The 57,671-nt window shown below is 28.1% G+C and carries 51 protein-coding genes and 1 other annotated feature (1 of these 52 running past the window's edge); of the genes, 11 read left to right on the top strand and 40 right to left on the bottom strand.

Annotated features, from left to right (window positions below; translation table 11 throughout):
• The 3 genes from AC4FQV_RS09300 to AC4FQV_RS09290 form a co-directional block, all read right to left on the bottom strand.
• Nucleotides 1-558: the 5' portion of a cytochrome c biogenesis CcdA family protein gene (locus AC4FQV_RS09300; protein ID WP_491140028.1), read on the bottom strand. 135 nt of this gene lie to the left of the window's left edge; only the first 558 of its 693 coding nucleotides appear in the window; it begins with the start codon at nt 556-558; its stop codon lies off the left edge, out of view.
• Nucleotides 559-561: 3 nt separating this feature from the next.
• On the bottom strand, nt 562-990 hold the full coding sequence (locus tag AC4FQV_RS09295) for a thioredoxin fold domain-containing protein (RefSeq protein ID WP_491140029.1): 429 nt from the start codon (nt 988-990) through the stop codon (nt 562-564).
• Nucleotides 991-1,087: 97 nt separating this feature from the next.
• On the bottom strand, nt 1,088-2,086 hold the full coding sequence (locus AC4FQV_RS09290; RefSeq protein ID WP_491140030.1) for a LacI family DNA-binding transcriptional regulator: 999 nt from the start codon (nt 2,084-2,086) through the stop codon (nt 1,088-1,090).
• Nucleotides 2,087-2,430: 344 nt separating this feature from the next.
• Here AC4FQV_RS09290 and AC4FQV_RS09285 point away from each other — a divergent pair, with 344 nt between their 5' ends.
• Entirely contained in the window at nt 2,431-2,760 is a 330-nt protein-coding gene (locus AC4FQV_RS09285) for a rhodanese-like domain-containing protein (RefSeq protein ID WP_491140031.1), read from the top strand.
• Between the two features lie 36 nt (nt 2,761-2,796).
• Here AC4FQV_RS09285 and ileS read toward each other — a convergent pair whose 3' ends face one another.
• Nucleotides 2,797-5,916, bottom strand: coding sequence for an isoleucine--tRNA ligase (gene ileS / locus AC4FQV_RS09280; protein ID WP_491165374.1), 3,120 nt, complete (start codon nt 5,914-5,916; stop codon nt 2,797-2,799).
• Nucleotides 5,917-6,015: 99 nt separating this feature from the next.
• Nucleotides 6,016-6,296: a binding site (T-box leader), on the bottom strand.
• Between the two features lie 283 nt (nt 6,297-6,579).
• Between ileS and AC4FQV_RS09275 the strand changes: the two genes are divergently transcribed.
• Entirely contained in the window at nt 6,580-6,795 is a 216-nt protein-coding gene (locus AC4FQV_RS09275; protein ID WP_491140033.1) for a (2Fe-2S)-binding protein, read from the top strand.
• Nucleotides 6,796-6,929: 134 nt separating this feature from the next.
• Here the strand turns inward: AC4FQV_RS09275 and AC4FQV_RS09270 are convergent, their stop codons facing one another.
• The 3 genes from AC4FQV_RS09270 to AC4FQV_RS09260 form a co-directional block, all read right to left on the bottom strand.
• Nucleotides 6,930-7,538 (bottom strand): DUF1643 domain-containing protein, encoded by a 609-nt coding sequence (locus AC4FQV_RS09270; RefSeq protein WP_491140034.1) that lies wholly within the window; start codon nt 7,536-7,538, stop codon nt 6,930-6,932.
• Nucleotides 7,539-7,699: 161 nt separating this feature from the next.
• Nucleotides 7,700-9,628, bottom strand: coding sequence for an ABC-F family ATP-binding cassette domain-containing protein (locus tag AC4FQV_RS09265; protein ID WP_491140035.1), 1,929 nt, complete (start codon nt 9,626-9,628; stop codon nt 7,700-7,702).
• 146 nt (nt 9,629-9,774) lie between these two features.
• Complete coding sequence (locus AC4FQV_RS09260; RefSeq protein WP_491165373.1) at nt 9,775-10,086, bottom strand: hypothetical protein; 312 nt, start codon at nt 10,084-10,086, stop codon at nt 9,775-9,777.
• A gap of 160 nt (nt 10,087-10,246) precedes the next feature.
• On the opposite strand from AC4FQV_RS09260, the gene AC4FQV_RS09255 reads away from it, so the two are divergent.
• Complete coding sequence (locus AC4FQV_RS09255; protein WP_491165372.1) at nt 10,247-11,422, top strand: class I SAM-dependent rRNA methyltransferase; 1,176 nt, start codon at nt 10,247-10,249, stop codon at nt 11,420-11,422.
• A 199-nt stretch (nt 11,423-11,621) separates the two neighbouring features.
• Here AC4FQV_RS09255 and AC4FQV_RS09250 read toward each other — a convergent pair whose 3' ends face one another.
• From AC4FQV_RS09250 to AC4FQV_RS09205, 10 genes are all read right to left on the bottom strand, one after another.
• Complete coding sequence (locus AC4FQV_RS09250) at nt 11,622-11,969, bottom strand: DUF1667 domain-containing protein (RefSeq protein ID WP_491140039.1); 348 nt, start codon at nt 11,967-11,969, stop codon at nt 11,622-11,624.
• 2 nt (nt 11,970-11,971) lie between these two features.
• Nucleotides 11,972-13,225, bottom strand: coding sequence for an NAD(P)/FAD-dependent oxidoreductase (locus AC4FQV_RS09245; protein ID WP_491140040.1), 1,254 nt, complete (start codon nt 13,223-13,225; stop codon nt 11,972-11,974).
• A 12-nt stretch (nt 13,226-13,237) separates the two neighbouring features.
• Nucleotides 13,238-14,668 (bottom strand): NAD(P)/FAD-dependent oxidoreductase, encoded by a 1,431-nt coding sequence (locus tag AC4FQV_RS09240; RefSeq protein WP_491140041.1) that lies wholly within the window; start codon nt 14,666-14,668, stop codon nt 13,238-13,240.
• 166 nt (nt 14,669-14,834) lie between these two features.
• Entirely contained in the window at nt 14,835-16,337 is a 1,503-nt protein-coding gene (gene glpK, locus AC4FQV_RS09235; protein ID WP_491140042.1) for a glycerol kinase GlpK, read from the bottom strand.
• Nucleotides 16,338-16,355: 18 nt separating this feature from the next.
• Nucleotides 16,356-16,916: a glycerol-3-phosphate responsive antiterminator gene (locus AC4FQV_RS09230; RefSeq protein ID WP_491140043.1), complete on the bottom strand. Its 561-nt coding sequence runs from the start codon at nt 16,914-16,916 to the stop codon at nt 16,356-16,358.
• Nucleotides 16,917-16,958: 42 nt separating this feature from the next.
• On the bottom strand, nt 16,959-17,666 hold the full coding sequence (locus AC4FQV_RS09225) for an MIP/aquaporin family protein (RefSeq protein WP_491140044.1): 708 nt from the start codon (nt 17,664-17,666) through the stop codon (nt 16,959-16,961).
• A 245-nt stretch (nt 17,667-17,911) separates the two neighbouring features.
• Nucleotides 17,912-18,364 carry a hypothetical protein gene (locus AC4FQV_RS09220; protein ID WP_491140045.1) on the bottom strand — a complete coding sequence of 151 codons (453 nt, stop codon included), beginning with the start codon at nt 18,362-18,364 and terminating at the stop codon, nt 17,912-17,914.
• 272 nt (nt 18,365-18,636) lie between these two features.
• The gene (locus AC4FQV_RS09215; protein WP_491165371.1) at nt 18,637-19,359 is read right to left on the bottom strand and encodes a 2-phosphosulfolactate phosphatase family protein; all 723 of its coding nucleotides are present in this window, start codon (nt 19,357-19,359) and stop codon (nt 18,637-18,639) included.
• A gap of 25 nt (nt 19,360-19,384) precedes the next feature.
• The gene (mnmL, locus tag AC4FQV_RS09210; protein WP_491140047.1) at nt 19,385-20,320 is read right to left on the bottom strand and encodes a tRNA modification radical SAM protein MnmL/YtqA; all 936 of its coding nucleotides are present in this window, start codon (nt 20,318-20,320) and stop codon (nt 19,385-19,387) included.
• Nucleotides 20,321-20,411: 91 nt separating this feature from the next.
• Entirely contained in the window at nt 20,412-21,488 is a 1,077-nt protein-coding gene (locus AC4FQV_RS09205) for a hypothetical protein (RefSeq protein ID WP_491165370.1), read from the bottom strand.
• Nucleotides 21,489-21,631: 143 nt separating this feature from the next.
• Here AC4FQV_RS09205 and AC4FQV_RS09200 point away from each other — a divergent pair, with 143 nt between their 5' ends.
• Nucleotides 21,632-22,696, top strand: a complete 1,065-nt coding sequence (locus tag AC4FQV_RS09200) for a YkvI family membrane protein (protein WP_491140050.1) — start codon at nt 21,632-21,634, stop codon at nt 22,694-22,696.
• 30 nt (nt 22,697-22,726) lie between these two features.
• Here the strand turns inward: AC4FQV_RS09200 and AC4FQV_RS09195 are convergent, their stop codons facing one another.
• The 7 genes from AC4FQV_RS09195 to murI form a co-directional block, all read right to left on the bottom strand.
• Nucleotides 22,727-24,040, bottom strand: coding sequence for a peptidoglycan-binding domain-containing protein (locus AC4FQV_RS09195; protein WP_491140051.1), 1,314 nt, complete (start codon nt 24,038-24,040; stop codon nt 22,727-22,729).
• Between the two features lie 71 nt (nt 24,041-24,111).
• On the bottom strand, nt 24,112-25,809 hold the full coding sequence (locus tag AC4FQV_RS09190; RefSeq protein ID WP_491140052.1) for a S8 family serine peptidase: 1,698 nt from the start codon (nt 25,807-25,809) through the stop codon (nt 24,112-24,114).
• A 145-nt stretch (nt 25,810-25,954) separates the two neighbouring features.
• The gene (locus AC4FQV_RS09185; RefSeq protein ID WP_491140053.1) at nt 25,955-26,626 is read right to left on the bottom strand and encodes a S24 family peptidase; all 672 of its coding nucleotides are present in this window, start codon (nt 26,624-26,626) and stop codon (nt 25,955-25,957) included.
• Between the two features lies 1 nt (nt 26,627).
• Entirely contained in the window at nt 26,628-27,002 is a 375-nt protein-coding gene (locus AC4FQV_RS09180) for a DUF3783 domain-containing protein (protein WP_491165369.1), read from the bottom strand.
• Between the two features lie 28 nt (nt 27,003-27,030).
• Complete coding sequence (locus AC4FQV_RS09175; RefSeq protein WP_491140055.1) at nt 27,031-27,543, bottom strand: peptidylprolyl isomerase; 513 nt, start codon at nt 27,541-27,543, stop codon at nt 27,031-27,033.
• Between the two features lie 230 nt (nt 27,544-27,773).
• Entirely contained in the window at nt 27,774-28,043 is a 270-nt protein-coding gene (locus AC4FQV_RS09170; protein WP_491140056.1) for an STAS-like domain-containing protein, read from the bottom strand.
• 204 nt (nt 28,044-28,247) lie between these two features.
• The gene (gene murI / locus AC4FQV_RS09165) at nt 28,248-29,027 is read right to left on the bottom strand and encodes a glutamate racemase (RefSeq protein WP_491165368.1); all 780 of its coding nucleotides are present in this window, start codon (nt 29,025-29,027) and stop codon (nt 28,248-28,250) included.
• 306 nt (nt 29,028-29,333) lie between these two features.
• On the opposite strand from murI, the gene AC4FQV_RS09160 reads away from it, so the two are divergent.
• On the top strand, nt 29,334-31,235 hold the full coding sequence (locus AC4FQV_RS09160) for a type I glutamate--ammonia ligase (protein ID WP_491165367.1): 1,902 nt from the start codon (nt 29,334-29,336) through the stop codon (nt 31,233-31,235).
• 57 nt (nt 31,236-31,292) lie between these two features.
• Here the strand turns inward: AC4FQV_RS09160 and AC4FQV_RS09155 are convergent, their stop codons facing one another.
• The 3 genes from AC4FQV_RS09155 to carA all read right to left on the bottom strand — a co-directional run bounded on the left by AC4FQV_RS09155 (nt 31,293) and on the right by carA (nt 36,255).
• The gene (locus AC4FQV_RS09155; RefSeq protein WP_491165366.1) at nt 31,293-31,577 is read right to left on the bottom strand and encodes a YciI family protein; all 285 of its coding nucleotides are present in this window, start codon (nt 31,575-31,577) and stop codon (nt 31,293-31,295) included.
• 412 nt (nt 31,578-31,989) lie between these two features.
• The gene (carB, locus tag AC4FQV_RS09150) at nt 31,990-35,193 is read right to left on the bottom strand and encodes a carbamoyl-phosphate synthase large subunit (RefSeq protein ID WP_491140060.1); all 3,204 of its coding nucleotides are present in this window, start codon (nt 35,191-35,193) and stop codon (nt 31,990-31,992) included.
• A 12-nt stretch (nt 35,194-35,205) separates the two neighbouring features.
• Nucleotides 35,206-36,255 (bottom strand): glutamine-hydrolyzing carbamoyl-phosphate synthase small subunit, encoded by a 1,050-nt coding sequence (gene carA / locus AC4FQV_RS09145; protein ID WP_491165365.1) that lies wholly within the window; start codon nt 36,253-36,255, stop codon nt 35,206-35,208.
• Nucleotides 36,256-36,897: 642 nt separating this feature from the next.
• Here carA and AC4FQV_RS09140 point away from each other — a divergent pair.
• Nucleotides 36,898-37,518 carry a hypothetical protein gene (locus AC4FQV_RS09140; protein ID WP_491165364.1) on the top strand — a complete coding sequence of 207 codons (621 nt, stop codon included), beginning with the start codon at nt 36,898-36,900 and terminating at the stop codon, nt 37,516-37,518.
• A gap of 102 nt (nt 37,519-37,620) precedes the next feature.
• Here the strand turns inward: AC4FQV_RS09140 and AC4FQV_RS09135 are convergent, their stop codons facing one another.
• The 4 genes from AC4FQV_RS09135 to AC4FQV_RS09120 form a co-directional block, all read right to left on the bottom strand.
• Nucleotides 37,621-38,235, bottom strand: coding sequence for a DNA-3-methyladenine glycosylase (locus AC4FQV_RS09135; protein WP_491165363.1), 615 nt, complete (start codon nt 38,233-38,235; stop codon nt 37,621-37,623).
• A 117-nt stretch (nt 38,236-38,352) separates the two neighbouring features.
• Nucleotides 38,353-39,600: a glutamate-5-semialdehyde dehydrogenase gene (locus AC4FQV_RS09130; protein ID WP_491165362.1), complete on the bottom strand. Its 1,248-nt coding sequence runs from the start codon at nt 39,598-39,600 to the stop codon at nt 38,353-38,355.
• Between the two features lie 6 nt (nt 39,601-39,606).
• Nucleotides 39,607-40,416 carry a glutamate 5-kinase gene (gene proB, locus AC4FQV_RS09125; RefSeq protein WP_491140069.1) on the bottom strand — a complete coding sequence of 270 codons (810 nt, stop codon included), beginning with the start codon at nt 40,414-40,416 and terminating at the stop codon, nt 39,607-39,609.
• 139 nt (nt 40,417-40,555) lie between these two features.
• Nucleotides 40,556-41,332 carry an SDR family NAD(P)-dependent oxidoreductase gene (locus AC4FQV_RS09120; protein ID WP_491140071.1) on the bottom strand — a complete coding sequence of 259 codons (777 nt, stop codon included), beginning with the start codon at nt 41,330-41,332 and terminating at the stop codon, nt 40,556-40,558.
• A gap of 187 nt (nt 41,333-41,519) precedes the next feature.
• Between AC4FQV_RS09120 and AC4FQV_RS09115 the strand changes: the two genes are divergently transcribed.
• On the top strand, nt 41,520-42,812 hold the full coding sequence (locus tag AC4FQV_RS09115; RefSeq protein WP_491140072.1) for an NCS2 family permease: 1,293 nt from the start codon (nt 41,520-41,522) through the stop codon (nt 42,810-42,812).
• 70 nt (nt 42,813-42,882) lie between these two features.
• Here the strand turns inward: AC4FQV_RS09115 and hcp are convergent, their stop codons facing one another.
• A complete protein-coding gene (gene hcp / locus AC4FQV_RS09110) occupies nt 42,883-44,532 on the bottom strand; it encodes a hydroxylamine reductase (protein ID WP_491165361.1) in 1,650 nt (549 codons plus the stop codon).
• Nucleotides 44,533-44,812: 280 nt separating this feature from the next.
• Between hcp and AC4FQV_RS09105 the strand changes: the two genes are divergently transcribed.
• Complete coding sequence (locus AC4FQV_RS09105) at nt 44,813-46,162, top strand: YjiH family protein (RefSeq protein ID WP_491140074.1); 1,350 nt, start codon at nt 44,813-44,815, stop codon at nt 46,160-46,162.
• A 35-nt stretch (nt 46,163-46,197) separates the two neighbouring features.
• Here the strand turns inward: AC4FQV_RS09105 and AC4FQV_RS09100 are convergent, their stop codons facing one another.
• The gene (locus tag AC4FQV_RS09100) at nt 46,198-46,989 is read right to left on the bottom strand and encodes a staygreen family protein (protein ID WP_491165360.1); all 792 of its coding nucleotides are present in this window, start codon (nt 46,987-46,989) and stop codon (nt 46,198-46,200) included.
• Between the two features lie 124 nt (nt 46,990-47,113).
• On the opposite strand from AC4FQV_RS09100, the gene AC4FQV_RS09095 reads away from it, so the two are divergent.
• Nucleotides 47,114-47,701: a maltose acetyltransferase domain-containing protein gene (locus AC4FQV_RS09095; RefSeq protein WP_491165359.1), complete on the top strand. Its 588-nt coding sequence runs from the start codon at nt 47,114-47,116 to the stop codon at nt 47,699-47,701.
• A 47-nt stretch (nt 47,702-47,748) separates the two neighbouring features.
• Nucleotides 47,749-48,222: a peptide-methionine (S)-S-oxide reductase MsrA gene (gene msrA, locus AC4FQV_RS09090; RefSeq protein WP_491165358.1), complete on the top strand. Its 474-nt coding sequence runs from the start codon at nt 47,749-47,751 to the stop codon at nt 48,220-48,222.
• On the opposite strand, the gene AC4FQV_RS09085 is transcribed toward msrA, so the two are convergent.
• From AC4FQV_RS09085 to AC4FQV_RS09060, 6 genes are all read right to left on the bottom strand, one after another.
• Nucleotides 48,223-49,704, bottom strand: a complete 1,482-nt coding sequence (locus AC4FQV_RS09085; RefSeq protein WP_491140078.1) for an N-6 DNA methylase — start codon at nt 49,702-49,704, stop codon at nt 48,223-48,225.
• A 122-nt stretch (nt 49,705-49,826) separates the two neighbouring features.
• A complete protein-coding gene (locus tag AC4FQV_RS09080) occupies nt 49,827-51,983 on the bottom strand; it encodes a YhgE/Pip domain-containing protein (RefSeq protein WP_491165357.1) in 2,157 nt (718 codons plus the stop codon).
• A 23-nt stretch (nt 51,984-52,006) separates the two neighbouring features.
• Nucleotides 52,007-54,172 (bottom strand): YhgE/Pip domain-containing protein, encoded by a 2,166-nt coding sequence (locus AC4FQV_RS09075; protein ID WP_491140080.1) that lies wholly within the window; start codon nt 54,170-54,172, stop codon nt 52,007-52,009.
• 329 nt (nt 54,173-54,501) lie between these two features.
• Complete coding sequence (locus tag AC4FQV_RS09070; RefSeq protein WP_491140081.1) at nt 54,502-54,840, bottom strand: zinc ribbon domain-containing protein YjdM; 339 nt, start codon at nt 54,838-54,840, stop codon at nt 54,502-54,504.
• Nucleotides 54,841-55,052: 212 nt separating this feature from the next.
• Nucleotides 55,053-56,084: a TRM11 family SAM-dependent methyltransferase gene (locus AC4FQV_RS09065; RefSeq protein ID WP_491165356.1), complete on the bottom strand. Its 1,032-nt coding sequence runs from the start codon at nt 56,082-56,084 to the stop codon at nt 55,053-55,055.
• A 123-nt stretch (nt 56,085-56,207) separates the two neighbouring features.
• Entirely contained in the window at nt 56,208-56,576 is a 369-nt protein-coding gene (locus AC4FQV_RS09060) for a phage holin family protein (protein WP_491165355.1), read from the bottom strand.
• 296 nt (nt 56,577-56,872) lie between these two features.
• On the opposite strand from AC4FQV_RS09060, the gene AC4FQV_RS09055 reads away from it, so the two are divergent.
• Entirely contained in the window at nt 56,873-57,271 is a 399-nt protein-coding gene (locus tag AC4FQV_RS09055; RefSeq protein WP_491140084.1) for a DUF2871 domain-containing protein, read from the top strand.
• A gap of 51 nt (nt 57,272-57,322) precedes the next feature.
• Here AC4FQV_RS09055 and AC4FQV_RS09050 read toward each other — a convergent pair.
• Nucleotides 57,323-57,671: LPXTG cell wall anchor domain-containing protein (locus AC4FQV_RS09050; protein ID WP_491165354.1), on the bottom strand; the 349-nt coding region annotated here is incomplete at its 5' end.

Raw genomic sequence — 57,671 nt, 5'->3', positions numbered from 1 at the left:
TAAAATTATTAGTACACTATGCCCTAAAGAATACATTAAAAGCATAATCATTCCGATAAATAAATTTCCACTAGCTGTTATAAAAGTTATTATTGCTGCCATTATAGGTGTTGCACAGGGAGATGATAAAACTCCACTTAGTATCCCTAAAAATAAAGCCTCAAAAATATTATCTCTTTTTTTAACAATCTTACAGGAATCTTTTTTATCTCCAAATAAATTTATAACCTCTAAAACTTGCAATCCAGAAGCTATCATAATAAAAGCTAATATAACATACCAAAACTTCCCTGCCCCAATAAATGCTTTTCCTACTAAAGCTGTAAATAATCCTATTAAAGTAAAGGATATTCCAATTCCTAAGGAAAATAAAATAGAATATTTAAAAGCTTTTTTATTATCTTTAATATTATTTCCTTCTACATAGCCTATTAATAATGGTATAGATGATAGTATGCAAGGACTAAAGGAAGCTACGATACCAGCAAAAAATGAAAGGAAAATAGCTAAAAACCAATTATCTAATATTATATTGTTAAAATAAGATAAAAACTCCATAAATTATTTAACCCCCAAAGAATTTAAAATTACTTCTATGCTATTTCTTCTCATAAGACCTTGATGTATATAAAATTCTTCTCCATTTTTATCTAAAAAAACTGTTGTAGGAACAACCTTTGCATCATATTTATCTGCTAAATCTATATTTTTTTCTTCTTCTAATCTTGCATAATAAATATTAAATTTTCCTTCTCTACCTTTAGAAACTTCACTTAACTCTTTTTGCATTTCTACACAATAGGGGCATGTATCTGTTTTAAACATTATTATTGTCGGTACTTCACTTTTAGCTTCTTCTAAGCTTTTAATTACATTTGTATTTTTAAAACTTTCTTCCTTTTTAGCTTCTAAATAATTCTTCCCAAAATAAATAGTAACTAAGGAAATAAAAACAAGACTTAGTATAACTATTTTTTTCTTTTTATTCACCTCCAAATTCCCCCCTTAAAATTAATTTTTGCAAAATAAAAAGGCAACATAGTTTAATCTTATGTTACCTAAGGATTATGCATTTTTTATGCATTAATTATTTACAACTATCTCTTTCTATCAATTCATGATTTAACACAAAATGATCTTGATCTAGTGGTTTATTATTTATAATTTTAATTAACATTCTCATAGCAATAGAGCCCATATCATACATAGGTTGTGCTACTGTTGTTAATTTTGGATAAAATACATGGGCTAAGTCTATGTCATTAAAACCAATAACACTTACTTCTTCAGGAACACTTATTCCCTTATCCCTTAAAGCATTTATAGCACCCATAGCTATTTCATCTGAAGCACATATTATGCCTTCTATGTCTTGCCCTCTATCAAGGATTGTTAAAATTGCATCATAACCTGTTTTAACTTTTAAATTTTTAAAATAAGTTAATTCTTCATTTAATTCTATATTAGAATCTTTTAATGCAGCTTTATATCCTTTATATCTTTTTCCCCAAGCATTATTTAAATCACCTTCTACACCTATAAAGGCTATGTTCTTCATTCCTTTATCTATTAAATGCTTAGTGGCTTCATATGTAGCTTTTTCATTGTCTATAGTTACACTTGGGAACTTTCCATTTTGCTCATCATTTTCAACTAAAACTGTTTTTAAATCTAATTCGTTTATTAAATTTAAAGTTTCTTCTCCTAAAGATGAACTCATGTAAAGAACACCATCAACCATTTTTTCCTTAAGAACTCTTAAGTACTCTTTTTCCTTTTCTAAGTCTAAGTCTGAATTACATAACATTACATTATATTTATATATGTTTGCTACATCTTCAGCACCTCTAACTATTTCAGGATATATTTGATTTGATATGTCAGGTACTAATATCCCTACAGTTCTTGTTCTATGTGTTTTTAAACTTCTTGCTACTATATTAGGTCTGTACCCTAATTTTTTTATCGCTTCTAAAACTTTTTTCTTCGTTTCTTCGTTTACAACGTCAATGTCATTTAATACTCTTGAAACTGTTGCTATTGATACTCCAGCTTCTCTAGCAACATCTTTAATTGAAGCAGCCATCTAACTCAACTCCTATACTCTAACTTATTACCTATCTATTTCTTAATACTTCAATATTATAATGATAAGTTTACATTTATACAAGGAATTTATGTGCATTTCTAAAATTTGATTAAATTCCTCTCAAATTCTCCCTTAAAAAAACGTTTTCTTATTAATAATTGTAATAAAATTCAAATGGTAATTCAATGCAAAAATTCTTATTATATTAGTTTTTTCTTATAATATTATTTATTAATTATTTGAATTATGTTGTATAATCAATATATTATTATTTATTGATTATATTAACCACACTTTAAAAATTTATAACAGATAAGGAAAATTTTTAGGAGGTAAATAAAATGTATAAAGATATAGATATAAGAGAATCTATAAATCTAATAGAAGAAGAAAAAGATTTATTAATTTTAGATGTAAGAACTGAAGAAGAATATAATGAAGAAGGCCATATAAAAAATGCTAAACTTATTCCTTTAGGAAGATTATTATTTTCTATAGACGAACTTGACGGCTATGAAGATTCTCCAATTCTTGTTTACTGTAGAAGAGGCTCTAGAAGTATGCAAGCTTGTGAAATCTTAGAGGATAATGGATTTACTAAGCTTTATAATATGTTAGGTGGATTTTCAAAGTTAGTTAATGAAGCTCCAAAAGAGCTTTGGGAAAAATAATAAAAAGAGAGCAATTAAAATTGCTCTCTTTTTATTTTAATCTCTTTTTGAAACAGCCATGTTTAATATTTCACCATTTATTTTAGCTTCTGAATAATTAGCTTCTCCGTTATAAACAATTTCCTCTGTTAAAGTTTCTTTCTTTATAACCTCTTCAAATTTCTTAATTACCTCTAAAAGCATTTGATTGTTAGCTACATAAAGAGTTATCTTATCAGCAACTTCAAAACCACTTTCTTTTCTCATGTTTTGAATCTTTGATATAATTTCTCTTACATGACCTTCTTCTCTTAATTCATCAGTTATAGTAGTATCTAAAACAACACCTACTGAACCTTCTCCTGCAAAAGCAAATCCTTCTAATCCTTGCATTGTTACAAGTAAGTTTTCAGCATTTAATTCTATGTCATTTCCATCTATAGTTATAACTTCAACTCCACCATTTTGGATTTTTTGAGCTAATTCCATTTGATTTCTTGAAGCTATTTCTTTTCTTATAGCTGGTATTAACTTACCATAAGCTCTTCCTAAAACAGGTAAGTTAGGTTTAATTTCAAAGTTAACATATTTAGAAAGGTCTGCACCTAACTCTACTTCCTTAATATTTAACTCATCTTTTATTATATCTCCATAATAGTTTGGAAGTTCTGAAGTTGAAAGAAGCATTTTTGAAAGTGGCTGTCTATTTTTTATATTAGCACCATTTCTAGCACTTCTTCCTAGTTTAACTATTTTATAAGCTAAATCCATTTTTTCTTCTAACTTCTTATCTATAGCTTTTTCATCAACTTCAGGCCATGCTCCTAAGTGTATACTTTCTAAAGCATTTTCATCTAAGTTAACTACTAAGTTTTGATATATTTCTTCAGTTATAAATGGTACAAATGGAGCTGAAACTTTACATAAAGTTACTAAAACTCTGTATAAAGTAGTGTATGCACCTATCTTATCATCAGTTAATTCTTCAGACCAGTATCTAGCTCTATTTCTTCTTACATACCAGTTTGATAATTCATCAGTAAATTCTTCTATCTCTAAAGCTGCTTGAGTTATTCTGTAGTTATTTAAATGGTCATCTACATCCTTAACTAAAGTATTAAGTTTTGACATTATCCATTTATCCATTACATTTTCTGATACGAAATCTTTATACTCTAATGGATTAAATTTATCTAACTCTGCGTATAAAACATAGAATGAGTAAACATTCCATAATGTACTTAAGAATTTTCTTTGAGTTTCAGCAACATCTTCTATTGAAAATCTAGTTGGTAACCATGGAGCACTTGCAGTATAGAAATGCCATCTTGTAGCATCAGCTCCTTGTGAATCAAGCACTTCAAATGGATCTACTACATTTCCTTTAGATTTTGACATCTTTAATCCTTTTTTATCAAGAACATGACCTAAAACTATACAGTTTTCAAATGGATTTCTATCAAATATAGCAGTTGAAATTGCTAATAATGTATAAAACCAACCTCTTGTTTGGTCAACAGCCTCTGATATAAATTGAGCAGGATAATTTGCCTCAAATAATTCTTTATTTTCAAATGGATAATGATGTTGTGCAAATGGCATTGAACCTGAATCAAACCAACAGTCAATAACCTCCGCTGTTCTCTTCATTTCTTTATTACAATGAGGACAATTTAAATGAACCTTATCAATGTATGGTTTATGAAGTTCTATATCTTCAGGAACATTTATTCCTTTAGTTTTTAATTCTTCAATACTTCCTATACACTCTCTATGTCCGCACTCACATTCCCATATTGGAAGTGGAGTTCCCCAGTATCTATCTCTTGAAATACCCCAATCTATAACATTTTCTAAGAACTTACCAAATCTACCGTTCTTTATGTTATCAGGATACCAATTTATCTTTTCATTATTTGCTAAAAGTTTATCTCTTAATGTTGTCATTGCAACAAACCAGCTTTCCTTTGGATAGTAAAGTAGCGGTGTATCACATCTCCAACAATGTGGATATGAGTGAGTATGCTTTTCAGCTTTAAATAACTTGTTTTGTTCTTTTAAGTAATCAACTATTTGTTGGTCGCACTTTTTAACAAACTTTCCAGCCCATGGAGTTACTTCTTCTACAAAGTTACCACTTAAATCAACTAAATTTAAGAATGCTAATCCATTTTGCTTTCCAATTAAGTTATCATCCTCACCATAAGCAGGTGCTATATGAACTATACCTGTACCATCTGATAATGTTACATAATCTCCATGAACAACTACGAAAGCTTTTCCTTCTGTTGGAGTTACAAATGGTAATAACTGTTCATATTCCATTCCTAATAGTTCTTCACCTTTGAATTCTCTTACTATTTCAAAGCCTTCTCCTAAAACTTTAGGTGCTAATTCTTTAGCTAAGATGTAGATTTCATCTCCTTCTGCTTCTTTAGCCTCTACATAGTCATAAGCTTTATTTATACATAAAGCAACGTTTGAAGGTAAAGTCCAAGGAGTTGTTGTCCAAGCTAAGAAGTATTTATTATCTTCTCCTTTAACTTTAAACTTAGCTATAGCTGTTAAGTCTTTAACATCTTTATATCCTTGTGAAACTTCATGAGAAGATAAACTTGTTCCACATCTTGGGCAGTAAGGCATTGTTTTATAACCTTTATATAAAAGTTTTTTATCCCACATTTGCTTTAAAGCCCACCATACTGATTCTATGTATGGATTATGGTAAGTAACATATGGATTTTCCATATCTACCCAGTAACCTATTTGCTCAGTCATTTTTTCCCACATGCTAACATATGTGAATACACTATCCTTACATTCAGTTACAAACTTTTCAACCCCATAATCTTCTATTTGAGGTTTACCTGAAATTCCAAGCTTCTTCTCGATTTCAAGTTCAACTGGAAGTCCATGAGTATCCCATCCAGCTTTTCTTATAACCTTATATCCCTTCATAACTTTATATCTTGGGATTATATCTTTCATAACTCTTGTTAAAACATGACCTACATGAGGTTTACCATTAGCTGTTGGAGGTCCGTCATAGAAAGTAAAGTATTCACCATCTTGATTCATATCAAAGTTCTTTTTTATTATATTTTTTTCTTTCCAAAGGTCTGCAACTTCTTTTTCTACACCAACAAAACCCTTAGGTAATTCAACTTTTTTATACATATTGAAACTCCTTTCCTTCTCTTGTTTAATATTTTAATTATTTACTAATAATAAATTATTTAGCCAGTTTACTTTAGATAAAATAAAAAAACTCCATCCCAAAAGGACGAAGTTGTATTCGCTATACCACCTAAAGTTCAAACCTATCTAATAATTTAATTATAAGTATTAAAATTTTACATTTTTATGATAGGTAATTAAAAGCACCTATAATGCTCGCATCCTATAACGTAGATATACGGGATAACTTAATAAGAATATATTCCTTTCAGTCTCCAACTCCCAGGTGATTTTCCTTAAATATACCTATAGTTTCACACCAAACAACTACTCTCTGAATAAAGTTCTATTTAAGTACTTGCCCTGTTCACAGTCTTTAAAGAAATTATATAATAGCACTTTTAAAAAGTCAACGTAACAAAACCATATATTTGAAAGATTAGATTAATTATTTAATATAAATTATAATAAAAAATCATTTTTGACATAGTCTAATAGTATAAGAAAATACTATTCATTAAAGATAATAAAAGTTAATGAATAATTTTTATTATTTAATGTTGACTTTTCTTATCAAGTAACTTATAATTAAATCATCAAATACATTCCATTCCCTTTTGTTAATCGTGCTGTTTTACTTTACATAAATAGGAGGAAAATAGTATGACTGATAACAATAATTTAAATCAACAAGTAATTGATAAAATGACTAAAGTTTGTATCTGCAGAGCAATCTCAAGAGCAAAAATTAAGGAAGCCATCAAAGATGGTGCAAACACAGTTGAAGCAGTAGCTAAAAAAACTGGTGCTACAACTGGTTCTTGTAAGGGTTGCAGATGTAGAGATAAAATTGAAGAATTAATTGAAGATAACCAATAATTCTTTTAAGCAAAACTTATTTACTGTTTTAATTTTGTATCTCCCTAAAAGAGTACCTGTATAGGTACTCTTTTTTTACTTTATAAAGTTATAAAAAAGCCTTGTATCAAAATTAAATTGATACAAGGCTTTTTTTAAATTTCAAATTCTATTAAATCTAAGTTTTTTGACCAACTATTATAATGTCTAGGGTATCCTTGATTTGTAAGAGGTCCTACACAGTAAAACTTCTTTAAATCAAAACAATTATTTTTTACAACTTTAAATCCTTTTAAAAGATAATGCAATCTACTTTCATATACCTTTTTAATAACTTTAGAGGTTGGCTCTCCCCAAGAAAATATTATATGAGAACTATTTATTAAGCTTTCGAATATTATTAAATCATTTTTTAAATATTCTCCATTTTTAATAAAACCATCATTTCCACATAAAAATAATTCTCCTTTAGAGTTATAAACTTCTTCTAAAACATCTTTACTATATTCAATAACAGGAAATAAAAATACAAAATTTATTTCTCTTATTACTCCAAGCTCATATTCATTATTAATTAAATATCTTATAGCTTTATTAAACTCTTTTCTTAAATCCTCAACATTATGTGATTTTGGTGCTCTAGTTATAACTAATATATTACTAGTACCCTCTTCATTTAAAGTAAAAGTAACCTTAAAGCACCTTCCACCTTCATGATCTAATAAAATATTTATATTATTTTGATTTTTACAATACTTTTGCATAAGCGCTCCCCTTTTTACCAACTCTAGTTCCTTAGCCTCAATATATTTGTATTAAGTATATTCTAACTTTAGTTTAGTATATAATCGAATATTTAGAAATTCTACAAATTTATATAAATTTAATTTCTATTCTAAAAATATATTATCTAAGAAAAATAATATTATTTATTTTTCTTATTTTCTTCTATTTGTGCCGCTAATTCGTTAAGATATTCCCATCTCTCATATTTAAAAGCTAAATCATTTTCTAGCTTTTCTTTCTCTTCTATTAGTTCTTGAAGCCTTCCATATTCTGAAGCATGTTTTGCCATTAAAGAATCTACTTCTTCAATTTTTTCTTCTATCTTCATTATTTCTTCATCTATACTTTCAAACTCTCTTTGTTCTTTAAATGAAAATTTTAAAACCTTGCTCTTATCTTTGTTTTTATCCACAGGTTGTTCTTTTTTATTTTTATCCACAGATTGTTCTTTTTCTTTCTTATTAACAACTTCTTCTGCTTTGTTTAAAAGATAATCCCCATAATTACCATTATAAACAGCTATTTTTCCATTGCCTTCATAAGAAAATATCTTATTACAAATTCTATCTAAGAAATATCTATCATGTGATACAGTTATAACAACTCCTCCAAAATCATCTAAATAATCCTCTAATCTATTTAAAGTTTCAATATCTAAATCATTTGTAGGCTCATCTAATAAAAGCACATTAGGAGCTTCCATTAAAACTCTTAAAAGATGAAGTCTTCTTCTCTCTCCTCCTGATAGCATTCCTATCATTGTCCATTGAAGTGTTCCATCAAATAAAAATTTTTCACACATTTGTGATGCAGTTATTCTTTCTCCCGTAGCAGTTTGTAAATATTCTCCCGCTTCCTTTATATAATCTATAGCTCTCATTTCTGGATGCATATGTGTATCTTCCTGTGAAAAACAAGCTATTTTTACAGTTTCACCTTTTATTATCTCTCCACTATCTGGCTTAATCTTTCCTTCTATCATTCCCATAAGTGTTGATTTTCCTATTCCATTAGGACCTACAATACCTATTCTATCACTTCTTAGGACTATATAGTTAAAATCATCAACAATCTTTTTATTTCCAAAGCTTTTACTTAAATGTTCTATCTCTATTATTTTCTTTCCTAATCTTGTTCCCATAACAGAGATTTCTATATTTTCATTTTCAATAAAACCTTCTTGATTTACTAGTTCATCAAATCTTTGAAGTCTAGCTTTTTGCTTAGTAGTTCTTGCTTTAGCACCTCTTCTTACCCAAGCTAATTCCTTTCTCATAAGGTTTTGTCTTTTTTCTTCACTTGCTTTTTCTATAGCTATTCTCTCCATCTTCTTTTCTAAGAAAACAGAGTAATTTCCATCATAACTAAATAATCTGCCTCTATCTAATTCTAATATTCTATTTGTTACTCTATCTAAAAAATATCTATCATGAGTAATCATTAAAAGAGCACCTTTTCTATTATTTAAATACTCTTCTAACCAACTTATTGTTTCATTATCTAAATGGTTAGTAGGCTCATCTAATATTAATAATTCACAGGGAGTTATTAATGCCGCTGCAAGCATTATTCTCTTTTTTTGTCCTCCTGAAAGATTTCCAACTTTCTCATCAAAGTTAGTTATTCCAAGCTTAGTTAAAACATTTTTTGCTTCACTTTCCATATCCCATAAATTTAAGGCATCTATCTTTCCTTGAAGCTTTATTAATCTCTCTGAATCACTTTCCTTAACTTCACCTTTATCAATTTTCTCAAGCAATTCCTCATACTCTCTTAAAATTTTCATTTCTTCTGAATTACCCTTAAAAACTTGTTCTAAAACAGTAGCATTATCATCATAATCTGGAGTTTGAGCAAGATACTCAATTCTTACTCTATTTCCTTTAGTTACTGTTCCTTCATCTGGTTCTTCAACACCAGCAACTATTTTTAAAAAAGAAGACTTTCCTGTTCCGTTAACGCCTATAAGACCAATCTTCTCTCCTTCATTTATTCCTAAAGACACATTGTTAGCTAAAATTTTTTCTGAATAGCTCTTACTTATATTTTCAAGAGTTATTAAATTCATTGATTATCCATCCTTTTCAAAACAAATCTTATTTTAATTATAATATAAACTGAACCTTCTTCCAAAAATAAAATAAGATATACTTAAAATAATAAATTTTAAATATATCTTTTAAAACAAATTTATATATTAATTTCCTAAAATACCTATCTTATTCTATAAAAATTATTTAAATATAAAGATGTATCACTCATAGATTTAATAATTTCATCATCTCCATAGTCCTTATACCATTTTTCTAAAACTTCATAGGCAATACCATTATATATTAAACTCCCTATTACAAATACCTTATAAGGCAATTTATTAAATGCTATTATTATAATACCAGTACCTATAATCCCATATAAAACTATTCTCTCCTTAGTAATTACTAATCTTTTAATCTGCTTAAAATCAAAAATTCCTATGTATTTTTTTATCTTTTTAGGTGTTGGAACAACTATAGCCTTTATCATTTATTTCACCATAAAAATTACTCTTATTAAAAATATACATTTATACAAATAATATTATTCTAAAGTATAAATTTATTTTTTATAAATACATTTTAAACCTCTTGAAAATCAAAGAATATGTTATAATCTTATAAGAATTATTTTGGAAGGAGCTATTTAAATGGCGAGTAAGTTTTATTTACACAAAGGTAAAAACAAAAAAGCTGAACAAGGCAGACCTTGGATATATATTGATGAAATAAATGAATATGATGGAGACTATGAAAATGGAGATATAGTTGAAGTTTATAATCATAAAGGATACTTCTTAGGAAAAGGATACATAAATGACAGAAGCAAAATAACTATAAGAATAATGACTAAAGATATAGATGAAGAAATTAATTATGATTTCTTTAAAAAGAGATTTAAAACTGCATGGGAATATAGACAAAAAGTTATTGATACTTCCTCTTGTAGATTTATATTTGGAGAAGCGGATTTCCTTCCTGGTTTAACAGTTGATAAATTTGAAGACTACTATGTAATTCAAATATCAACTCTTGGAATGGATAAATATAGAGAATTAATAGTTAAACTTCTAGTTGAAGAATATAAAGCTAAAGGTGTTTATGAAAGAAGCGACATAAAAACTAGAGAAATAGAAGGACTAGAGCAAAGAAAAGGATTTTTAACAGAACCTTTTAATACTGACATAGAGATAATTGAAAATGAAGTTAAATACATAGTTGACTTAGAAAATGGTCAAAAAACAGGTTTCTTCTTAGATCAAAAAGAAAATAGAGCTGCAATGCATAGAATATGTAAGGGCATGGATGTTTTAGATTGCTTTACTCACACAGGCTCCTTTGCATTAAATGCTGGTATAGCAGGAGCTAAATCTGTTTTAGGAATAGATGTATCTCAACATGCTGTAGATTGTGCAACTAGAAATGCAGAACTTAATAACCTTCAAGATATAGTTAAATTTGAAAAACATAATGCTTTTGATGTTTTAGGAGATTGGTCAAGAGAAGGTAAAAAATTTGATGTTGTTATCTTAGACCCACCTGCCTTTACTAAATCAAGAAATACTGTTAAACAAGCCATAAGAGGATATAAAGAGATAAACCTTAGAGGAATAAAAATGGTTAAAGAAGGTGGCTACTTTGCTACATGTTCTTGCTCACATTATATGGACGAAGAACAATTAAAAAAGACTGTAGCTGAAGCCGCTCATGATGCTAGAAGAACTTTAAGACAAGTAGAAGTTAGAACTCAAAGTGCAGACCACCCTATACTTTGGAATTCTGATGAATCATATTACTTAAAATTCTTTATATTCCAAGTATTTTAAGAATTTAAGTTTAAAAATAAATTATTTGGTTAATATATAATTATAGCGAAACTTTATGGTAACTCCCCTTAAACAAAGGTTTAAGAACAATTTATACTACCATTTCTAAGCTATTTAGGGTAATTTGTTCTATCCTAATTTTGCATATAATATTAGATTGTACAAAAAAAGGTATCTGAAATTCAGATACCTTTTTTATTTACATAACTGTTTTTGCAGAAACTATACTAACTCCAGTTCCTAAAACATCTTCTATTATGACATCACCAACTTTAATAGGTAATTTAACAGAAGCTTTATTTATTTCTTTCATAACATCAAATATCATACCTTTTGGAATAGGTTCTGCTGTTTTTACTGGAACAACCATATTATCACAGCCCTCAATCTTAACAGTTGAAGTTACTGTTCTTGTAGGATTTTTAACCTCATTTAAACCATAAATTTCTCCTCTTTTACAAGTGTTACCTGTAACTTTTTCTTGCTCTGTATCTACTGTTAAATGACATCCTCTAGGACATACTATACATATTAACTCTCTCATCATAATTATTCACCATCCTCTAAAGAAATTGTTATTGCACCTTTAGCATCTTTTAATTTGTCTTTAAGAATTGTAATTCTCTCCATCTCAGCTGGAACTACATGAGGCTTTTTGAACTTTTGAATAACATTTCCTTCCTCATCTCTAACAACTATTTGCTTATTCTTAAATACATTTCTAACTCTCATAAATACATTTAAATTGCCATCTAAAGATTCAATTTCAAATTTTTGAGGAACTGTATAACTTATATTCTCTCCATTTTTTATCTCAACAAATTTGTTTAATCTCTTTTTACCCTTAATATACTTAGCTGCATTTCTACCCGCATTTTTAGCTTCTTCAGTTACAAAGTCAACTAAATCATGAACATGAACAACATTACCACAAGCAAATACACCTTCCTTGTTTGTTTCCATGCTCTCTGAAACTACAAGACCATTAGTTCTAAAATCTAGTTGAACCCCAGCATTTTTTGAAAGTTCATTTTCTGGTATTAATCCAACTGATAATAATAAAGTATCAGCATCAAACTCTATTTCAGTACCTTTTATAGGTTGTCTATTTTCATCAACCTTAGCTATAATAACTTTCTCTAATCTTCCATCACCTTTAACATCAACAACTGTGTGAGATAGGTATAATGGAATTCCATAATCCTCTAAGCATTGAACTATATTTCTAGTTAATCCATTTGAATAAGGCATAAGTTCAACAACTGCTTCTACCTTAGCACCTTCAAGAGTCATTCTTCTAGCCATTATAAGTCCAATATCTCCAGAACCTAAAATAACTACCTTTTTACCAACCATATAACCTTCCATATTTATAAATCTTTGAGCTGCCCCAGCTGTAAAAATTCCTGATGGTCTATCTCCAGGAATACTTATAGCACCTCTTGTTCTCTCACGACATCCCATAGCTAAAACGATAGCTTCTGCCTCTATTGTTAAATATCCTTTTTCTGCACTTATAGCATGTATTACTTTATCCTCTATTTCTAGAACCATTGTATCTAACATTACATCTATGTTAGTTCCCTTTACCATATCAATAAATCTTCCAGCATATTCTGGTCCTGTAAGTTCTTCTTTAAAAGTATGTAGGCCAAATCCGTTATGAATACATTGATTTAAGATTCCACCTAGCTCTTTATCTCTTTCTATAATTAATATTTTTTCTACACCATTTTCATAAGCTTCATAAGCTGCTGCTAATCCTGCTGGACCTCCACCTACAACTACTAAATCATATTTCATAACCATGTCCTCCTACTTTGTTTTACCACTTATTATATATGAACCATTTTTATCTAAAAGCACTTCTTCAATATTCATACCAGTTTCACGAGATATTATTTCTTGAACTCTAGGACCACAGAATCCTCCTTGGCATCTTCCACTACCTGGTCTACATCTTCTCTTAACACCATCAATGGTTCTAGCACCTAATGTTCTATTTATACTATCTACTATTTCACCTTCAGTTACATTTTCACATCTACAGATTATTCTTCCGTATCTGCTATCTTTTTTGATTAAGTTTGCTTTTTCTTCTGCTGAAAGTTCTACAAAGTAAATTTGTTCTCTCTTACCATTAAAATCATCTTTTTCTTCTAACTTTAATCCAGCTTCTCCAAGGATTTTTACTACATCTAAAGCAATAGCTGGAGCTGAAGTTAAACCTGGTGATTTTATTCCTGCTACATCAACAAATCCTTTAACATCTTTAGCTTCTTCTATTATAAAATCAGGTCTATCTGCTATAGCACGAAGTCCTGAAAAGTTTCTAATATTTTCTCTAAAGTTAATTTTATTAGTTGTTTTTAGAGATACCTCTCTAACTTTAGCTAATCCATCATATTCTGTAGAAACAGAGTCCTTATCATTTGTATCAATAGCATCAGGACCAACTAATAAGTTTCCATGAACTGTAGGAGTAACTAAAACCCCTTTTCCAAGCTTAGTTGGACATTGGAAAATTGTCTTTTCAAATAAATCTCCTTGATTTTTATCTAAAACATAGTATTCACCTTTTCTAGGAGTTATTTTAAATTCTTCTTTACAAACCATATTATGAATCTTGTCTGCATAAACCCCTGCTGCGTTCACTATGAACTTAGCTTCTACTACATCCCCATTTTCAAGTTTTATCTTGAAGTTTTCATCTTTTTCAATTCCAACAACTTTAGAGTTTAGTCTTAATTCCCCACCATTTTCTATGGCATTTTCTGAAAGAGCTATAGTAAGTTCAAAGGCTCCAACAATTCCTCCTGTTGGACAATATAAAGCACTTTTAACTTTTTCATTTATATTTGGTTCCATTTCTAAAACTTCTTCTCTTGATATTATTTTTAGACCTTCAACACCATTTTTAATGCCTCTGTCATATAGAACCTTAAGCTCTTTTTCATCATCTTCATCAAAACCTATAATTAATGATCCATTTCTTTTAAATGGAACTGATAAATCACTACATAATTTATCAAACATCTTATTTCCTTCAACATTGTATTTTGCCATTAATGTTCCAGGTTCTGGATCATATCCTGAATGGACAATTGCTGAATTTGCTTTAGATGCTCCCATAGCAACATCATTTTCTTTTTCTAATTCTACAACTTTTAAATTATACTTTGTTAATTCTCTAAATATTGCTCCGCCTACTATTCCAGCTCCTATAATTGCTACATCATAAATCATTAAATATCTCTCCCTTTTTTGAAAATAAAAAAAGAACTAAACTCAAAAAAGACATACGAATATCCTTTTTGTGTCTAGCTCTATTTCTCTTATACACAAAATCAAAACTATTTATTAACTTCTAAATTAATTATAACACACTTTTGTAAATGTTTCCACACTTTTTTTAATCTTCTACTGCCCAATCTTTAGCTCTCTCTACAGCTTTCTTCCATTTCTTATGATATTTATTTCTCTTTTCTTCTGATATAGAAGGTTCAAACTCCTCACTTGCATACCAGAATTTAGAGATTTCTTCTTTATCATTCCAATATCCTACAGCTAATCCAGCAAGATAAGCAGCTCCTAAAGCAGTTGTTTCAGTAATTATAGGTTTTATTACCTTTTTACCAACTAAATCAGCTTGGAATTGCATTAAGAAGTTATTTCTACTTGCTCCTCCATCTACTTTTATACAGTTTATATCACATCCAACATCATTTATCATAGCTTCAAGTACATCTCTTGTTTGATATGCAATTGACTCAAGAGAAGCTCTTATTAAATGATTTCTATTAGTTCCACGTGTTAATCCTACTATTATTCCACGAGCATACATATCCCAGTAAGGTGCTCCTAGTCCAACAAAGGCTGGTACAACATAAACTCCACCATTATCCTCTACCTTTGTAGCAAAATATTCAGTATCGCTAGAATCACTTATAATTCTTAATTCATCTCTAAGCCATTGAATAACAGCTCCACCTACGAAAACTGAACCTTCTAAGGCATATTGAACTTTTCCATGCATACCAATAGCAATAGTTGTTAAAAGACCTGATTTACTTTTAACTAATTCATCACCTGTATTCATTAATAAGAAACAACCTGTTCCATAGGTATTTTTTACATCCCCCTTATTAAAAGCAGCCTGTCCAAATAAAGCAGCTTGTTGGTCTCCAGCTATACCAGCTATAGGAACCCTTATTCCTCCCTTTGAACCTAGGTTTGCATATCCATAAATTTCAGATGAATTTTTAACTTCTGGTAACATACTCTTAGGAATACCTAATTCCTTTAACATTCTCTCATCCCACTCAAGAGTCTTTATATTAAATATCATAGTTCTAGATGCGTTAGTATAATCAGTTACATGAGCCTTTCCATTTGTAAGCTTCCAAACAAGCCAAGTATCTACTGTACCAAATAAAAGTTCTCCCTTTTCTGCTTTTTCTCTAGCACCCTCAACATTATCTAATATCCATTTTATCTTTGTTCCTGAAAAATAAGCATCAAGTACAAGACCTGTATTATCTCTAATATAATCTACAAGACCTTCTCTTTCATTTAACTCATCACATATATCAGCTGTTCTTCTACATTGCCAAACAATAGCATTGTATATAGGAACTCCTGTATTTTTATCCCATACAATTGTTGTTTCCCTTTGATTTGTTATTCCTATGGCAGCTATATTTTCTTGAGTAATATTGCACTTTGCCATAACTTCTTGAAGAACACTATATTGAGTTGCCCATATTTCCATAGGGTCATGTTCAACCCAACCTTCCTTTGGATAAATTTGATTAAATTCTTTTTGACTTACTCCGATAATATTTTGTTCCCTATCAAAAATTATCGCTCTTGAACTTGTTGTTCCTTGGTCTAATGCTACTATATATTTATTCATAAAACTCACCTCTTAATTTTATATCCTCCATATATCCTCTTTCGTTGTTGATATACATGTAGCTCCAGATTTTAAAGCTCCCATAACATCATCTTTATCTGAAATTAAACCACCTACTATTAATGGCTTCTGAATTGTTCTTGATAATTCTTTAATTACTTTAAACAATAACCCTGGTAACATTTCAACTGCATCACACTCATCAACTAAATGGTTTTTTGTACTTTGAAAAGAAAGGCTATCTAAAATGAAAACCCTTTGAATAGCTACTAACCCTAGCTTTTTTGCACTTTTTACTGTCTGAGCTTTAGTACTTATTATTCCATTAAAAGTAGTTTTCTCCTTCAAATATTCTAAAACAATTTCTCTATTTGTAAGGCCGTCAACTAAATCTATATGCAATATTCCAATCTTATTCTTTTTTGTTATTCTATTAGAAATATCTATAATGTCTAAAACATTTCCAAACAAAACAAAAATAACATCAACCTCAGTTTCTAAAGCCTTATTTAACTGTTCCATATCCTTTACTGCTGCTACAATAGGGTTATCTTCAAGTATTCTTTTAAAATTAATCATTCTCTATAGCCTCCTTATAATCCTCATAAGTTAATTATACGCTTAAAATATACTTGTATATACCAATGCCCCTGCTACTGCCCCAACTATTGGTGCTACAACTGGAATCCATGAATAAGCCCAATCAGAGCCACCCTTATTTTTCATAGGAAGTAACCAATGTGCAAATCTAGGTGCTAAATCTCTAGCTGGATTAATTGCATAACCTGTTGGTCCTCCTAAAGATACACCTATAACTAAAATTAATAAACCAACAGCTATTGGCATTATTCCATCTGCCATTTTTACATCACCAAGCCCTAAAATTCCAAACATTAGAACAAAAGTGCCTATGAATTCTGTAAAAAAATTCCATTTGTAATTTCTAATAGCTGGTATAGTACAGAAAGTTCCAAGCTTTGCTTCTGGATCTTCAGTAGACTGAAAATGATTGTAATAAGTTAAATAAACTAGTACAGCGCCTATGAAAGCACCCAAAAATTGAGCTATACAGAAGATAACAACTTGCATCCAAGTTAGTCCACCCGTTAATCCTAAAGCAATAGTTACAGCTGGATTAAAAACAGCACCACTAACTCTAGCAAAAATGTAAACTGGAATAGCTACAGCTATTGCCCAACCTACAGTTACTACTATAAGTCCTGCATTGTTACCCTTAGTTTTTTTAAGAGCTATATTTGCAACTACTCCATCCCCTAATAATATTAAAAGCGCAGTCCCAAAAAGCTCAGCCAAGAATTGATTTACCATGACTTTCCACCACCTAGTAATTAATATATTTAGTTTTTAAAATTTAAAATAAAAAAGAGCTAAACCCAAAAAATATGAATTTCTCGTGTTTAACTCTAAAAACTCTTACACAAGTTGAATATAAGTATATACTTTGTATTCCTTTACAATATTATTTTACCACCTTTTGAAATTGTTTTCAACAAATTAAAAATTTAACAATCTTTCCATAAAATTAAAAAAGAGGGATTTTCACCCTCTATCTTTTATTTATTAAATAATAGTTGTTCAATTTCTGATTCTAAATTTTGTATAGCTGTTGGGTCAGCTCCACTTCCATCTAAAGAACTTTGATATTTTTCTATCAATTGTTCTATATCAGTTATGGCATCATTTATAGTGTTATCATCCTTAGGTGTCATATCTTTAATTTCAGTTAAGTCTTTTAAAGCCTTACTCTTTTCTTCATCCCATTCTTTCATTTGTTTATTTTCAAGAACTTCTAAATATTCTTCTTTAAGTCCTAAATAAACTTCAGATACATCACTTGATAAACTATCATTATCTACAACATCATCTTTTTCTTTATCTTTATGTTCTTCTGTAACAGCTTTATTATCAGAAGAATCTTTGTTTGCAGCTTCACTAGAACCTCCACAACCTACTAATTGTAAGCCCATTACTGCAGCAACAAGAACAACCAATAATTTCTTTTTCATAAAAACATCTCCTCTTTAATATCTTATCCTATAAACATAATATAATCTTAAGATTGCATTAACAAACTAAAGTTTTTAACTGTTTACCAAGAAATTAAAGTTAATCTTTTAATATGAAAATTTTAATAAATGTTTTTATATACTTTATCAAAATATTGCTTTATCTTTTTAATAAACTTCAATTAAAAGCAAAATATTCTAAAATAAGATTATTTTACTATTTATTCATAATATAAATAGTTACTTCCTATTATTTATTTTTTATTAATATTTTAATTTATATTTTTTATCTCTCCATCTTTAAATTCTAAAACTAAATTAATTAAATTTTCCTTAGAACAATATTCTAAATCTTCTTCTAGCCCTAGATTTTTTAAAATTTTATAGTGCTTAGCATCTTTTATAAAATCCTCTATACCATTACTACTTTCATAAACATATTTCGCAGTATTAGCTATATCTGTAAGATTCGCCTTTATATCCTTACATATTTCACTTATTATATATCCTGCACAAATAAAATCATCACTAGAGAATTCTCCATTAGTTCCAGAATTAACGAATACTATTTCTTTATCCTCATTTTCTAAATATTTAGCTATAGCTTTTCCATTTAAAACAGAAGCAACTATAACTTTATCTGCTTTACTACATAAATTTAAAGCCCTAGTCCCATTTGTTGTAGACATTATTACAACTTTTCCATTAACTAATTCTTTTTTATATTCTAAAGGAGAATTAGAAAAATTAAAGCCCTCTATCTTTAAAGCCTTTCTTTCTCCTCCTAGTAATACTTCTTCTCCTAAAGCTCTTAACTCTTTAGCTTTTTCAAAGGCTTCCTCTACACCAACTACTGGTATAACTTCCTTAGCTCCGTTGTAAATAGCTGTTGTAATTACAGATGTAGCTCTTAACATATCTATAACTACAGCTACTTTTCCCTTAAGTTTTTCACTATCTATATAATCCGCTGAAATTATAACATCAATCTTCATAAAAAATCCCCCACCTTGCTATAAATTATTCCTCAAAATATTTTCCTTGATAAATGTCATTATCTTCAAGAGCCTTATCAATTGCATTTAAAACTTCCCATTTCTTTAAACTCCACATAGGTCCTATAAGAAGTTCTCTAGGTGCATCACCTGTTAATCTATGTATAACCATATCTTGAGGTATTCTACTTATAGCCTTACATATTAAATCAATATATTCTTCTTGAGATAGAAACTTTAACCTTCCTTCTTCATAATCCTTAACCATTCTTGTTCCCTTCATTAAATGAAGTAAATGAAGCTTTATTCCTTGTGCTCCACATCTTGATACATAATCAACAGTTTCTAACATCTGCTCTTTACTTTCCCCAGGAAGACCAAAAATACAATGAACTACAGTATCTATTCCCCTTTTCTTTAATCCTTCCATAGCTTTATCAAATACTTCTAAATCATATCCTCTATTAAAACTTCTAGCAGTATCATCATGAATAGTTTGAAGCCCTAACTCTACCCAAGTATAAACCTTCTTATTCATCTCCTCTAGTAAATCTAAAACTTCTTCATTTATACAATCTGGTCTTGTTCCTATAGCTAAAGCAACAACACCTTCTTTATTAATTGCTTCCTCATATTTTCTTCTAAGTTCCTCTACAGGAGCATATGTATTTGTATAAGCTTGAAAATACGCTATGTACTTTCCTTCTTTCCATTTTTTATTCATCATATCTTTAACATTGTCAAACTGAGTTGAAATGCTTAAAGTTCTTTGACCTGCATAATCACCTGACCCCTTTGAACTACAAAATGTACATCCACCCTTAGCTACCTTTCCATCTCTATTTGGACATGTAAATCCTCCATCTAAACTTATTTTAAATACCTTTTCTCCAAATTTTTCTCTTAAAAATCTATTTAAAGTATTATATCTTTTATCTCCCCATGTTTTTCTTTTTTCCATTTATATCACCTTTTCATTAAAATAAAAATTTCTTTAAAATAAAAAAGTTAATCATAACTTTTTATTTATGATTAACTTATTTTATATTATACTATAGTTTTTTAAGTTTAAAATCTTTTAAAGATATTTTATATCTTCCTGTTAAATTGCTTTCACCATTATTTTTTGATGCTTTAGTAACATTCATAATTATATTATTGTCTTCTATTCTCTCATAAATTAGATTATATTCTTCTTCATTAAATATATCATCTAATTCTAAATAAACTATCTCTCCACTACTTTTATAAACCTTAAACCTATTATTATTTTCTTTAATATAATTTACAATAACATATCCGTCATCCTCTGAAAAATGTAAGCTAGTAATTTTACTTCCTCTTAAAACATCTAAGGAAGTTATTTTTTTTCCTATTAATTTATTACTATCTTTCTCCTCTTTTCCTTCTTCTTCACCTTCTTTTACTAAAGTTTCCTTAGCATCTTCAACCTCAACAACACCTATGTAAGAATCCTCATTTTTATATGTTGAAATTGCAACTTTATCTCCTGAAAATGAAATTTCTAAAACTGAAAATTTTTCTTTAGGCACATCCACCTTTGCTATGTCAATAACATTAACTTTAGGATAAATTTTATTAGGTATGCTTTTTAAATCTATTAAAGTATTTATCTCTACTTCATCATCTTTTCTTATTTTTAATTTATCTTTATTAGAAAACACATTATAAAGTTCTCTAGACTTTAATTTTGAAACTTTATAATTTCCCTCCTTAGTTTTCATAACCTCTAAATAATATTCCTCTAAACTTGCTTTAGGCTCATCTTTTTTACTCCTTGTAATATTAAACTTAAACATTGTTTTATTTCCCATTTGAGCAGTTGAAATTTGTTTTATACCTATAATTTCATATTCTTTGTTAGGAATAACTATTATATTTTTATCAATATCTTCATTTGAAAGCTCTTTAATCTTTTCAATATTATTTTCTTTAATAGCATTTATATATTCTTTTGCAACTTCTACAGCTATTTTATTGTCAAAATATATACTTTTAACACTTTCTTTTAACTCCTTGCTTTCCTTTATATTACTTTGAACCCCATTACAACCTACAAGAAAAAATAAGGATGTTAAAAATAAATATAAGCCTATTTTTTTAAACATTTAATCATTCCTCTCTTAAAATAAGTCCTTTTCTTAGGTTTTCCAAATAGATTAAAAGTATTAAAAAAATAATAAACTTTACTTTTTAGATTTAAGAATAAACCTTCTTTACAACTTATATATTTAGTTAGGGAGGTGATTTAATGAAAAATATTATAAAAGTCTTTCAAGTAGCTTTTGTTTTTATAGGAACTATAGTTGGAGCAGGACTTGCCTCTGGAAAGGAAATAACAAACTTCTTTACAGTTTATGGCTATAAAAGTTTTCTAACTATTATTTTTACAGGATTATTTTATATCTTACTTTGCAACATAATTTCAAGAATCAGTATTAAACACAAATTAAATTCTTATAGTGAAGTAATAAGTATTGTAAGTCCTAATATTTTAGGTAAATTAACAGGAATAATAACAACATTTTACTTAATATCTAGTGCTTCTATAATCTTAGCTGGTAGTGGTGCTTTGTTAAACCAATACTTTGGTATTCCTAAAATTATAGGCTCACTTTTTATGGCTATTATAGCTTCATTAATTCTTATGAGAGAAACTAATGGATTAGTTGAGATAAATTCTATTATTGTTCCTTCTCTAATAATAGTAATAACTACACTTATGATTCTTTATGTAGCCTTTTCAAAGGACCCAATTACTACAGAAGCATTAATATCATCTACACCAACTCTTAGCAAGGGAGTTTTTACCTCTGGACTTCTTTATGCTGGATATAACATACTTTGTTGTTGTGGAGTTATAGTTCCTTTAAGTAATGAAATAAAAAATAAAAAGATAATGACCCTTGGAATTATTTTAGGCTCTGTTCTTTTAACAGTAATATGCTTATTTATAAATTCAATGCTTATGGTAAACCAACCTCAAATATTCCAATATGAAATTCCCCTTCTTTATATTGCAGATAGATTTGGGAAACCTATTCAAATAATGCTTTTAATGATTATTTTAGCTGAAATGTTCTCAACTGAAGTTTCAGATGTTTATTCAATAAGTAAAACTCTTACTAAGAGCTTTAAAATAAAATATAAACATGCTATTTTTGTAGTTTTAATTTTAGCTCTTCCTATTTCTTTAATAGGCTTTTCAAATTTAATATCAACCTTATATCCAATGTTTGGGGTATTAAGTTTAGTATTTATAATTCAATGCATATATTTTTACTTTTTTAAATTCAAAAAGAAAAATAAAAAATAAAACTGGGAAAATAATTCCCAGTTTTATTTTTTAATAAATTATCTTAGGTACATTATCTTTTATATCCATAATAGTTGGGGGATAAAAAACTTTCATTTCTCCACTTGACCTAAGCTCTGCCATTTTAGTTACAGCTACATAAACATCTGATATTTTATACCATGTTGCATAATTTACAACGCCAGTTTGAGGTAAATTAAATATTTTTTGAAAAGTTCTAACCGATTCTCTACTTCTAGGTCCAAACTTACCATCAACAGCAATTTTAGGAATTAAAGGATATGCTTTGGAAATATAATTTAACTGTTGTTGTACTGTTTTTACAGCTTCTCCAAAAGAACCTGAAGTTATATTATATCCTGGATAAGATTTTGGACTTCCTTTAACTTTTTTTGCAGACCTTAACTCTAAATCATCTCCATAAAAAGATGTTAAAATATCATAAGGCGCTTTCCCTTGGTCTCCTAAATATTTACTTCCCCATTGTGTCATCCATCCTGGACATTTAACATTAATACCATCACAATATTGTGCTAAAAGTGGTTGTTTAGCATTAAATCTTTTCATATATGTTGAAAAAATTTCATCTACAATTCTGCTTATATTATCATAAAAATTTCTTCCATAGCTAAAAGCATGGTCAAAAGCTGTTGAATTAGTTATATCAAAATTTTTTCCCTTTCCTCTATACCATTCTGTATATATTCTATTTAATGTAAAGGAAATTATAGCATAAACATTGGCTCTTATAGTATTTTCAGACCAGGTTGAGAATATTTCACAACAAGCAACATTTTTAATATAATCTTTATAAGAAACTTTGTAATTTGCTACAGAATTATCATTTGGTTTTCCATTGTGAACAACTATATATTCAGGAACTATAGGTTCTGGTAAAACCACCGTTCCCTTTGCTGGTGGTAATTCTTTCTCCTCTGACTCTGGAATTTTAGGTGGGAAATTTCCAACTAATCTATTAGGTTGTATATCAATAATATCTTCTCGCCTATAATCTCTACTTTCAAGTAAATTTATGTTTTGAAGTGCAACCCTTGAAGGATATATTTGAACACCCTTTATTTCTACAGGAGAAAAACCTGCTCTTTCAACAATTATTTCTGCAAAACTATAAGGAATAGAACCTGGATTATTAGAATTTTCTATAGGTGGTGCTGGTAACTCCACAGTATCTGTACTTCCTGTATCATCTGTATATACTTCTATTGTTTCTCCAATAGCTACTCCATCTTCTCCTGTTTGAGTTATTTTAACCTTACATTTATCAATAGGTATATATTTATTTTTTTCACTAAAACATTGAACTTTTAGTCCTCCTAAAGCCATATAAGTTCTCCTAATATAAAATTAATACTCTATATTTTATGATTTTATTTTATGATTTGTTAACAACTTAATTATCTTCTATTTATTAATAAATCCATAGTTTTATCTAAGCAAACAAAACCATAACCTAAGTCTGGATTTGGATAAGCTTGACCAAATATAGTTCTTTTTGCTCCTTTTATTAAATAATATTTTATTCTTTCTCCATACAAAAATGGGTCATTATTTTTTATTATTCCCCATTCAAAAAGAAGTGCACATATTCCTGCAACCTGTGGTGCTGCCATTGAAGTTCCACTTTTTGTATCAAAACCTTGGTCCTCAATTGTTGATAGTATATTTTCTCCTGGTGCAACTAAATCTGGTTTTATAAGCCACTCTGGTCTTACAACGCCTCTCCCTGAAAATGCAGATAAATTATTATTTAAAAAATTATAGCTACCTACAGATATAACTCCCTCTACAGTAGCTGGTATTCCTAAAGTATTATAAACATCAGGTTGTAAAAATCTTGTTCTTTCATTTAATCCTTCTGCTATAGGAAGCCAAATATCAAAAAATCCCTCATAATTGTTTAATTTTTTCACTATAATTTTCCAAACTCCAGAGGTTATATGTCCTCTTAAAGGTAAAATACTTATAGTGCTTTGTCCTTGTATATCAAAAGGTTTAGGTCCTGTACTATAAACAACTATTTTTTCTCTTCCTACAAATCTTTCTTTATAATCTTCTGATAAATCCATAGGTCCTGTGCTAATACCTGTTGGAGAAATAACTTCAATAGATACATCTACTAAAACAGGCTTATAAAAGTCTAAAATTATTCCTGTTTCTTCTTCTCCTATATTTAAATCTAACTCCTCCACCTTCTGCATTTTTCCACCTACATGGTGAGAACTATTACCTTCATTACCAGCAGCAACCACAATAATAGCTTTTTGTAATTGGGTAAAAACTTGTATATATTTTTCTAATAAGCTACTTCCATTATGAGAACCATCATTTGTACTTAAGCTTATATTAACTACTAAAGGTTTATTAAGTTCATTACTTTTATCCATTAAAAATTTTAATCCTCTCATAAGTTGAGTACTTAAAGCAGCCCTTAAACTATTATCACTAGTTATTTTCACCATAGCTATACTACTTTTATATGCAACACCATAATTATCAAAATTTATATTCCCTCCTGCACAGGCTATTCCAGCAACATGAGTTCCATGACCTGATAAATCTACTTCAGGAACTATACTAAAGGGGTCTTCAGCTCTTAAAGCTTCATTTATTTTATTTTTATCATAAACAGCTCCACTTTCAAGATTATATATATATTCAATTCTAGTGTTTCCTTCATTATCTTTAAAAGCATCATGAGTGTAATCTATTCCCGTATCTAAAAAACCTAATAATATTCCTTCTCCCGTTAAATTATAATTATTCCAAACAGAAGGAATACAAGAAGCTCTATTACTATCATAAGAAGATGTATATAAAATTTTAGGAAGTTCTATATATTGCAATCCTTCTAGTTCAATTATTCTATTTAAATCATTAAACTTTATTATAAGAATCCCAAAACCATAGCCTAAGTCATCAACTTTAGCACCTATTTTATCTACAGACATTTTAAACTTTTTATAATTTTCTCCATATAAAACTACAAGTTCTAACTCACCATTATCTGATGAGTACTTATCTATTAAACTATTTAATATTTGTTTTGGTATTGTATTTATAAAATCTATCCCTACTTTATATTCATTTTCCAAAATAAAACTCTCCTTATTTATTGATAATGATTTATAAATTTAATTTTAATATGGCTTTTATCTTATAGTTATTTTATTCAAAATTTACTTAATTTGATAACTTTATAAATAAAAAAGGATAGCTAAATCTAGCTATCCTTTTTCTTTATAAATCAAACTCTATTTTATATAATTTTGCAATAGGTTTTAATTCTTTTATATTAGCAGTTTCTGTTCTCATACTACCATTATTACTTATTAATAAAGCTTTAACGTTATCTAATTTTTTTATTTGTCTAACAACTCTTTTTCCATTAAACTCAACTAGGCATATAGAATTATTTTCTATCTCTTTTATTGAATAAGATAATGCTAAATCTTCTTTTTGTATTCTATAACCAGCCATATCGTTATTTTCTATTTTTAAATAAAAAACTTTATTAGCTGCATGACCGTCTATTTTATTTGAAGCAGTTGGAAGTTGTTTATATCCTTTTACTTGTGATAAAGAATAATCATAAATAGGTACATTTTTTAAAACTGATCCAAAGGCTTGATTCCAAACCTCATTAACTTCCGCTGGTTTTGTCTTTTTAATTTGTCTTTCAGCTTTAATCTCTTTTTGAAGTTCTTCATCTGTAACAACCATATTTATATCATTTAAATCTGTATTTAAAACCTTTGATACCTTTGATATAAGTGCTTCATTTATTATTTTTCTTCCTGTTTCAACTTCATTTATGAATTTTTCTGCTACACCTAATTTTTTTGCTAAAGCTTTTTGTGTAATTCCACTCTTTTCTCTAGCCTCTTTTATTCTTTCCCCAACTCTACTCATTTTAAGCTTTTCCTCCTTGCATACCTTTATACCATTCTCTCTCTTCAATCAAATGTTCCACAAGATAATCAAACTGCCAATCCTTTGAGGTTTCTGTAACTACAGCCATTATAGGATTTTCTGTTATAAGCTTTACTGCTGAAACCATCATTTGCAATTCTTCATCAGGGAAATTGCTAAAAATAACAACTTTCTCATCAAAATTTTTATTTGAAACAACTTCAAATCTAAAACCATCTAAAATATCTTGAACGTTCATTGAAGTCATTTCATCACTTATATTTATAACCTTGTGCCCTGTTATTTGAAGGTCTTTTATCTCTTTTTCGTTTAAACCATAAGTTAGAATAGCCTTGCTGTTTTTTAACATATTCATGCTAATCTACCTCCCATACATTTATAAATTAAAGTATTTCTGGTTCTCCTATATTATCTGCATTTTCTACAGTTACTTTAGCCATAACTTGTGGTTCATCTGGCATATCGTTATAATCAGTTTTTACATTTGCTATTTTATCAACAACATCCATACCTTCTATAACTTTACCAAAAGAAGCATATTGTCCATCTAAATGTGGTGAATCTTCATGCATTATGAAAAATTGACTTCCTGCTGAATCAAAATTCATAGCTCTAGCCATTGATATAACTCCTCTTGAATGTTTTAAGTTATTTTGGAATTGATTTCTTGTAAATTCACCTTTTATTCTATATCCTGGATTACCCATTCCTGTACCCTCTGGGCATCCTCCTTGTATCATAAATCCTGGTATTATTCTGTGGAATGTTAATCCATCATAAAAACCTTTCTTTACTAAACTTACAAAGTTTTTAACTGTATTTGGAGCAACCTCTGGGTATAATTCTATTTTTATTTTATCTCCATTTGCCATTTCTATTGTAACTATTGGATTCATATTATTAATTCTCCTTTCAACTTAACTATTTAGTATTATTTACTTAAACTAAAATCTTAATCCTTCTTTGTATAAAATTATATATTATTTCTCATAACAATGGAATATTGCTTAAATATTAAAAAATAAAAATAAGGTAACATATATAGCATTTAAACTTTAAATTCTATACATGTTACCTTTAAATCTATTACAAAATCTTTAAATCTCAATCTCTTCATAAATATCTTTTAAGCAAAAGTAGTTCCCACTACTACTCTTGAATAATCTTTATAGTTTGATAAATTCTTAACATTAATTTTTGAAATAATATTGTCTCTTCCCTCTTTATTTATCATATCTGTAAATAAACAAGTTAAAAAAGTTGTTGAAACTCTTCCAACTCCTGTGAAGTCCAACTCTACTTCTCCATTAAAATTTTCTTCAATATAATCTCTTAGAACTATTGCATCCTCAACGTTTAACTTCTCTCCTAAAAACTCTTTAACGTTTATTATCATTGTCAATTCCTCCCTATTTCTGCAATCACCATGAAGTTTTTTTCAAATTTTCTGAAAATTCTCTTTACAGTTATTATAATACCAACCCCCTAATAATTTGTCAATATTTTAACGAACTTTTTTTGTTAAAAATTTAAAATAAAAAAATCTACAGAAATATTTAAGCATTTCATACTCTGCTTTAATATTTCTGTAGACTAATTTTTATATCTCTAAAAGATTTCTACTTAAATTTAATATCTCATCATCTTCTAATGAATTAAAAATATATAGTTCACCTTTTTTCTTAGAATCATTTAAAATATTTTTTTCTTTTAATCTTCTCTCTAATTCTCTTACAGTACCCTCACTTCCATCTATAATATCAACTTCATTTCCTACTATATCTTGTATTACTTTTTTAACAAAAGGATAATGTGTACATCCTAAAACTATGCTAGATATCTTTTTCTCTTTATAAGGCTTTAATTTTTCCTTTAAAAAAGTTCTTACTTCTTCTCCATCTAAATCTCCCTTTTCTATAAACTCTACTAATCCAGGACAAGGAAGTGGTATAACCTCTCTATGCTCTCCATATTTATTCATAAGATTTTTAAATTTTTCTTGAGTTAAAGTCGCCTTTGTTGCCATAACTATTACAACTCCTGTATCATGTAATTTTATAGCTGGTTTTAAAGCAGGTTCTATTCCTATTATAGGCATGTCTTTATAATATTCTCTAAGATTTTTAGCTGCTGCAGATGTAGCAGTATTACAAGCTATTACAACAGCTTTAACCCCTTTTTCTCTTAAAAATTCAATTGCTTTAAAGGAAAGTTCGGTTATTTCTTCTGGAGTTTTTTCTCCATAAGGAGCATGCTTAGAATCCCCATAATATATATAATTTTCATTTGGCATTATTTCTAAAGCTTTTTTCAAAACACTTAAGCCTCCTAAGCCAGAATCAAAAAAACCTATAGGCGCATTCTTTAAATCATCTTGCATTGCTATCCCTCACTTTTAAGTACTTAATTTAATCCTAAGATAATTTTATAACTTTCTTAAAAATAAATCTATTAAAATTCATATTTTACACTTATACTAAAATATAAAATATATTGACAGTAATATTCTATTGTAATAAAATCTTTTTAAGAATATGTATATAACGAATATTCTTAGATAAATATCATATCATTATACGTTTTTAAACAACCAAAAATAACTATAGTCATAAAAATGAAAGGATGTGAACAGAAGATTATTACAATATATAAATTACTAATATATTTGTATTTCTTCTAGATTATTATGAACAACAATTTATTATTTACAATTCCTAAAAAATATCATAATAAAGAAAGTTTAATTTCTATTTTTGAAGAACACCCTGAGATAAAATTCGTATCTTTAGTTGGAGTTGATTTAGCTGGTAACGATACTGATGAAAAAATTCCATCTAAATTATTCTTAAAGGACATGGAATCTTTCCTTCATGGTACAGCAGTACAAACTGACGGTTCCTCTGTAGTACTTCCAGGCATAGCAACATTAAATAACGCAAAAGTTGATATGATAGCTGATTTAGACTGTAATTGGTTCGTAGACTACAATTACGATTTTATAGACCCCTTAAGCAATAGACCTGTAGGAACACTTAGAATACCTTGCTTTTTAATTCATGAAGATAAAGCAGTAGACTCTAGACATATCTTAAAAAATGCAATTGATACTTTCAAATCAAACATATTAAATCTTTTAAAAAAATATCCAGAAACTTTAAATGAATTAAATATAAAATTTGATGATATAGAAGACCTTTTATTAACTTCTGCAACAGAATTAGAATTTTGGGTTAAAACACCAAATGATAAAGCTTTAATTGAGGAACTTTCTACTTCTGAAGTATTACAAGAACAATATTGGACAAGAACTAAAGGAAATGTTAGAACAGCTTTAGAACAAAGTTTATTATATATGGATGCTTATGGCTTTGAACCTGAAATGGGACATAAAGAAGTTGGTGGAGTAAAAGCTAAACTTACTTCCTCAGGCCAATTCGACCATATAATGGAACAACTAGAAATAGACTGGAAATATTCTGATGCTATGCAAGCTTCTGATAATGAATTATTTATAAGAACCTTAGTAAAAGAAACTTTCAGAAGAAATGGATTAGAAGTAACTTTCCTTGCAAAACCAATAGCTGGAGTTGCTGGTAGTGGTGAACATACTCATTTAAGCATAAGTTTAAAATTAAAAAATGGAAAAATAATAAATTTATTTAATCCAACTAAAAATCATTTCCTAAGCAAAATAGGCTATGGTTCTATAATGGGTATATTAAAAAATTACGAAGTTATGAATCCTTTTATTTCAGCTACAACAGATTCATTAAAGAGATTAAAACCTGGTTTTGAAGCTCCTGTTTGTATAGTTACATCTCTAGGACAAAGCCCTGAAATTCCTTCTAGAAATAGAACTATATTAGCAGGTTTAATAAGAGACCCTCATAATCCTTTAGCAACTAGATTTGAGCTTAGATCTCCAAATCCATTTACTAATACTTATCTTTGTATAGCTTCAAGCTATATGGCCATGTTAGATGGTATAAAATATGCTTTAGAAAATAATAAAACAGAAGATGAACTTTTAAAAGAACTATCTAAAAAACCTGGTGAAGAAGCAGACTATTTAGAAAAATCTAGAGCTTATAGAAGTGAAGAGGATGTCTTTGAAGACTTTACAGAAGCTCAAAGAAATGAATATTTTGGTGTAGCTCCATGTACTGTTTTTGAAAACTTAAATGCCTTTGATAAATATAAAGAAAAAGTTGAAGTTTTAAAATTCAATTCTGTATTTACAGACAAACTTATAAATAGTTTTAAAATGGCAACTACTAAGAGATGGACTACAGAAATAACTTCAAGAATAATTCCTTCATATACAAAGGATATAAGAGAGGCTAAACAACTTCATTGTTGCGATAAAGCATTAGACCTTGATGTTTCAACATGGATGACTATAAATGAATTAAGACATGTAACTATGAAAGATACTTATCATAGAAGAAGCCTATTTACTCAAATCAAAAATGCTATAAATGAATCTGATTTTGAAAAAGCTTCTGATTTACAAATAAAACTTGATAAAAATATAAGTGAATTAAGAGAACTTTATTCAACTTACAAAAAGAATTTATTAGATATATAAATTTAGAATATATAATAATTTTAAAATTAAAATGGCCTTTTTAAAAAAGGTCATTTTTTAATTATATGTATTTCCTAAATTTATATAATTCTTACTTAATATCTCAAAAGAATAATCTTCATAGCATACAAAAGGATTATTATTTATTATATCTTCAGCTTCTTTAAAATTATTAGCATGAAATATTATAGTACCTCTATTTCTAAAGTAAGCCCCACCACATAATACATACTTTTTAGCAGTAGTATCATTATATCTTTTAGCTTTATGCTCTATTTGTAATTTATTACTTCCATTTACCTTATAATTTATTTTTACAAACATACCACTACTTTTAGTCATATAAATTAACCTCCTAAAATTTATTATATGCTATTATATTATGTTAACTTTTAATATATTCCTAAATTAAATAAGAAAAATAAGAACTTATGTTCGTATTTCTTCTTAATTTTATAAAACATATGTTCCCTTGTCAAGGTAAAAGAATATAATCTTTATAAAGATTTAATAAATAAATTAATTTTCACTTCTCCTTAATTTAACTTGAATATTAATGTTTTTATAGTATAATAACTAAGTACTTTTAAAATAAAATAATAATTTTATATCTCTAAAGAACTCAAAAATTATCCACAGGTTTCAATTTTTAAAGTTATCCACAGTTATTCCTTTAATTTTTTTATCCACAAAATTAAATAAAAAAAGCTCTGTCTAGCTATTAACTAAACAGAACCTTTTATATACTAAATTTTTATACTAAATTAAATACTTCTAACTCTCTATTATCTGCCCCTTCTTTTTGTAATTCTACTAGGGCTTTTAAAGTATCTAAAGAAGTCATAACTCCTATATTTCTTTCTATTGCTGCTCTCCTTATATGGAAACCATCTCTTTTAGAGTCATTAGCTTTAGTTGGAGTATTTACAACTAAATCTATTTCTTTATTCTTTATTAAATCCATAATATTTGGAGAATCCTCTCCTATTCTTCTAACTTCTTTTGCATCTATTCCAGCCTCTCTTAATTCTTTAGCTGTTCCTTTAGTTGCTATAAAGTTATAACCTAGTTTATCTAAATCCTTAGCTAAATCAATAAACTCTTTTTTATCATGTTTCTTAATTGTAGCTAATATTGTCTTTCCTTTATCTCCTGTATACATTGAAGCCCCAACAAATCCTTTATATAAAGCTTCAAAGACATTTCTTCCTACACCTAATACTTCTCCTGTAGACCTCATTTCTGGTCCTAAACTAACTTCAACATTAGGAAGTTTTTGTGTTGAGAATACAGGTACCTTAACTGATACTAAATCAGGTTCCTTATAAACTCCTGTTCCATATCCTAAATCTTTTAACTTTTCCCCAAGCATTACTCTTGTAGCTATATCAACTATAGGAACTCCACTTACTTTTGATATATAAGGTACTGTTCTTGATGCTCTTGGATTAACCTCTATTACATAAAGTTTTCCTTCAAACTCAATAAACTGAATATTTATCATCCCTTTTATTCCTATACTTAAAGCTAATTTTTTAGTATATTCTAAAACATCTGCCTTTATTTTCTCTGAAATATTTTGAGCTGGATACATAGTTATGCTATCTCCTGAATGAACTCCTGCTCTTTCTAAATGTTCCATTATTCCTGGAACTAAAACATCTTCTCCATCAGATATTGCATCAACTTCTATTTCTCTACCCATTAAATATTTATCTATAAGTATTGGATTTTTAGAGTCTTTTTCAAAGGCATTTGTTAAGTAATATGTTAGTTCCTCTTCATCATGAGTTATCTCCATACCTTGACCACCTAATACAAAGGAAGGTCTAACTAATATTGGGAAACCTAGTCTTCTAGCTTCTTCTAAGCCTTCCTCTAAGCTCCAAACTCCTTTTCCTTTAGGTCTAGCTATATTAAGTCTTTCTAATAAGTCATCAAATTTTTCTCTATCTTCTGCTAAATCTATTTGGTCTGAAGTTGTACCTAAAGTTGGAATATTCTTCTCCTTTAAGAACTTAGCAAGTTTAATAGCTGTTTGTCCTCCAAATTGAAGTATAACGCCATTAGGTTTTTCCTTATCTATTATATTTAATACATCCTCTTCAGTTAAAGGTTCAAAATATAGTTTATCTGAAATACTAAAGTCTGTACTTACAGTCTCTGGATTATTATTTATAACTATTGTTTCAATACCTTGTCTTCTAAGTGCCATTACACAATGAACTGAAGCATAATCAAATTCAATACCTTGACCTATTCTTATTGGTCCTGAACCTATAACTATAACCTTCTTATTATTTGAAACTGTTACCTCATCATATTGCTCATAAGTTGAATAATAGTATGGTGATAATGCTTCAAATTCTCCTCCACAAGTATCAACCATCTTATATGCAGGTTTTATATGCCATATATCTCTTAATCTATATATTTCATCTGGAGAAACCTTAAGCATATTAGCTATAGCTTTATCTGAAAATCCTCTTCTCTTTAATTTTAATAACCACTCTCTATTTAATTCATCTATTGTACTTTGCTTAAGCTTTTGTTCTTCTTCAACTAGCCATCTAAATTTCTCTAAGAAGAATATATCTATACCTGTTATTTTTGAAACCATATCTATTCTATATCCTCTTCTTAGCATTTCAGCTAAAGCAAATATTCTCTCATCATCTGGAGAAACTACCCTTTCTCTTAACTCATACATTGAAAGATTTTTAAATTTTTTATGCTCTAAGGAATACTTACCTATTTCTAATGACCTTATACCTTTTAAAAAGGCAGCTTCAAAATTACTACCTATAGCCATTATTTCTCCTGTTGCCATCATTTTAGTTCCTAAAGCCCTATCTGCCCCTTGAAATTTATCAAAAGGCCACTTTGGAATTTTTACAACTACATAATCTAATGATGGTTCGAAACAGGCATATGTCATTCCTGTTACTGCATTTTTTATTTCATCTAGTCCATATCCTAAAGCAATCTTTGCTGCAACCTTAGCTATAGGGTAACCTGTTGCTTTAGAAGCTAAAGCTGAGGACCTAGAAACTCTTGGATTAATTTCTATTACTGCATATTCAAAGGAATGTGGATTTAAAGCAAACTGCACATTACATCCACCCTCAATACCAACAGCATTTATTATATCTATTGAAGCACTTCTAAGCATTTGATACTCTTTATCTGATAAAGTTTGACTTGGTGCTACAACTATTGAATCACCTGTATGTATTCCTACAGGGTCAATATTTTCCATGTTACAAACAGTTATACAATTTCCAAAGGAATCTCTCATTACTTCATATTCAATCTCTTTCCATCCCTTTACACTTTTTTCTAAAAGAACCTGCCCAATGGTACTTAACTGTAGTCCTGAAGTTAATGTTTCTATTAACTCCTCTTCATTATTAGCTATTCCTCCACCAGTTCCTCCAAGAGTATATGCTGGTCTAACTATTACTGGATAGCCTATCATTCTAGCAAAAGCAATTCCAGAATCTAAATCTGTTATTATTTCACTTTGAATAACAGGTTGATTGATTCTATTCATCATATTTCTGAATAATTCTCTATCTTCTCCTTCTTTAATAGACTCTATGGAAGTACCTATTACCTTAACATTATATTTATTTAAAATTCCTTTTTCATAAAGTTCAACAGCAAGATTTAATCCTGTTTGACCACCCATTCCAGCTAAAAGAGAATCTGGTCTTTCTTTTTCTATTACCTTCTCTAAAAATTCAACAGTTAATGGTTCAAGATATACCTTATCTGCAATTTCTTTATCTGTCATTATTGTAGCTGGATTTGAGTTTACAAGTACAACTTCAATACCCTCTTCCTTAAGTGCTTGACAGGCTTGTGTTCCTGAATAATCAAACTCCGCTGCTTGTCCTATTATTATAGGACCTGAACCTATTACTAAAACTTTTTTAATCTCTCTATTTAATGGCATATTACTTCCTCCTTATAATGCATACTTCATAAACTCATCAAAAATATATTCGCTATCCTTAGGTCCTGGACATGCTTCTGGATGAAATTGTACTGAGAATATAGGTAATTCCTTATGTCTCATTCCTTCTACTGTTCCATCATTCATACTTATATGAGTTATTTCCATATTTTCTGGTAAAGTAGCAACATAGTATCCATGATTTTGTGATGTTATATGAACTCTATTTCTTATTAGGTCTTTAACAGGATGATTACATCCTCTATGTCCAAACTTAAGCTTTTTAGTTTCTCCACCTAGGGTTAAAGCTAATAATTGATGTCCTAAGCAAATTCCAACTATAGGTTTTTTCCCAACTATCTTTCTTATTTCATTTACGGCCTCTTCCATGTCCTCTGGATCTCCAGGTCCATTTGATAGAAATACTAAGTCTGGGTCAATATCTAAAACATCTTCTGCCTTAAAATTGTAAGGAAATACTGTAACATTGCATCCTCTTTTAACAAAATTTCTAATTATATTTTGTTTTATTCCAAAATCTATTACTGCTACATTTTTTCCTTCTCCTAAGATTTCATAAGGCTCCTTAGTAGAAACTATTGAAACAGCATCTTTATTTGAAAAAGCATTTAATTTATCTTTAACATCTTCTAAATTAGAATTATCTAAAACTATAATTCCTTTCATTGTTCCATTGTTTCTCAATATTTTTGTTAAAGCTCTTGTGTCTATTCCATCTATACCTAAAATTTTATTTTGAGCTAAATATGTTTCAAGTTCTAACTCACATCTAAAATTATTAGGATATTGACACTTTTCTCTAACTATAAATCCACGAACCTTAGGTTCTCTTGATTCTAAGTCTTCTAAGTTTATTCCATAGTTGCCTATTAGAGGATAAGTCATTGTTACTATTTGTCCATAGTAAGAAGGGTCTGTTAAAACCTCTTGATATCCTGTCATTCCTGTGTTGAAAACAACCTCTCCAACACACTCCTTTAAATACCCAAAGGCTTTTCCTTCAAATATTATGCCATTTTCTAATATAAGCTTTGCTTTCATTTTAGACCTCCTATTTAAATTCATTTTAAAAACACACTTTAAAAGGTCTTAATTAATCTTGCCATATTGTAATTATTTTTATTAAAAGAAAGAGGTATTAGAGTGATTTCAAAAATAAATCACTCTAATACCTCTTTTTCTCTTTTATATGGAATTGTATTAAAATACAAAGCTAATTCATTATTTAATTTATATTGTTTTTTTGTATAAAAAAAATTGCTATTTAACATGTTTATACCTCTTTCTGGCCTCACGGGACCAATTTAAAGTGTATTTTATCTTTGTTGATAAATTCTTATTATCAATTTTAATTTATTAAATTTATATAGTCAAGTATCTTTAACAAATTTAACAAGTATTAGCAAAAATTTTTTTTTGTAAAAAGTTAAGGTGCTAGATGTAAAACACCTAGCACCTTAACTTAATTTCAAACCTATACCTACTTCATTGTCCTATTGAAGCAATTATAATTATTATACATATAAAGCATTTTGTCAATGGAATTCATTGAAATTATATAATTATTTAGACAATTCTATAATTTTATAACGATTACTATTGATTAAAAATCTAATAGAATTCACCTTTATAACTTAAAAAGCATAGTTTAATAATAGATAAAAATTTTATAGGAGATATTTTATGGAAATAATTTATCCAGATGATTTTATTAGATTTTTTAATAAAGAAGAAGAAATTGATGAAGTAGGAGAATTTGAAATTATACCAGATGAAAAAAATATTTTTCCAAATGAATATTTGAAAGAAAGTATCAATTCTTCAATGTTATATAGAAATGATGATGAAGATGATTTTAATAATTCTAATTTAACTAGCACAATAAAGAACATACCTTATTTTATAGAAGATTTACCTTATGCAATAAAAGATGTAGGACATGATTTTATGCATAGTGCTCCTGTAGGATATTTTACTAATATGCTGCCTCTTCCTACTAACTGGCAAAGCCCACAATCTCCATCACCTTTAGGTCCACCACCTTCTTATATACCTTCAAAAAAAGATGATGGGGTTAAAAATATAAAGGATTTTAATAATTCTAAAGCTAAAAACATAAGTGATACTTCAATAAAGTTTTGCCAATATCGTTTCACTTATATATGGCAAAATAACGGTAGAAGTTATTGGGCTTACTTAACTAGAGTAGATAAAAAATCTTTATCTGGTTGGAGATGGGCAGGATTTAGATGGGTTTATTTTGGAGTGGACTTAAAAAGGATAGATTCATTTATTTGTTATTAAGATTATAATTATTAAGCTAAAGGAATTTATTAAATAAAAATATTTAATAAATTCCTTTTAACTTTCAGTCATAAAACAAATATTTTTGAATTATATAAGCTTTTATTTTTTAGAAACAAATTTATTATCTTTAATATAAAATCTCCATAAAAAATCTTTAGCTTCCTCTGCATAATCTATACCTATTCTCTTACTTTCAACAATATTTAATTTATCGTAAGTATTTGAATCTTCAATGTAAATTTCATCACTATTTAAGGTGTTTATACCATTTTGATTTTTATCTATACCAAAAGCTTTACATAATTTTGATGGTCCATTAGAAAAATTTTTCTTTTCATAATTATTTAATTCCTCTAGCTTTTTACCATATCTTAAAATGCTCATTTCCTCAATTCCTTCTAAGGGTTCAATTCCTCTTATAAGAACTCCTGCAGCTATATCTTTTTCTTCAGTTATTAAATTAAGACAATAATACATGCCATATATTATGTAAACATATAAAGTTCCAGGAGAACTATATAAAGTTTCTGTTCTATTTGTTCTTTTTCCACCATAAGCATGAGAAGCTTTATCTATAGCACCTATATAAGCTTCTGTTTCAACTATTTTTCCCTTTAAAGTAACTCCATTTATTTTTCTGACTAAAATTTTTCCTAAAAGTTCCTTAGCTACTATTAAAGTATCTCTATTACAAAAATCTTCTCCTAATCTCATAAACACACCTCTATAAAACATATAAATTTATTTTTCCTAAAATAAGAATATTAATTTATGTTTAAAATAAAATATTTTTAAAAAGACACCTAAACTAAAGTTTAAGTGTCTTAAAAACTATCTTATTTGACCATTTCCATAAATTATATATTTATTTGTTGTTAACTCCTTAAGACCCATTGGTCCTCTAGCATGTAATTTTTGAGTACTTATTCCAATTTCAGCTCCAAATCCAAACTCTCCACCATCTGTAAATCTTGTTGATGCATTAACATATACAGCCGCGGCATCAACTCTTTGAAGAAACTTCTCTGAATTAAAATAATTTTTAGTTACTATTGCTTCTGAATGCTTTGTTCCATACTTGTTTATATGTTCAATAGCTTCATCTAAATCTTTAACAACTTTAACTGCAAGAATATAATCTAAATATTCTTTTCCCCAATCCTCATCAGTTGCTAATTTTATATCCTTTACTATATCTTTAGCTTTCTTACAACCTCTTATTTCAACACCTTTTTCTCTTAAAGCTTCTACTGCTAATGGTAAAAATTCCTCTGCAATTTTCTCATTTATCAGAAGCTTTTCAGCAGCATTACATACGGCAGGTCTTGATGTTTTAGCATTTACTATTATGTTTATCCCCATAGCTATGTCAGCTTCATCATCTATGTATATATGACAATTACCTACTCCTGTTTCTATTACTGGAACTGTAGCATTGTTTACTACTGCCTTTATAAGACCTGCTCCTCCTCTTGGAATTAAAACATCTAAATAATCATTTAGTTTCATAAAATCTGTTGCAGTTTCTCTTGAAGTATCTTCTAATATCTGAACTGCTCCCTCTGGAAGCCCTGCTTCCTTTAAGGCATCACTAATAATTTCTACTATTTTTAAATTAGAATTTATAGCTTCACTACCACCTCTTAAGATAACAGCATTACCTGTTTTTAAACATAAAGAAGCGGCATCAGCTGTTACATTAGGTCTTGCTTCATATATTATTCCTACAACTCCTAAAGGGACTCTTTGAACACCTATTCTAAGTCCATTTGGTCTTTTAAACATAGATGTAACTTCTCCTATTGGGTCATCTAATTTAACCACATCTGCTACAGCCTTTGCTATTGATTTAACTCTCTCTTCATCTAATTTTAATCTATCTAACATAGCATTAGATGTTCCTTTTTCTAAGGCTCTTTCTATATCCTTTTTATTTTCTTCTAATATCTCATCACATCTTTTTACTAAAGCTTCGCTTATTTTTAATAAGCCATTATTTTTTTCATCAGTAGATGCAAAAGAAAGTTCATAAGAAGCTTCTTTTGCTTTTTTTCCCTTTACAATAAGCTCATTATTCATTTTTACTTATTCTCCCTTCTTAGCTACAAACATAGTTCCTATATCCTCGCCGTTTAATATGTCAATTAATATCTCAGGATTTTCTCCATTTGCTAAAACCATATTTATTCCATTGCTAGTTGCAACCTTAGCTGCTGAAAGCTTAGTTACCATTCCACCTGTTCCTCTATTACTTCCAGCTCCACCTGCACATTCTTCTATTTCAGGAGTTATTTCATAAACTTCCTTAAGCATCTTACTGTCTTTATTCTCTCTTGGGTCTGAATCATAAAAACCATCTATATCAGATAATATTATTAAAGTATCTGCATCTACTAAAGTAGAAACTATAGCTGAAAGATTATCATTATCTCCAAAGTTTAATATATTTTCTATTTCATCTATTGATATAGCATCATTTTCATTAACTATAGGTATTATTCCCTTCTCTAAAAGAGTATTAAATGTATTACAAACATTATTTTTCATTCTTTCATTTTCTAAAACATCTCTAGTTAAAAGAACTTGTGCTACAACGTGGCTATATTCTCCAAAAAATTTATTATATATATGCATTAAAGCACATTGTCCAACGGCTGCAACAGCTTGTTTTTCTCTTATAGTTTCTGGTTTTTTATCAAGTCTAAGCTTTCCAACTCCAACTCCAATAGCACCCGATGAAACAAGAACAACTTCCTTACCCATATTACATATATCTGAAATTACTCTAGATAATTTTTCTATTCTCATTAAATTAATGCTTCCATTTTCATAAGTTAATGTAGAAGTTCCTACCTTAACAACTATTCTTTTACTCTCTTTTAAAGATTTTCTCATTTGTAGGTTTCCCCCTTTTTAAAAAAAATTATTTTTTCCATTTAATCATAAATATATTATATTCTAATACTTTAAATCATGAAACTGTTCATTTTTTAATTTATAACGGAAATGAACTAATTATATAAATTTATTCCTCTTATTTTCCTTTATTTATAGCTTTTAATTGTATCTTTTTTACCATCTTAGCATTTAAAACCGTTGGAGAAACTTTAGATAAAAAAATCAAAATCTTATTCATAAAGCCAGGAATACATATTGCTCTATTCTTCATTAAAGCTTTATATCCACTATATGCAACATCTTTTGCACTCATTGCAACATTTAAATCTTCTTTCCCTGCTCTTTTAGAAAAATTTGTTTTTGTTGCTCCAGGGCATAAAGTTACAATATCAATTCCCTTTTCTTTAACCTCTTCCCTAAGGGCTTCTGAAAAAGATAATACATAAGCCTTACTTGCATAATATACCGAAATTAAAGGACCTGGTTGATAAGAACCTGTAGAGGCAACATTTAATATTTTCCCCTCTTTTCTTAAAACCATATCCTTTAATATAAGTTTAGTTAATTTAGTTAAAGCTATAATATTTACATTTATTATGTCTAATTGTTTATCCCAACTTAAATCATTAAACTCTCCATTCAAACCAATTCCTGCATTATTTATTAATATATTAACTTCTCCAATCTTCTCTTTAATATCTTTATATAAAAAATCTATATTTAAGTCCTTACTTAAATCTAATTTATATATGTAAACACTTCCATTTTTATCTTGTGAAAACTTTTCTAATTCCTTTAAACTTTCTAAATTTCTTCCTACTAATATAGCATCATAGCCTTCTTCTATGAATATCTTTGAAAATTCATATCCTATTCCACTAGTAGCACCTGTTATTAAAACTCTTTTTCTCAATTAACTTTCCCCCATTAAAATAAATTCTTAATAAAATATTTATTATTTTTTTTAATAATCTGTCAATACTTTTTCTGTAAACCTTTGTTTAAAAAACTTTATTAAACGTTTAACATATGATATAATAACATTTGCATCTTACAAAGATGTGGGAGGGTGAGGGAGCTATTTTTGAAAAGGAGAAAGGATGAATAACTTTTTTAAACTTAAAGAACATGACACAAATATAAGAACAGAATTACTTGCTGGTCTTACCTCATTTTTTGCTGCAGTTTATATAATTGTAGTAAATGCTAGCATACTTAGTGATGGCGGTGTTGCTAAAACACCACTTATAATAGCTACAGTATTAGCCTCATTAATAGGCTGTGTCCTAGTAGCACTTTTAAGTAATGCTCCTCTTATTATAATGCCTGGTATGGGTATAAATGCACTATTTACCTACACTATAGTAAATACAATGGGCCTTTCATTTCAACAGGCTTTAGCTGCAGTTATCGTAGCTGGAATTTTATTCGTTGTGGTAGCGGTTACACCCCTAGCAGATATTTTAACTAATTCTATACCAACTTCTTTAAAAGAAGCCATAACAGTTGGAATTGGTATTTTTATTACTTTCTTAGGATTACAAAAAGCTGGATTAATAGTAGGAGATGCTTCAACCCTTGTAAAGCTAGGTGATATTGGCTCAAAAGAAGTTATAGTATTCTTTATAACAATGATATTAATGCTAGTTTTATTTATAAAAAATGTACCAGGTTCCTTCTTAATAGGAATTTTATCAGGAACAGTTATCTCTATACTTTTTGGTGTTACAGATTTATCAAGCTTAAAATTTTCGCTACCAAACTTTAGTGAATACAAAGAAGTATTCTTATCAGCTGATTTTAGTGGAATTGCTTCAGTATCTTTTTGGATTGCAACATTCTCACTTACTTTAGTTTTAGTATTTGAAAATATAGGCTTACTTCATGGACAAATAGATGGTATGTTAAAACAACCAAGCAAAAGACAAAGAGCTCTTAATGCTGTTGCTTTTAGTACTATAATTTGTGGTATATGTGGTACTAGTCCTTCTGTTTCAACAGTAGAAGGAAGTGCTGGAATAGCAGCTGGTGGTAAAACAGGTTTAACTTCTATATTTGCAGGATTTTTATTCTTAATATCAATCTTCTTTATACCTTTTATATCACTTATACCAAATTCAGCTATTGCTCCAGTATTAATAATAATAGGTGGTTTAATGATTCAAAATATAGTTTCAATAGACTTTAAAGACTTTACTGAATCATTCCCAGCATTTATTACTTTATCTATAATACCTTTAACTTTTAGTATAGTAGATGGTATTGCCTTTGGATTTATAGCTTATCCTATTTGTAAGTTAGCAACAAAGAAGTATAAAGACGTATCTATCCCTATGTACGTTATATCAGCAATCTTTTTAATATATTTTATACTTCACGCTACACAGGTATAGCTTTAAATTATAAATTAAACTCCCGTATTTTTATACGGGAGTTTTTTGTTAAATTACAATCTATATTTTTTTATTCTTTAAAAAATATCTTCATATCCTCTTCCACACTTGTAATTCCTGCAATTCCAAAGTTTTTAACTAATATATTAGTTATATTTGATGATAAAAATGCAGGTATAGTAGGTCCTAAATGAATATTTTTAACTCCTAAATATAGTAAAGATAATAAAACTATAACAGCCTTTTGTTCATACCAAGCTATATTGTAACTTATTGGCAATTTGTTTATACTATCTAAACCAAACTCCTCTGCAAGTTTTAAAGCTATCATAACTAAAGAATAAGAATCATTACACTGACCAGCATCTAAAACTCTTGGAATACCATTAATATCTCCAAGGGGTAATTTATTATATCTATATTTAGCACATCCAGCTGTTAATATAACAGTATCCTTTGGTAACTTTTCAGCAAATTCTCTATAATAATCTCTTGATTTACTTCTTCCATCACAACCTGCCATAACAAAGAATCTTTTTATCTCTCCCTCTTTAACTGCTTTAACAACTTTATCAATTAAAAATTTTACTTGATTATGAGCAAAACCGCCTATTATTTCTCCACTTTCAATTTCTTCTGGCTCCTTACAAGTTTTTGCTAAATCTATTATTTGAGAAAAATTTTTATATCCATTTTCATCAGCTTCTATATGGCTACATCCTTCATATCCAACAGCACCTGTTGTAAATATTCTATCTTTATATGAATCCTTAACTTTTATTATACAATTTGTTGTCATTAATATTGGACCATTAAAAGATTCAAATTCCTTATTTTGTAGCCACCATGCATTACCATAGTTTCCTACAAAATGAGAATACTTTTTAAACTTTGGATAGTAATGTCCTGGTAACATTTCACCATGAGTATAAACATCTATACCTGTTCCTTCTGTTTGTTCTAATAACATTTCTAAATCCTTTAAATCGTGTCCTGATATAAGTATTCCTTTATTTTTTCTTACTCCTATATTAACCTTTGTCATTTCAGGATGACCATAAGATAAGGTGTTAGCTTCATCTAATAATTTCATTCCTAAAACTCCAAACTCTCCTGTTTTTAATGATAAATTTATCAATTCTTCTAAACTTAAAGAATCATCTAAAGTCTTAACCAAAGTTTCTGAAATAAATTCATGAATTTCCTCTTTATCATGTCCTAAATTCATAGCATGTTCAACATAAGCTGCTAATCCCTTTAAGCCATACATTATAAGTTCTCTTAAACTTCTTATATCTTCATTTTCAGTAGATAAAACACCTACCTGTGAAGCTTTTTTCATCATATCCTCACTATTTTTAAAATTCCAAGTTGCACATTCTTTAAAATTCTCTCCCTTTGAATTTCCACCTTTAAGCTCTATTTTTCTCCTTAAATCCTCTCTTAAATTTAAAGTATTTTTAACCTTTTCTTCTATTGCTTTAAAGTCAAAATTAGCATTAGTAATAGTTATAAACAAATTGTCTATTATAACTCTATTTAAAGCTTTATCTAATACTCCTATTTTTCTACCTTCATTTATAACAGTAGCTAAACCTTTAGTTACAAAAATTAAAAGGTCTTGTATTTTTGCAACTTCTTCATTTTTTCCACAAACTCCAACTATAGTACAGCCACTACATCCTGCTGTTTCTTGACATTGAAAACAAAACATGCTCACTTTTATCCCTCCAATAAAACAATTCATAAATTAATTTATTTTAAATAAGCTAAATTCCTCATATTTAAAATTATATATGGTTAAATTATCTAATTCCGTAACCTAAGTTACCTATATAAAAAATTATTTATTATTCAAAATTTATGTATATTACCCTACTTTTATTGAATATTTATACAAAATTCATTATTTTTATGCAGTTTTTCATTGATTTTATGCATTTTCTTGTGTATAATAATTTTTGTACTAATTGATTTATTTATTAAAAGGGGGACTAAAATTGAAAGGAAAATATAAGTCGTCGGATTTACTAAAGTTTATAATCCCATCTTTATTAGGTGTAATTTTATTTATGATTCCTATAAATGATGGTGGAAATATAACAATACCAATTGCATTTTTTACAACTAAATTAAAAGAAGTTATAGGTGATTATCTACCTTTATTATCAACTATAGTTATAGTGATAGCTTCTTTATTAACATTGTTAGCTAAAATAATTAAACCTAAATTTATAATAGAAAATGGTTTTTTAAATTCCTTATTAAACGTTAATTGGATTTGGACAATCATAAGAGTATTAGGTGGTTTATTTATAATATCAGCATTTACAGGGGTAGGTCCTGAAATAATAAAGTCAGATTTAACAGGAACTTTTATATTAAATGATTTACTCCCAACACTTATTGTAGTATTTTTCTTTGCTGGATTATTCTTACCTCTTCTTTTAAACTTTGGTTTATTAGAATTTTTTGGTTCTCTATTAACAAAAATAATGAGACCATTATTTAAACTACCTGGTCGTTCATCAATAGATTGTATGACTTCTTGGTTAGGAGATGGAACAATTGGAGTACTTCTTACTTCAAAACAATATGAAGAAGGTTTTTATACAAAAAGAGAAGCTTGTATAGTTAGTACAATGTTCTCAGTTGTTTCAATAACTTTTAGCTTTGTTGTTTTATCACAAGTTGGACTTGAAAATATGTTTATTCCATTTTATTTAACTGTTACTTTTGCAGGAATAGTTGCTGCTATAATATTGCCAAGAATTTGGCCACTTAGTAAAAAGCCTGATACTTATTTCAATAATGAAACGCCAAAAAATGTAGAGGATGTTCCAGAAGGATTTACTCCTTTTACTTATGGAGTTTACAAAGCAGTAGAAAAAGCTAAAAATGAAAGTAGCTTAAAAAAATTCTTTTCAGATGGAATTAAAAACGTACTTGAAATGTGGATAGGTGTTCTGCCTGTAGTTATGGCAATGGGTACATTAGCTCTTATGATTGCTGAATATACACCTATATTCCAATGGCTTGGTATTCCTTTTATTCCTATATTTAAAATTTTAGGAATTCCAGAAGCTGCTGCTGCTTCTCAAACTGTTATAGTTGGTTTTGCAGATATGTTCTTACCATCTGTTGTAGCTTCAAAGCTTATAGTAAGTGATATGACTAAATTTGTAGTTGCTTGTGTTTCAGTAACTCAACTTATATATTTATCAGAGGTTGGAAGTGTTATTTTAGGTTCAAAAATACCACTAAACTTAAGAGAATTATTTATAATTTTCTTAATGAGAACATTGGTAACTTTACCTGTTATAGCAATAATTGCACACATCCTCTTCTAATAAAAAAGAGATTGTTTTAAACAATCTCTTTTTTATTATCTTGGATTTTTTACACTTAAGGTCTTAACTTCCTTTGGTGTTATTAAAAATCCAATTATAAAATTATTATAATCAGGCTTTACCTCTCCTACCTTAAGACCTACATATACTTTATATTCAGCTTCACAATAATTATCCTGACTATATTTATAAATTTCTAAAACTTCTGCTTCCTTCAAACAATAATTTATATCATTTTTATATACTTTTAAAATTTCTTCTTTAATTTTTGGATTTAAAAGTGTTAATATAACTTCATTTATTAATGGGTCTCTATCATCTAATATACTTTCTTCCTCATAAACTTCATCTTTATTAACTTCATCTCTATTTTTATAATATTTTTCAACTAAACCATAATTCTCAGAAACATTAAATTCTTCATAAATTGAAATAAATCTAACTATTATCTCAGACTTTAATAAATCTTTATTTTTATTTATAAAATATTTATCTCCATAAATTATAGCTGATAATGCTAAGTTTAATTCTTTTCTAAATATTTCATTTCTTTTTTTAGCTTCCTCTATGCCTTTATTTCCGTCAACATATACATATATTTTTAAAACAAACTTATTATCTACTCTCTTCCATTGCCCAAAAACCTCATCTCTAGAATAAAAGTTTATTTTATCATATGCATAAGCTAAGGCTACTGTAAGAAATAATTCTCCAGTATTATCATTGTGAGTTAAAGTATATTTTCTTCCTTCTACAACAGTCCCCTCTCTTGAAACTCCATTTCTAAAATCGACTTCTAGCATATTATAATCAAACAAAATAAACACCTCAAAATCGTAATATTAATTATTAATTATATGAAATTTAAATTATTTATATAACTAAGCTAATGAAAAAATTATATGATATTGATAAAATATATATGAGAATAATTATTATTGGAGGATTTTTATGGCTATGACAGAAAAAGAAAAAATGATAGCAGGACTTCCTTATAATCCTGCTGACCCTCAGTTAACTAAAGATAGAATTAAATCTAGAATTTTATTTCAAAAATTTAATAACTTAAATTTACCTGATAATGAAGAAGATGCTAATAAAGTTTTTGAAGAAAGAAGCAATATATTGAAAAATCTTTTAGGTTCAACTGGAGAAAGCATTTATATAGAACCTAATTTTAAATGTGATTATGGTTATAATATTTCAGTTGGAAATAATTTTTATGCAAATTTTGATTGCATAATGCTAGATATTTGTAAAATCACCATAGGTGAAAACTGCTTTTTAGCCCCTGGTGTTCACATTTATACTGCTACTCACCCAATCGACCCAATAGAAAGATTAAATTATGAATTTGGAAAACCTGTAACTATAGGCAATAATGTTTGGATTGGTGGACATTCAACAATAAATCCTGGAGTAAATATAGGAAACAATGTAGTTGTAGCTTCTGGTTCTGTTGTTACTAAGGATGTTCCTAATAATGTAGTTGTAGGTGGAAACCCAGCAAAAATAATAAAAACAATTAAGACAGAATAATAATTATTTTATAAATAGGAAATATAAAATTAAAAGGAGGTTTATATATGAAAAAAATAGTGTTAGCAGGCGGTTGCTTTTGGGGAGTTGAAGAGTTTCTCTCTAGAATAAATGGAGTTGTAAGCACTGAAGTTGGATATGCTAATGGTCGTACTGAAAACCCAACTTATGAAGATGTATGTACTAAAAATACTTACTTTGTGGAAGCTTGTCTTGTAACTTATGATGAAAAAATAATATCTTTAAAAGAATTATTAAATAAATTTTGGACAATAATAGACCCAACATCATTAAACAAACAAGGTAATGATGTTGGTAGTCAATATAGAACTGGTATTTATTATATAGATCCAAAGGATTTAGATATAATTTTAAAGAGCAAAGAGGAACTTCAAAAATCTTATTCAAAGAAAATAGTTACAGAAGTTAAACCTTTAGAAAATTATTATAAGGCAGAAGAATATCATCAAAAATATTTAAAGAAAAATCCTAATGGATACTGCCATATAAAATTAGATTAATTAAGTAATTTCAACTAAATATTTATTGAAGTTATTAATTATAATTTTTGATTCTTCTGAAATTTTAGCAACATGATTAACTAAATTATCAATACTTTCTAATTCCTCTTGTATATTATTGTTTTCCTTTTTTAAAAAATAAGCTCTTTTTCCTAAATAAGAAAGTTTATTTTTTTCTTCATAACTAAAATTTAAAAGAGGAATTCTAGATACATATCCTGAAGTTATCATGTTGCTTCTAATTAAAGCACCTCTAACAATATACGTTACTAAAGAAGAATTTAAATAAGCTAATAACCACCAGATATCCTCTGTTTCACAGATAATATTTGGATTAACTCCAAAGGTAACATTCTTAGGCAATAAACATGCATTAAAAGATACTCCCATAGAGGAGCAAGTTATTCCACATTTATATAAAAGTTCTTTATTTCTAACGTTAAAAGTTTTATTCTCCTTTTCAATTTTCAAAAAATCCTTATGAAGATATATAATCCTATTAGTATAAAATTTATCTTTTCCAGGATTTTTATAAAAAGGAATTATAAAATCTCCACTTCTTTTTTTACTTAAATATTTTTTATCATTCCCTGTAGATATACCTGTTATACACTTAAACCTCTCTCCCAACCGAGTATTTTTAAATAAAACTCTTATATCTTTAGGACAGTCTATCAAAAATTCAAAATTATCCTTCTTATTCTTTAATACCAAATCCTTTATATCATATATTTTTTTTCTTTTACTAATATCTCTACACAAAAGCTTTTTAAACTCCTCTATAGATTTAGGTCTATTATTTATTATGATTTCTTCTTGGTACTCCTTTCCTTTTCTTAAAATTACAATGCTTGTCCTAACGTCAGCCCCTTGAGAATGAAAAAGCTCCTTAGGACACATAGTTATTTCATAAACAGAACACTCTCTTAAAATTTTTTTTCTAAGTTCTCTATGATTTTTAGCAGTAAAAAAAGAATCATTACTTATAAATCCAATAATAGCTCCTTTTTTAGCCTTGTCTATTAATGCTGATATAAACATACTATACATATTATGCAGTCCTACATCATTAAAATATTTTTTTAAAATCTCCTTATTTTCTTTTATGAAGTTTACTTCATGGCAATTATATGGTGGATTTGCAATATAATAATCATAATCCCAATTTCCCTTATTCTTTTCTCTACAGTAGTAATATATAAAATTATCTTCTTTAAAAATACAATCATAACTTTCCTTATATTTTATTAAGTCTATTCCAAAAACTTCAATATTATAATCAAGAAAATATTCTGTAAGTTCTTCCTTACCACAACAAGGATCTAATAATTTTTTTCCACTATTATTTATTTCTAATATTCTTTTACCTATATACTTTGCTACAAAAGAAGGAGTTGAATAATATCCAATTTCCCTAACATTAATAATCTCTTTATGCTCTATATCAAAGGTTTTATATAATTTTTTTTCCTTTCTTCCCATAGAACACCTCCTATAACCTAAAAATATATATACTTTCTATTTTACCACATATTTCTATAAAGCATTTTAAATAATATCCAAATAAAAAAGAGCAAAGATTTCTCCTCACTCTTTTCTTATTTTTATAATCCAGTTTCTCTAAATTTACGTTCAACAAAACCTGTAACCTTATGGAATGGCTTTTTAAGAATAAATAATGCTAAGAATATTACAAGGAATACTCCTAAAGCCTTCATATCCTTAACTACTGCATCCCATACTGGTCCTGCTATAGCTTCTCTAAATCCATCTATTGTGTAGGTAAATGGCCATAATGGTTGTAATACCCCAAATATTTTTGGATTTGTTTGTATAGGATAAATTCCTCCTGCACCAGCTACTTGGAATACCATAATTACAATTGCTATTGCTTTACCTATGTTTCCAAATAATGATACTAAAGTGAATATCATTACGGTATATACAATAGAACTAGCTATAGCAAAGGCAAACATTAACGATATGCTTTCAGGATGAACTCCTAATATATAAATATCTCCTAAAACTACTATTATTGTTTGAATTAATGATATTGTTAAGAACAATAACATTTTTCCAAAGTGTTTTTGGAAGAAATTTAACTTTGTTCCATCTTCAAAATCTTCACATTCTGTTGTAAGAAGGGAGGTTAAAAGTAATGAACCAACCCAAATTGCTAATGTTGTATAAAATGGTGTAAGTCCTACACCAAAAATACCAGCATTATAAACTTGTTCTTCTTTTACAACTATAGGTGAAGATATAAATGAAGCTATTTCTTCTGGATTTTTAGTCATTAAATCTATTACTTCATTTAAATTTTCTTCAGTTAAATTAGAAGTTTTATCTATTAATTTGTTAAGTGCCTCTTGGAAAGTCTTAAGCTTTTCTGTTATTTGATTTGCTTGTTGACTAGCCATATCACTACTAGCTATACCAAATGTAGTTAACGCATTCAACTCTGGAACAACTATTTTTGTGGATTCTAATACTGAATTTGCAGTATCTAATCCACCCTTTAAGGATTCTGCTATACTATTTAAAGCTGGCATTCCTTCATTGTAAAAATCATTTGAAATATTAACTAAAGCAGTACTTGTTTCATTGCTTACACCAGATATTTCATCTATTGCAGTATTTATTTTTTCTTTATCTTGAGTATTTGATAAAAGCTCTTTTAAAGCTAAAATCTTTTCTTTTTGTTTATTTATAAGTTCTTGAGTACCTTTTAATTTTTCAATTAAATTTTTTATCTTATTATTTGGTAAGATTGAATTTAATTTTTCTAAAGCTTTTATATTACTATCTAGCTTATTTACTAAAGGTTCTGTTAAATCAAGAACTTGGTCAATAACTTGAACCATTGAAGTTGTATCCATAGATTCATTTAAATTTTTTAATGTAGATAATATGCCTTGTAACTCTTGATTTGTACTTTGCATTGTTAATACATCACTATTAAAACTACTAGATACAGATTCAACTATTTTTTGTGTTGAGTTAATTAAATTCTTACTTGCTTCTACTGTATTTTCTAAATTATTTATTTGGTCTGTTACCTTTGGTAAATCAGTTCTTACACTAGTTAAATAATCACCTAAATTTTTAGAATCTCCATTTGCCTTTTCGATAAAGCTTTCTATTTCTTTTAAGCTATCGTTAGCTCCCTCTAGAGTATCTCTAACCTTTAATATTTCAGGCTTATTATCTTGTAACTTTATACCTAATTTATTTAATACATCAAAGGCTCCCTTATTTACAGTATCAACAAAATTAGTTTTTATCTCTTTTGTAACTTCATCTTTTGCAACATTTGTTATTTTATTTGCTATGGCATTTGCCTTTTCATTTACTTTATATATTATATCTGGTTTTTGTGGATTACCAGTTATTAAGCTTGTTAAACCTTCTGAAAAATTTGAAGGGATTTCAATCATAGCATAATACTTTCCTTCATTTAATCCATAATTACCTTGCCATGAATCTACAAACTGCCATCCTATAGCTTTATTCTTTTTAAGCTCTGCAATAATCTCATTACCTACATTTATTTCTTTACCATCTATAGTGGCACCTAAATCATTATTTACAACTGCAACAGGCAAATTACCTGTATTAACATAAGGGTCCCAACAAGCCTTTATATTAATCCAAGCGTAAAGAGATGGTATTATACATAAGCCAATTACTATTGCTAAAGCTGCTGGATTTTTTCTTATATTCCTCAAATCTCTTCCAAAGACTTTAAAAATTTTCTTCATAATTCACCTCTCTTAAACACAATCTATTCTGCTATTCCAGATTCTTCAAACATATCTTCAAACTTTCTAACCTTAGGATTTAAAGGTCCTTTTAGAAGGTATCCTAAAATTATAAATATTAAGCCCATAATACTTAATACAACAAAGTCTAAAATTACAATGCTAACTAAAGGTCCCGCTATAGCTTCCCTATAACCTGATATAGCATATGTGAATGGAAAGGCTGGTTGAATTATTCTAAAGAATAATGGGTCTACCTGTATAGGATATGAACCTCCACTACCTGCTAATTGTAAAACCATAAATACAATAGCTAAAGCTTTACCTAAGTTTCCAAAGACAGACATAAGGGTAAACACTATTATTGTAAATATAGCTGAAGCAAACATTGATATAATTATTAAAAGAGCTGCATTTGCTGTCTGAACTCCTAAGAGGAATTTATCTCCAAAGGCTACTATAAATCCTTGAAACACTCCTAAACTTACAAAGGTCAACATTTTACCAAAATGCTTTTCTCTTAAACTAATCTTATCACTTCCTTCAAAATCAGCTGATTCAGTTTTTAATAAAGAAATTAAAATTAATGAACCAACCCATAAAGCTAGCACTGAATATATAGGAGCCATTCCTGAACCATAATTTGCTACCTTATATATAGGTTCTACCTTTATATTGAAAGGATTTGCTATAAAATCTCCCATAAATTGAGGATTACTTTGTAATATACTTACTATCTTAGCAAGTTCATCATCACTTACATCTTGAAGCTTAGAACTTAATTCACTTATAACTCCTGAAAATTCTTCTAAACTACCTTTTAATTTTTCAGCTGTTTTTCCAGCAAGTTTTGAACCTTCATCTGCTGTTCCTAATAAAGTATTAATTTGTTCTGCTAACCCATTTGCTTTACCTAATAAATCAGTAGCTCCTTGAGTAGCAGTAACAAGTCCATCTGCAATTGTATTTAAAGCTGGTCTAGTTTCTGTATCAAATATATTTAAGGCTTCTCCAACCTGTCCCTCTATTTTTTTACTTAATCCACTTATTGAAGATAAAATTCCTTTATCTAATACTTCACTATTATTAACTTGATTTTGTAAAGTATTAAGATTTTCCTTTTCTTCATCTAAAGAACTTACAACATTTTTAAGTGAATTTATAAGACTTGTAATTTTTTCATTAGGAATTTTTTTGTTTATAGCTTCTAAAAATTCAGTTACAGCTTTCACAGCATTATCAATCTTACTTAGCTCTCCTGTTGCCTTTGTAATTAAAGCATTTATTTTAGTAGAGTCTTTTTCAGTATTCATTGAAGATAATTCATCTAAACTACTTTGAACCTTATGTAAAGCTGCTTGAGATTCATTTAAATTTATCCTCATATTATCAAAGCTATTATTTAAAGCTGCCTTAGAATCACTTATTAAAGTTCCTGTATTCTCAGCCTTTTGTGATATATCATCTAATCCATTTGTTATAGAAGGCATAGTACTTTGCACTTCTTCTAAATATGTACTTAAATTTCCTGAATTACTATTTATATTATCAAGCATATCTTTAATTGAACTCATATTTTTATCTATTGCTATAATAGAATCCTTTAGCTTAATAATTTTATCTTTATTCTTATCTAAATCATATCCAACTCCATTTAAAGAAGAAAATACTGTTTCATTAACAGTTGTTATAAAATTTGATGTTATCTGGTCTACTAAAGTACTTTGCGCAATATTTGTTATCTTCCCAGCTACTGGATTAGCTTTTGTATTAACTTTATAAACTATTTCAGGTTTTGTAGGGTGTGTGGATAATATGCTAGTTAAATCAACTGAAAAATCATCTGGAATTTCTATAGTTGCATAATAACTACCATCTAGCAATCCTTTCTCTGCCTGTTTTGTATCAACAAATTTCCACCCTATAGCATGATTATTTTTAAGCTCATCAATAACCTCATTACCAATGTTCATCTCTTTTCCATCTAAAGAAGCTCCCTTATCATTATTTACTACAGCAATAGGAACGCTGCTAGTATTTTCATAGGGGTCCCAACATGCTGCTATATTCACCCAAGCATAAAGTGATGGTATAAAGCATATTCCACCTATTATTAAAAGTGCTATAGGATTTTTTATAATTGCTTTTATATCCCTTTTAAACACTTTTAAAATGTTACTAAACTTCATCTAAACACCTCCATAATAAAACATAAATAAACGTATTTCCCTATCCTCTCCTCATTTTATTGTAAGTTAATATTTAAAAACTCTTAATTACTATAGTATCAAAATTTAGTTTACAAATAAACCTTTTTACTATTATTTTATACTTTTTTCTTAATTTATCGTTTTCATCTTACAATATATTAATTTATAAAAGATTATATATTCTTATTATATAACAATAATATTAATTAATTCTTTTTAGTAATAGATAATTACTAAATTATGCTACTTTTTAAGTATTAAATTAAAAAAAGGTAATATACCTTAAATATATTACCTTTAATCTTTAACTATATTTTTTTAACAAATTCAGATTTTAAGCTCATAGCTCCAAATCCATCTATTTTACAATCTATATTGTGATCTCCATCAACTAGACGTATATTCTTAACTTTTGTACCCTTTTTTAAAGCTGATGAAGCACCTTTTACTTTAAGATCTTTTATTATAGTTACAGTATCACCATCTTGTAGTATATTTCCGTTTGAATCCTTAACTACTAATACATCCTCATCTGCATTTTCACTTCCTAAAGTCCATTCATAAGCACACTCAGGGCAAACTAAAAGATTTCCATCTTCATAAGTGTATTCTGAGTTACATTTAGGGCAATTTGGTAATTTATCCATTATACATATCCTCCGTTCATTAATTAAGCATTCCTTAGTATAAATATTTTCTTCATACTTGTAGAAATTCTTTTATAGGCTTATATAATATCATAGTATAATAATAATGACAAATTTTAAGCTTTTAAAAGATAACTTAATATAATCTTTTAAAACATAGGTTAATAGCAAAATACACTATAATATAATAAATTTTTAAGGAATTTACTAATCTATTCCTTTATAGCTACTATTAAATTTCTATTTATAGATTGGTCTACTCTATGTAAATAATTATGATAAGGTGTTTCTTTAAGAACCTTAAATCCATTTTCTTCTAAAACTTTAGAAAGCTCCTCATATTTCATTGTAAACTCATTGTAAGAAAGAACTAAACTTCCTTTAGTTTTTAAAACATTGTTCCATTTCGGAATTGCTTCCTTTAAAAGACCTATAGGACTTCTCTCCATTATAGAGTTTTTGTCATTTTTACTTCCATGTTGAACTCCATAAGGTAAATCAGAAACTATAATATCACAAGATTTTTTCTTAATAAGTAAGTCTGTGTTTCTAGTATCTGAATTAAATAATTGAAAAGATTGAACTTCTCCTAAATTAAAATCTTTTTTTTCTGATGAGGCAGTCAAATTAAAAACATTAGCTATTTTTTTCTTTTTAGAATCTGATACCTTATTTTTTTCAGCCTTATGCTTAAATTTACCTTCTTTTAAAAATCTAACTACATAATTTTGAATCTCTTGAAACCACTGTTCATTTATCTCTACACCTTTAACATCAAATCCTCTTATGAAACCTTCATATAATGTAGTTCCTTTCCCACACATAGGGTCTAATAAAGTTATCTTTTTACTGCCTGTCTTACAAGCACTTAAAGCTAAATTCACCATAAGTCTAGTAAATTGTTCATTAGTCTTTCCATTATACTTTAATATTTGAACCATACTTTCAGGAAAAGTATTAAATTCTTTTATTTCTATAGGTCTTAGTAAATTTTTATCTACAATCTCAAATAAAGCATAATAAATTGATGAAAAACTTAAAGCCTTAAAATCTTCCTCTTTAAGTTCTCTACTAGTATCAAAACATATTGATGCTTTAAGACCTATATCACCCTTTTCAATATCCTTTATTCCCATATCATAAGAATCTGCAATTGCCTGTAATTCTGAAAATGCAATTTTTAATGCAGTATCAAAATAAATACGATTATGACCTGGGTTTGCAAGTATTGCATATTTGCTCATAAAAAAATCCTCACTTATTCTTATCTTATAATTCTATTTTTACCCATAATATTATAACATCAAAGGATTTAAATATTAATAAAAAATAGAGTGCTTTTTGCACTCTATTTATATAATTAACTTTTACATAATTTTATTTGGAAGTATAGCATCTATTATCCCTATTACAAGAGCTGCTAAAATAGCTCCAATTATAGATACGCCCATATTAGGGACAAAAAATTGTGTTAAATATATTATTATAGCAGCTATTATAAAACCTTTTATTCCCTTTCCAAAAGGAGAAGCATCAATTCCCATAAAAATTTCTGCTAAATAATCTAATAAGGATATTACAACGGCAGCTAATAAAAATGACCATAATCCATGTATTGAAAATCCTGGAGTTATAAATGATGTTACTAATAATACTATGGCAACTAAAATAAATTTTCCTATCCACTTCATTATGCTACCATCATTATGTTCTCTTTTATAATTTTCATTTCCCATCAGTTTTAACCTCCTTAAACTTTATAAGTTTAGCCATATTTTTAAGGCTTTCTTCACTTATATGTTTGCCACTAAAAAAAATATTATTCCTATTAAACAAAGCTCTATATCTTCATAGATAAACATATAAAATAATATAATGTAACATTAGGTCAGTAAACATTAAATTGCATTTTAAATTTAGTTTTAATAATGTAAAATTAAGTTTATTTAAGTTGAAAAATTTATCCAAAAGTTATATGATTACTTATATTTAATGTTAAAGAATAATACTTATTAAATAGAGGAGGGATTTTATGAAAAAGTATTTTAACTTATCAACATTTTATTTAATAGTAGCTTTAGCTATGGGGGTATTCTATAGAGAATTTACCAAAATAAATGGATTTACTGGTAAAACTTCTCTATCAATAATTCATACTCATCTTTTATTATTAGGATTTATATTCTTTATTCTAGTTCTTTTATTAGAGAAAAACTTCAAATTATCAGAAAATAAACACTTTAAAATATGGTGTATTTTTTATAATTTTTCTCTAATTTACTTAACAATTACATTTACTATAAGAGGTGTTCTTCAAGTATTAGGTAAAGATTTTGTAGGATTAAACCATATAGCGGGATTATCTCATGTTCTTATAAGTATTGGATTAATATGGTTTGCTATAATAACTAATAAATCAATAAAAGAATAAAAAAATAGGAAGAAACTAAGTTTCTTCCTATTTTTATTTTTTTACTCTAAATTATTTCTTTCTCTTTAAGAATAATCCTCCAAGTAAAGATGTAATTCCTAGTAATCCCATTGAAGCAGCTCCAACTGGTGCTCCTGTATTTGGTAAACTTTCTTGTCCTTCACCTGGTTTTTGAGTATCTCCTGGTTTTTGAGTATCTCCTGGTTTTTGAGTATCTCCAGGCTTTTCAGTATCACCTGGTTTTTGAGTATCTCCAGGCTTTTCAGTATCTCCAGGTTTTTCAGTATCTCCTGGATTTGAAGATTCAACTTTAACGAAAGTTACTTTCATTGAGTTTTGGATATCTCCCCAGAAGATATAGTCGAAGTATCCGTTCTTTTCAAGGCTTTCTACTGCTGAT

The sequence above is a fragment of the Clostridium sp. TJA038 genome (assembly GCF_058310255.1).
This window is presented reverse-complemented; position numbering and strand designations above follow the sequence as displayed.

Excerpts from the sequence above, each read along its gene's own strand:
- AC4FQV_RS09135 (WP_491165363.1), bottom strand. The coding sequence starts at position 38,235 with ATGAGATTAGGAGAAGATTTTTGTAATAGAGATACTTTAATAGTAGCT.
- carA (WP_491165365.1), bottom strand. The coding sequence starts at position 36,255 with ATGAAAGCAAAGCTTATATTAGAAAATGGCATAATATTTGAAGGAAAA.
- AC4FQV_RS09080 (WP_491165357.1), bottom strand. The coding sequence starts at position 51,983 with ATGAAGAAAATTTTTAAAGTCTTTGGAAGAGATTTGAGGAATATAAGA.
- AC4FQV_RS09170 (WP_491140056.1), bottom strand. The coding sequence starts at position 28,043 with ATGATAATAAACGTTAAAGAGTTTTTAGGAGAGAAGTTAAACGTTGAG.
- ileS (WP_491165374.1), bottom strand. The coding sequence starts at position 5,916 with ATGTATAAAAAAGTTGAATTACCTAAGGGTTTTGTTGGTGTAGAAAAA.
- AC4FQV_RS09275 (WP_491140033.1), top strand. The coding sequence starts at position 6,580 with ATGACTGATAACAATAATTTAAATCAACAAGTAATTGATAAAATGACT.
- mnmL (WP_491140047.1), bottom strand. The coding sequence starts at position 20,320 with ATGGAAAAAAGAAAAACATGGGGAGATAAAAGATATAATACTTTAAAT.
- AC4FQV_RS09130 (WP_491165362.1), bottom strand. The coding sequence starts at position 39,600 with ATGAATAATGAGCTTATTGTAAAGGGAAAAAAAGCAAAAGAAGCTTCT.
- AC4FQV_RS09225 (WP_491140044.1), bottom strand. The coding sequence starts at position 17,666 with ATGGTAAATCAATTCTTGGCTGAGCTTTTTGGGACTGCGCTTTTAATA.
- AC4FQV_RS09215 (WP_491165371.1), bottom strand. The coding sequence starts at position 19,359 with ATGAAGATTGATGTTATAATTTCAGCGGATTATATAGATAGTGAAAAA.
- AC4FQV_RS09075 (WP_491140080.1), bottom strand. The coding sequence starts at position 54,172 with ATGAAGTTTAGTAACATTTTAAAAGTGTTTAAAAGGGATATAAAAGCA.
- AC4FQV_RS09160 (WP_491165367.1), top strand. The coding sequence starts at position 29,334 with ATGAACAACAATTTATTATTTACAATTCCTAAAAAATATCATAATAAA.
- murI (WP_491165368.1), bottom strand. The coding sequence starts at position 29,027 with ATGCAAGATGATTTAAAGAATGCGCCTATAGGTTTTTTTGATTCTGGC.
- AC4FQV_RS09270 (WP_491140034.1), bottom strand. The coding sequence starts at position 7,538 with ATGCAAAAGTATTGTAAAAATCAAAATAATATAAATATTTTATTAGAT.
- msrA (WP_491165358.1), top strand. The coding sequence starts at position 47,749 with ATGAAAAAAATAGTGTTAGCAGGCGGTTGCTTTTGGGGAGTTGAAGAG.
- AC4FQV_RS09220 (WP_491140045.1), bottom strand. The coding sequence starts at position 18,364 with ATGAAAAAGAAATTATTGGTTGTTCTTGTTGCTGCAGTAATGGGCTTA.
- AC4FQV_RS09175 (WP_491140055.1), bottom strand. The coding sequence starts at position 27,543 with ATGAATCCAATAGTTACAATAGAAATGGCAAATGGAGATAAAATAAAA.
- glpK (WP_491140042.1), bottom strand. The coding sequence starts at position 16,337 with ATGAATAAATATATAGTAGCATTAGACCAAGGAACAACAAGTTCAAGA.
- AC4FQV_RS09260 (WP_491165373.1), bottom strand. The coding sequence starts at position 10,086 with ATGATAAAGGCTATAGTTGTTCCAACACCTAAAAAGATAAAAAAATAC.
- AC4FQV_RS09240 (WP_491140041.1), bottom strand. The coding sequence starts at position 14,668 with ATGATTTATGATGTAGCAATTATAGGAGCTGGAATAGTAGGCGGAGCA.
- AC4FQV_RS09155 (WP_491165366.1), bottom strand. The coding sequence starts at position 31,577 with ATGACTAAAAGTAGTGGTATGTTTGTAAAAATAAATTATAAGGTAAAT.
- AC4FQV_RS09095 (WP_491165359.1), top strand. The coding sequence starts at position 47,114 with ATGGCTATGACAGAAAAAGAAAAAATGATAGCAGGACTTCCTTATAAT.
- AC4FQV_RS09180 (WP_491165369.1), bottom strand. The coding sequence starts at position 27,002 with ATGAATATGTTAAAAAACAGCAAGGCTATTCTAACTTATGGTTTAAAC.
- AC4FQV_RS09230 (WP_491140043.1), bottom strand. The coding sequence starts at position 16,916 with ATGATTAATTTTAAAAGAATACTTGAAGATAACCCTATTGTAGCAGCA.
- AC4FQV_RS09200 (WP_491140050.1), top strand. The coding sequence starts at position 21,632 with ATGAAAAATATTATAAAAGTCTTTCAAGTAGCTTTTGTTTTTATAGGA.
- carB (WP_491140060.1), bottom strand. The coding sequence starts at position 35,193 with ATGCCATTAAATAGAGAGATTAAAAAAGTTTTAGTAATAGGTTCAGGT.
- AC4FQV_RS09285 (WP_491140031.1), top strand. The coding sequence starts at position 2,431 with ATGTATAAAGATATAGATATAAGAGAATCTATAAATCTAATAGAAGAA.
- AC4FQV_RS09070 (WP_491140081.1), bottom strand. The coding sequence starts at position 54,840 with ATGGATAAATTACCAAATTGCCCTAAATGTAACTCAGAATACACTTAT.
- AC4FQV_RS09085 (WP_491140078.1), bottom strand. The coding sequence starts at position 49,704 with ATGGGAAGAAAGGAAAAAAAATTATATAAAACCTTTGATATAGAGCAT.
- AC4FQV_RS09140 (WP_491165364.1), top strand. The coding sequence starts at position 36,898 with ATGGAAATAATTTATCCAGATGATTTTATTAGATTTTTTAATAAAGAA.
- AC4FQV_RS09185 (WP_491140053.1), bottom strand. The coding sequence starts at position 26,626 with ATGAGTAGAGTTGGGGAAAGAATAAAAGAGGCTAGAGAAAAGAGTGGA.
- proB (WP_491140069.1), bottom strand. The coding sequence starts at position 40,416 with ATGAGAAAATCTTTAAAAGAGAGTAAAAGAATAGTTGTTAAGGTAGGA.
- AC4FQV_RS09195 (WP_491140051.1), bottom strand. The coding sequence starts at position 24,040 with ATGGCTTTAGGAGGACTAAAAGTTCAATGTTTTAGTGAAAAAAATAAA.
- AC4FQV_RS09115 (WP_491140072.1), top strand. The coding sequence starts at position 41,520 with ATGAATAACTTTTTTAAACTTAAAGAACATGACACAAATATAAGAACA.
- AC4FQV_RS09290 (WP_491140030.1), bottom strand. The coding sequence starts at position 2,086 with ATGGCTGCTTCAATTAAAGATGTTGCTAGAGAAGCTGGAGTATCAATA.
- AC4FQV_RS09055 (WP_491140084.1), top strand. The coding sequence starts at position 56,873 with ATGAAAAAGTATTTTAACTTATCAACATTTTATTTAATAGTAGCTTTA.
- AC4FQV_RS09060 (WP_491165355.1), bottom strand. The coding sequence starts at position 56,576 with ATGGGAAATGAAAATTATAAAAGAGAACATAATGATGGTAGCATAATG.
- AC4FQV_RS09250 (WP_491140039.1), bottom strand. The coding sequence starts at position 11,969 with ATGATGAGAGAGTTAATATGTATAGTATGTCCTAGAGGATGTCATTTA.
- AC4FQV_RS09065 (WP_491165356.1), bottom strand. The coding sequence starts at position 56,084 with ATGAGCAAATATGCAATACTTGCAAACCCAGGTCATAATCGTATTTAT.
- AC4FQV_RS09255 (WP_491165372.1), top strand. The coding sequence starts at position 10,247 with ATGGCGAGTAAGTTTTATTTACACAAAGGTAAAAACAAAAAAGCTGAA.
- AC4FQV_RS09205 (WP_491165370.1), bottom strand. The coding sequence starts at position 21,488 with ATGTTTAAAAAAATAGGCTTATATTTATTTTTAACATCCTTATTTTTT.
- AC4FQV_RS09265 (WP_491140035.1), bottom strand. The coding sequence starts at position 9,628 with ATGAATTTAATAACTCTTGAAAATATAAGTAAGAGCTATTCAGAAAAA.
- AC4FQV_RS09245 (WP_491140040.1), bottom strand. The coding sequence starts at position 13,225 with ATGAAATATGATTTAGTAGTTGTAGGTGGAGGTCCAGCAGGATTAGCA.